Annotated in this window: 55 protein-coding genes and 1 pseudogene (1 of these 56 cut by a window edge); 33 read left to right on the top strand and 23 right to left on the bottom strand. The window is 66.5% G+C overall.

What is annotated here, in order from left to right; all coding sequences use genetic code 11:
• Positions 1–670: the 3' portion of a VOC family protein gene (locus ACMX2H_RS12240; RefSeq protein WP_414960762.1), read on the top strand. 170 nt of this gene lie to the left of the window's left edge; 670 of the gene's 840 nt are visible here — the last part of the coding sequence; its start codon lies off the left edge, out of view; the stop codon is at positions 668–670.
• 226 nt (positions 671–896) lie between these two features.
• Complete coding sequence (locus tag ACMX2H_RS12235) at positions 897–1,436, top strand: NUDIX hydrolase family protein (protein ID WP_136787048.1); 540 nt, start codon at positions 897–899, stop codon at positions 1,434–1,436.
• Between the two features lie 110 nt (positions 1,437–1,546).
• Here ACMX2H_RS12235 and ACMX2H_RS12230 read toward each other — a convergent pair whose 3' ends face one another.
• Positions 1,547–1,798: a hypothetical protein gene (locus ACMX2H_RS12230; RefSeq protein ID WP_414960761.1), complete on the bottom strand. Its 252-nt coding sequence runs from the start codon at positions 1,796–1,798 to the stop codon at positions 1,547–1,549.
• A gap of 852 nt (positions 1,799–2,650) precedes the next feature.
• On the opposite strand from ACMX2H_RS12230, the gene ACMX2H_RS12225 reads away from it, so the two are divergent.
• Together ACMX2H_RS12225 and ACMX2H_RS12220 are read left to right on the top strand one after the other, a co-directional pair.
• Positions 2,651–3,559: a DUF6707 family protein gene (locus ACMX2H_RS12225; protein ID WP_414960760.1), complete on the top strand. Its 909-nt coding sequence runs from the start codon at positions 2,651–2,653 to the stop codon at positions 3,557–3,559.
• 53 nt (positions 3,560–3,612) lie between these two features.
• The gene (locus ACMX2H_RS12220; RefSeq protein WP_414960759.1) at positions 3,613–4,386 is read left to right on the top strand and encodes an SRPBCC family protein; all 774 of its coding nucleotides are present in this window, start codon (positions 3,613–3,615) and stop codon (positions 4,384–4,386) included.
• Between the two features lie 47 nt (positions 4,387–4,433).
• Here ACMX2H_RS12220 and ACMX2H_RS12215 read toward each other — a convergent pair whose 3' ends face one another.
• Positions 4,434–5,492: an FUSC family protein gene (locus ACMX2H_RS12215; protein WP_414960758.1), complete on the bottom strand. Its 1,059-nt coding sequence runs from the start codon at positions 5,490–5,492 to the stop codon at positions 4,434–4,436.
• Between the two features lie 442 nt (positions 5,493–5,934).
• Here ACMX2H_RS12215 and tgt point away from each other — a divergent pair, with 442 nt between their 5' ends.
• On the top strand, positions 5,935–7,194 hold the full coding sequence (gene tgt, locus ACMX2H_RS12210) for a tRNA guanosine(34) transglycosylase Tgt (RefSeq protein ID WP_414960757.1): 1,260 nt from the start codon (positions 5,935–5,937) through the stop codon (positions 7,192–7,194).
• 89 nt (positions 7,195–7,283) lie between these two features.
• Here tgt and ACMX2H_RS12205 read toward each other — a convergent pair whose 3' ends face one another.
• The 3 genes from ACMX2H_RS12205 to ACMX2H_RS12195 all read right to left on the bottom strand — a co-directional run bounded on the left by ACMX2H_RS12205 (position 7,284) and on the right by ACMX2H_RS12195 (position 8,924).
• Entirely contained in the window at positions 7,284–7,607 is a 324-nt protein-coding gene (locus ACMX2H_RS12205) for a hypothetical protein (RefSeq protein ID WP_414960756.1), read from the bottom strand.
• A complete protein-coding gene (locus ACMX2H_RS12200) occupies positions 7,604–8,005 on the bottom strand; it encodes a GNAT family N-acetyltransferase (RefSeq protein WP_414960755.1) in 402 nt (133 codons plus the stop codon). The genes ACMX2H_RS12205 and ACMX2H_RS12200 overlap by 4 nt, the downstream gene beginning before the upstream one ends.
• Positions 8,006–8,210: 205 nt before the next feature.
• A complete protein-coding gene (locus ACMX2H_RS12195) occupies positions 8,211–8,924 on the bottom strand; it encodes a TetR/AcrR family transcriptional regulator C-terminal domain-containing protein (RefSeq protein ID WP_414960754.1) in 714 nt (237 codons plus the stop codon).
• Between the two features lie 310 nt (positions 8,925–9,234).
• Here ACMX2H_RS12195 and ACMX2H_RS12190 point away from each other — a divergent pair, with 310 nt between their 5' ends.
• Positions 9,235–9,474 carry a hypothetical protein gene (locus tag ACMX2H_RS12190; RefSeq protein ID WP_414960753.1) on the top strand — a complete coding sequence of 80 codons (240 nt, stop codon included), beginning with the start codon at positions 9,235–9,237 and terminating at the stop codon, positions 9,472–9,474.
• On the opposite strand, the gene ACMX2H_RS12185 is transcribed toward ACMX2H_RS12190, so the two are convergent.
• On the bottom strand, positions 9,438–10,148 hold the full coding sequence (locus tag ACMX2H_RS12185; RefSeq protein WP_136787038.1) for a queuosine precursor transporter: 711 nt from the start codon (positions 10,146–10,148) through the stop codon (positions 9,438–9,440). The two genes, ACMX2H_RS12190 and ACMX2H_RS12185, sit on opposite strands and share 37 nt — an antisense overlap.
• Before the next feature lie 165 nt (positions 10,149–10,313).
• Here ACMX2H_RS12185 and ACMX2H_RS12180 point away from each other — a divergent pair, with 165 nt between their 5' ends.
• Together ACMX2H_RS12180 and ACMX2H_RS12175 are read left to right on the top strand one after the other, a co-directional pair.
• On the top strand, positions 10,314–10,766 hold the full coding sequence (locus tag ACMX2H_RS12180) for a hypothetical protein (RefSeq protein ID WP_414960752.1): 453 nt from the start codon (positions 10,314–10,316) through the stop codon (positions 10,764–10,766).
• A 118-nt stretch (positions 10,767–10,884) separates the two neighbouring features.
• A complete protein-coding gene (locus ACMX2H_RS12175) occupies positions 10,885–11,718 on the top strand; it encodes a hydroxymethylpyrimidine/phosphomethylpyrimidine kinase (protein ID WP_414960751.1) in 834 nt (277 codons plus the stop codon).
• A 91-nt stretch (positions 11,719–11,809) separates the two neighbouring features.
• On the opposite strand, the gene ACMX2H_RS12170 is transcribed toward ACMX2H_RS12175, so the two are convergent.
• Together ACMX2H_RS12170 and ACMX2H_RS12165 are read right to left on the bottom strand one after the other, a co-directional pair.
• Positions 11,810–12,373, bottom strand: coding sequence for a DUF421 domain-containing protein (locus ACMX2H_RS12170; protein WP_414960750.1), 564 nt, complete (start codon positions 12,371–12,373; stop codon positions 11,810–11,812).
• A 171-nt stretch (positions 12,374–12,544) separates the two neighbouring features.
• Positions 12,545–13,171, bottom strand: a complete 627-nt coding sequence (locus tag ACMX2H_RS12165; protein WP_414960749.1) for a malonic semialdehyde reductase — start codon at positions 13,169–13,171, stop codon at positions 12,545–12,547.
• A gap of 157 nt (positions 13,172–13,328) precedes the next feature.
• On the opposite strand from ACMX2H_RS12165, the gene ACMX2H_RS12160 reads away from it, so the two are divergent.
• From ACMX2H_RS12160 to ACMX2H_RS12150, 3 genes are all read left to right on the top strand, one after another.
• On the top strand, positions 13,329–13,655 hold the full coding sequence (locus ACMX2H_RS12160; RefSeq protein WP_414960748.1) for a hypothetical protein: 327 nt from the start codon (positions 13,329–13,331) through the stop codon (positions 13,653–13,655).
• A 263-nt stretch (positions 13,656–13,918) separates the two neighbouring features.
• Complete coding sequence (locus tag ACMX2H_RS12155) at positions 13,919–14,854, top strand: NADP-dependent oxidoreductase (RefSeq protein WP_414960775.1); 936 nt, start codon at positions 13,919–13,921, stop codon at positions 14,852–14,854.
• A gap of 156 nt (positions 14,855–15,010) precedes the next feature.
• Positions 15,011–15,379, top strand: coding sequence for an iron chaperone (locus ACMX2H_RS12150; RefSeq protein ID WP_414960747.1), 369 nt, complete (start codon positions 15,011–15,013; stop codon positions 15,377–15,379).
• Positions 15,380–15,571: 192 nt separating this feature from the next.
• Here ACMX2H_RS12150 and ACMX2H_RS12145 read toward each other — a convergent pair whose 3' ends face one another.
• Positions 15,572–16,051: a TetR family transcriptional regulator gene (locus ACMX2H_RS12145; RefSeq protein ID WP_414960746.1), complete on the bottom strand. Its 480-nt coding sequence runs from the start codon at positions 16,049–16,051 to the stop codon at positions 15,572–15,574.
• A gap of 224 nt (positions 16,052–16,275) precedes the next feature.
• Here ACMX2H_RS12145 and ACMX2H_RS12140 point away from each other — a divergent pair, with 224 nt between their 5' ends.
• Positions 16,276–17,502 (top strand): MFS transporter, encoded by a 1,227-nt coding sequence (locus ACMX2H_RS12140; RefSeq protein WP_414960745.1) that lies wholly within the window; start codon positions 16,276–16,278, stop codon positions 17,500–17,502.
• 327 nt (positions 17,503–17,829) lie between these two features.
• Here the strand turns inward: ACMX2H_RS12140 and ACMX2H_RS12135 are convergent, their stop codons facing one another.
• Positions 17,830–19,266 (bottom strand): aldehyde dehydrogenase family protein, encoded by a 1,437-nt coding sequence (locus tag ACMX2H_RS12135; protein WP_414960744.1) that lies wholly within the window; start codon positions 19,264–19,266, stop codon positions 17,830–17,832.
• A 320-nt stretch (positions 19,267–19,586) separates the two neighbouring features.
• On the opposite strand from ACMX2H_RS12135, the gene ACMX2H_RS12130 reads away from it, so the two are divergent.
• The 5 genes from ACMX2H_RS12130 (at position 19,587) to ACMX2H_RS12110 (ending at position 22,708) form a co-directional block, all read left to right on the top strand.
• The gene (locus tag ACMX2H_RS12130; protein ID WP_414960743.1) at positions 19,587–20,657 is read left to right on the top strand and encodes an NAD-dependent epimerase/dehydratase family protein; all 1,071 of its coding nucleotides are present in this window, start codon (positions 19,587–19,589) and stop codon (positions 20,655–20,657) included.
• Positions 20,658–20,735: 78 nt separating this feature from the next.
• On the top strand, positions 20,736–20,945 hold the full coding sequence (locus ACMX2H_RS12125; protein WP_414960742.1) for a hypothetical protein: 210 nt from the start codon (positions 20,736–20,738) through the stop codon (positions 20,943–20,945).
• Positions 20,946–20,992: 47 nt separating this feature from the next.
• Entirely contained in the window at positions 20,993–21,418 is a 426-nt protein-coding gene (locus ACMX2H_RS12120; protein WP_414960741.1) for a hypothetical protein, read from the top strand.
• Positions 21,419–21,508: 90 nt separating this feature from the next.
• Positions 21,509–21,718: a hypothetical protein gene (locus ACMX2H_RS12115; RefSeq protein WP_414960740.1), complete on the top strand. Its 210-nt coding sequence runs from the start codon at positions 21,509–21,511 to the stop codon at positions 21,716–21,718.
• 441 nt (positions 21,719–22,159) lie between these two features.
• Positions 22,160–22,708, top strand: a complete 549-nt coding sequence (locus ACMX2H_RS12110) for a hypothetical protein (RefSeq protein ID WP_414960739.1) — start codon at positions 22,160–22,162, stop codon at positions 22,706–22,708.
• Here ACMX2H_RS12110 and ACMX2H_RS12105 read toward each other — a convergent pair.
• From ACMX2H_RS12105 to ACMX2H_RS12095, 3 genes are all read right to left on the bottom strand, one after another.
• Complete coding sequence (locus ACMX2H_RS12105; RefSeq protein WP_414960738.1) at positions 22,705–24,015, bottom strand: Y-family DNA polymerase; 1,311 nt, start codon at positions 24,013–24,015, stop codon at positions 22,705–22,707. The two genes, ACMX2H_RS12110 and ACMX2H_RS12105, sit on opposite strands and share 4 nt — an antisense overlap.
• The gene (locus tag ACMX2H_RS12100; protein ID WP_414960737.1) at positions 24,008–24,418 is read right to left on the bottom strand and encodes a LexA family protein; all 411 of its coding nucleotides are present in this window, start codon (positions 24,416–24,418) and stop codon (positions 24,008–24,010) included. The genes ACMX2H_RS12105 and ACMX2H_RS12100 overlap by 8 nt, the downstream gene beginning before the upstream one ends.
• A gap of 131 nt (positions 24,419–24,549) precedes the next feature.
• The gene (locus ACMX2H_RS12095) at positions 24,550–25,554 is read right to left on the bottom strand and encodes an aldo/keto reductase family protein (RefSeq protein WP_414960736.1); all 1,005 of its coding nucleotides are present in this window, start codon (positions 25,552–25,554) and stop codon (positions 24,550–24,552) included.
• A gap of 215 nt (positions 25,555–25,769) precedes the next feature.
• Here ACMX2H_RS12095 and ACMX2H_RS12090 point away from each other — a divergent pair, with 215 nt between their 5' ends.
• On the top strand, positions 25,770–28,379 hold the full coding sequence (locus ACMX2H_RS12090) for an ATP-dependent Clp protease ATP-binding subunit (protein ID WP_414960735.1): 2,610 nt from the start codon (positions 25,770–25,772) through the stop codon (positions 28,377–28,379).
• A 183-nt stretch (positions 28,380–28,562) separates the two neighbouring features.
• Here the strand turns inward: ACMX2H_RS12090 and ACMX2H_RS12085 are convergent, their stop codons facing one another.
• Positions 28,563–29,258: a TetR/AcrR family transcriptional regulator gene (locus ACMX2H_RS12085; RefSeq protein WP_414960734.1), complete on the bottom strand. Its 696-nt coding sequence runs from the start codon at positions 29,256–29,258 to the stop codon at positions 28,563–28,565.
• A 101-nt stretch (positions 29,259–29,359) separates the two neighbouring features.
• Between ACMX2H_RS12085 and ACMX2H_RS12080 the strand changes: the two genes are divergently transcribed.
• Both ACMX2H_RS12080 and ACMX2H_RS12075 read left to right on the top strand, forming a co-directional pair.
• Entirely contained in the window at positions 29,360–30,406 is a 1,047-nt protein-coding gene (locus ACMX2H_RS12080) for an NAD(P)-dependent alcohol dehydrogenase (protein WP_414960733.1), read from the top strand.
• A 145-nt stretch (positions 30,407–30,551) separates the two neighbouring features.
• Positions 30,552–31,322, top strand: coding sequence for a pullulanase X25 domain-containing protein (locus tag ACMX2H_RS12075; RefSeq protein WP_414960732.1), 771 nt, complete (start codon positions 30,552–30,554; stop codon positions 31,320–31,322).
• Between the two features lie 120 nt (positions 31,323–31,442).
• Here the strand turns inward: ACMX2H_RS12075 and ACMX2H_RS12070 are convergent, their stop codons facing one another.
• Positions 31,443–31,964, bottom strand: a complete 522-nt coding sequence (locus ACMX2H_RS12070; RefSeq protein WP_414960731.1) for a CarD family transcriptional regulator — start codon at positions 31,962–31,964, stop codon at positions 31,443–31,445.
• Positions 31,965–32,394: 430 nt separating this feature from the next.
• Between ACMX2H_RS12070 and ACMX2H_RS12065 the strand changes: the two genes are divergently transcribed.
• Both ACMX2H_RS12065 and ACMX2H_RS12060 read left to right on the top strand, forming a co-directional pair.
• Entirely contained in the window at positions 32,395–33,615 is a 1,221-nt protein-coding gene (locus ACMX2H_RS12065; protein ID WP_414960730.1) for a glycine cleavage T C-terminal barrel domain-containing protein, read from the top strand.
• 116 nt (positions 33,616–33,731) lie between these two features.
• A complete protein-coding gene (locus tag ACMX2H_RS12060; RefSeq protein ID WP_136785908.1) occupies positions 33,732–34,313 on the top strand; it encodes a sugar O-acetyltransferase in 582 nt (193 codons plus the stop codon).
• A gap of 125 nt (positions 34,314–34,438) precedes the next feature.
• Here ACMX2H_RS12060 and ACMX2H_RS12055 read toward each other — a convergent pair whose 3' ends face one another.
• Positions 34,439–36,169, bottom strand: a complete 1,731-nt coding sequence (locus tag ACMX2H_RS12055) for a sensor histidine kinase (RefSeq protein WP_414960729.1) — start codon at positions 36,167–36,169, stop codon at positions 34,439–34,441.
• 84 nt (positions 36,170–36,253) lie between these two features.
• Here ACMX2H_RS12055 and ACMX2H_RS12050 point away from each other — a divergent pair, with 84 nt between their 5' ends.
• From ACMX2H_RS12050 to ACMX2H_RS12035, 4 genes are read left to right on the top strand one after another with little or no spacing between them, the layout of a single operon-like run.
• Positions 36,254–37,372, top strand: a complete 1,119-nt coding sequence (locus ACMX2H_RS12050; protein WP_414960728.1) for a SpoIIE family protein phosphatase — start codon at positions 36,254–36,256, stop codon at positions 37,370–37,372.
• On the top strand, positions 37,369–39,321 hold the full coding sequence (locus ACMX2H_RS12045; protein WP_414960727.1) for a glycosyltransferase family 2 protein: 1,953 nt from the start codon (positions 37,369–37,371) through the stop codon (positions 39,319–39,321). The genes ACMX2H_RS12050 and ACMX2H_RS12045 overlap by 4 nt, the downstream gene beginning before the upstream one ends.
• Positions 39,305–39,637, top strand: a complete 333-nt coding sequence (locus ACMX2H_RS12040; protein WP_136785911.1) for an STAS domain-containing protein — start codon at positions 39,305–39,307, stop codon at positions 39,635–39,637. The genes ACMX2H_RS12045 and ACMX2H_RS12040 overlap by 17 nt, the downstream gene beginning before the upstream one ends.
• Positions 39,630–40,058 carry an ATP-binding protein gene (locus ACMX2H_RS12035; RefSeq protein WP_414960726.1) on the top strand — a complete coding sequence of 143 codons (429 nt, stop codon included), beginning with the start codon at positions 39,630–39,632 and terminating at the stop codon, positions 40,056–40,058. Before ACMX2H_RS12040 ends, ACMX2H_RS12035 begins: the two co-directional genes overlap by 8 nt.
• 49 nt (positions 40,059–40,107) lie before the next feature.
• Here the strand turns inward: ACMX2H_RS12035 and ACMX2H_RS12030 are convergent, their stop codons facing one another.
• From ACMX2H_RS12030 to ACMX2H_RS12010, 5 genes are all read right to left on the bottom strand, one after another.
• Positions 40,108–40,749, bottom strand: coding sequence for a cyclase family protein (locus tag ACMX2H_RS12030; protein WP_414960725.1), 642 nt, complete (start codon positions 40,747–40,749; stop codon positions 40,108–40,110).
• Between the two features lie 7 nt (positions 40,750–40,756).
• Positions 40,757–42,169, bottom strand: a complete 1,413-nt coding sequence (locus tag ACMX2H_RS12025) for a purine-cytosine permease family protein (protein WP_414960724.1) — start codon at positions 42,167–42,169, stop codon at positions 40,757–40,759.
• 37 nt (positions 42,170–42,206) lie between these two features.
• Positions 42,207–42,629 (bottom strand): YybH family protein, encoded by a 423-nt coding sequence (locus ACMX2H_RS12020; RefSeq protein ID WP_414960723.1) that lies wholly within the window; start codon positions 42,627–42,629, stop codon positions 42,207–42,209.
• 169 nt (positions 42,630–42,798) lie between these two features.
• Positions 42,799–44,052 (bottom strand): M20 family metallo-hydrolase, encoded by a 1,254-nt coding sequence (locus ACMX2H_RS12015; RefSeq protein ID WP_414960722.1) that lies wholly within the window; start codon positions 44,050–44,052, stop codon positions 42,799–42,801.
• Positions 44,049–45,743, bottom strand: a complete 1,695-nt coding sequence (locus ACMX2H_RS12010; protein ID WP_414960721.1) for an amidohydrolase — start codon at positions 45,741–45,743, stop codon at positions 44,049–44,051. Before ACMX2H_RS12010 ends, ACMX2H_RS12015 begins: the two co-directional genes overlap by 4 nt.
• Before the next feature lie 163 nt (positions 45,744–45,906).
• Between ACMX2H_RS12010 and ACMX2H_RS12005 the strand changes: the two genes are divergently transcribed.
• The 3 genes from ACMX2H_RS12005 to ACMX2H_RS11995 all read left to right on the top strand — a co-directional run bounded on the left by ACMX2H_RS12005 (position 45,907) and on the right by ACMX2H_RS11995 (position 50,028).
• Positions 45,907–47,091: a helix-turn-helix domain-containing protein gene (locus tag ACMX2H_RS12005; RefSeq protein ID WP_414960720.1), complete on the top strand. Its 1,185-nt coding sequence runs from the start codon at positions 45,907–45,909 to the stop codon at positions 47,089–47,091.
• Positions 47,092–47,290: 199 nt separating this feature from the next.
• Positions 47,291–48,619, top strand: coding sequence for an MFS transporter (locus tag ACMX2H_RS12000; RefSeq protein WP_414960719.1), 1,329 nt, complete (start codon positions 47,291–47,293; stop codon positions 48,617–48,619).
• Between the two features lie 134 nt (positions 48,620–48,753).
• The gene (locus tag ACMX2H_RS11995; RefSeq protein WP_414960718.1) at positions 48,754–50,028 is read left to right on the top strand and encodes an ArgE/DapE family deacylase; all 1,275 of its coding nucleotides are present in this window, start codon (positions 48,754–48,756) and stop codon (positions 50,026–50,028) included.
• Positions 50,029–50,068: 40 nt separating this feature from the next.
• Here the strand turns inward: ACMX2H_RS11995 and ACMX2H_RS11990 are convergent, their stop codons facing one another.
• Complete coding sequence (locus ACMX2H_RS11990; protein ID WP_414960717.1) at positions 50,069–50,698, bottom strand: DedA family protein; 630 nt, start codon at positions 50,696–50,698, stop codon at positions 50,069–50,071.
• A gap of 87 nt (positions 50,699–50,785) precedes the next feature.
• On the opposite strand from ACMX2H_RS11990, the gene ACMX2H_RS11985 reads away from it, so the two are divergent.
• From ACMX2H_RS11985 to ACMX2H_RS11970, 4 genes are all read left to right on the top strand, one after another.
• A complete protein-coding gene (locus ACMX2H_RS11985) occupies positions 50,786–51,799 on the top strand; it encodes a pirin family protein (RefSeq protein ID WP_414960716.1) in 1,014 nt (337 codons plus the stop codon).
• A 39-nt stretch (positions 51,800–51,838) separates the two neighbouring features.
• Positions 51,839–52,189: a GNAT family N-acetyltransferase gene (locus tag ACMX2H_RS11980; RefSeq protein WP_136785922.1), complete on the top strand. Its 351-nt coding sequence runs from the start codon at positions 51,839–51,841 to the stop codon at positions 52,187–52,189.
• A gap of 152 nt (positions 52,190–52,341) precedes the next feature.
• On the top strand, positions 52,342–53,214 hold the full coding sequence (locus ACMX2H_RS11975) for a hypothetical protein (protein WP_414960715.1): 873 nt from the start codon (positions 52,342–52,344) through the stop codon (positions 53,212–53,214).
• A gap of 154 nt (positions 53,215–53,368) precedes the next feature.
• On the top strand, positions 53,369–53,965 hold the full coding sequence (locus ACMX2H_RS11970; RefSeq protein WP_414960714.1) for an NADPH-dependent FMN reductase: 597 nt from the start codon (positions 53,369–53,371) through the stop codon (positions 53,963–53,965).
• A 91-nt stretch (positions 53,966–54,056) separates the two neighbouring features.
• Here the strand turns inward: ACMX2H_RS11970 and ACMX2H_RS11965 are convergent.
• Positions 54,057–54,652: pseudogene (locus tag ACMX2H_RS11965) on the bottom strand (maltose alpha-D-glucosyltransferase); the annotation flags it as partial.

Raw genomic sequence — 54,652 nt, 5'->3', positions numbered from 1 at the left:
TGGCCGCGTGCAGCTGGGCTTCGAGGTCCGGGATCTGGACGAATTTGCCCGCCGCACCGCAGCCGACGGCACCCAGGTGGCGATCGAGAACGCGGACCACGGCCGCGCCGCCAGGGTCACGGCGCCGTCGGGCTTCAGCTTCCTGGCCGAACCTGCGTCGCCGTTTTTCGGCCACCACCCCGGGCCCGACCAGCCGGACCCTGCGCTGGCCGTGATGCCCGCCTGGGTGACGCCGGATGTCCCGGGCGCTGATGCCACCCTCCGCGGGATCGGCGCGCACCCCCGGTTCGGCGAGGCCGGTGAATGGGCGGACTTCGCGGCAAAGAACGGCGGGCTGGTCGGTGTGCGGCACGGCGCAACGGATCATTTGGAACTGACCTTTGAGTACGACGACGACCTGACCGCCCTGCGGGACCGCCTCACCGCGGCGGGGATCGCCTGCTCCCCCGCGGAGGAAGCTGTCGGGGAGAGCCTGCTGGTGGAGCATCCGGACGGTGCGGAGCTGTCAGCTTCAAGGCCGGTGGGTGCGGAGCTGGCCGCGGTGGAGCCGGGCGCAGGGCAGGCCGGTGCGCTGGCCGCTGTGGAGCCGGGCGCAGGGCAAGCCGCTGCAAGGCAGCTGCGTTTCACGGTGCGGCCAGACGCGCCAGCCGGATCCGCAGACGCCGACTGACTCGCGCGGGGCCGGGCTGTCACGTTGGAGGTGGCGACCGGGGCGCCAGGGCTGCGGGGACCGGCGTGGGGCCGGAGGGTCGTGCTTCCGTGGTGGGCCCTGGCTGCAACGCCCTCGGCAGCCACGGGCTGACCGCCCCGCCTTGTGCACATGGTACAACGGGCCGGACGCGCCGTTCCGGGCGGCTGGCGTGACTGGCATCGCAGCCGTGCTGTAGAACAAGTACATGAGCGTACGCACCCCCGACCCGTATCCCGGCTGGCTTTCCAACGAGGATTTGCACGAGGCCCGGCAACGTCTGCCCATGCTCTACGTGGAAGCGGTGCCGGTTCGGCTGGATTCGCTGGGATACGTGACGGAGATCGGCCTGCTGCTGCAGGCCTCCGATGAAGGCGAGATGGTGCGGACCTTCGTTTCCGGACGAGTAATGTACCGCGAAACGGTCCGCGCTGCACTGCTGCGCCACTTGGAAAAGGACCTCGGGCCGCTGGCCTTTCCGCAACTGCCGGCCAGCCCGGTGCCGTTTACGGTGGCGGAGTACTTCCCGTCGCCGTCCGAGACTGGGCTGACCGATGACCGGCAGCACGCCGTGGCGTTGGCCTACGTCATCCCGGTCACCGGCGAATGCAATCCCCGCCAGGATGCACTGGAGCTGAGCTGGATGACTCCGGAGGATGCCCTCAGTCCGGCGGTCCAGTCGGAGTTCGTCGGCGGCCGCGGCAATCTCTTGCGCCAGGCGCTGGCCCATGCGGGATGGTGCCGCTGACCGCCGGTCCAACAACACGCTGTCCCGCACACCGCTACCTAACCTGCGCCGTGCATTGACCGGGCACGAGCGAAGCCGGCCGAGACCAACGGTGTTGATCCGGCGTCGTCCTATCTGGGCAGCGTCCACGTATACATCTGGGCGGCCAAGTCCCGGGACTGCTCTTGATGCTCGTCCTGGCACCGCAGCCGCTTCAGTGTGACCGGCCGCTGGCTGCGCCGGTTGGCGAGATCCGTCAGGATCATGCCCGCGAGGCGCAGCAGAATGGTCAGGCGGCTCTCGCGGCGGAACTGTTCGGAATGAACGGGCACGTGCGTCGGCACATGGCCGGTGCGGGCCTCAGGGGCAAGGATGATGCTCATGGCAGGGATCAACTTTCACAGAACGTAGGGGCTGTGCGTTGGTGCTCCCCGAACGCCTAGCGAAGATGCAGTCCCGGGAGTTTTTCGATATCTCGATGCTATCGAGCATCGCGGTCACGTTCGGTCCGCGTTTCTGCTCCGGATCCTGGTCAATTTTGGCCAGCACTATCGTCCGGGGCAGGCGCGCGCAAATCCGCCGCGGCCTGGGGCGCGACTGTTGGCGTGTACAGCCGGCCCCCGCTGATGATGTGCGCGGCTCGCCCCCGCTGGTGCCTGGCGCGGTCGGCCCCGCGTGTCGTGTGTTCAGGATGCGCCACATTCACTGGTGATTGATCAGAGTCTCTGATGCGTGACCGCGCAGGATCCCTGCGGCCCGGTCCACGGGATCGGAGCAGCGCCAGTTTTGCTTACCAAACGAGAGGCAATGTGGCGCATCCTGTACGTGCATCCTCCGACGCGCGCTCAACCGGCCGTGGCCGCTCGTGGTCAGCAACTCTTCACTCTCACAGAGGCTCCTGTACTACCAAGGCCTCTGGCACCCGACTGGCGACTGGCGACTGCCGACTTATTGGACCCCTTACTGACGGGTAGCTGCAGGCGGGCCCGCAGCAGGCGTGCGCTGGCGACTCGGCTGCTGGCGGGCCCACCGCTGACTGGCGCTGCTGGCGAGCCGGTGACTGCCCCCGACCCGGGCGCCCGGCGTCCGGCGCTCCGCGCTCGTCAGTGAGACCCCGCTCACGATCTATCGTTTCATCACGACGGCGCGATGGACTCCTCCGCGGGCCTCCCGCCCGAAAGGTAACGATTTCATATACTGTTCTGAGGATCGCGAGCGTGACTAAGGATTTACCCATGACGGAACAACAGGCCGAGACATTCATCCACCATGTCAAAGCTGAAAGCGTAGGCGCCGGCGCCCGGTTCCTGACGCGCTCCGGTGAGCACTCCGCGCCCGTGGCGGACACCGCCGTCGTACCCGATGATTTCGGCACTCCGGCAGTGGTGGTGGCCACGCTCGAAGACGGCAGCCGCGTGCGTATTGCCCACGGATCGCGCATCCGCATTGCTTCCTCACGCCGACCTGCCCAGCTGCCTGGCGCGCTGGCGCAGGACGACCTGGAGCTGATTCCCGCGGAAGAAGGCACCCCGGAAGCCGTGGTGGTGCATGTGGCCCGGGCGCACGGCCGCCACGCCGGCGTGCAGCGGCTGGCCGCCCGCCTCAGTCGCGGCCTGAACACCAAGGCCGGCAGCCATCTGCAGGACGTGCGGGACCTCGCGCACACCCTGCTGGTGGAACTGGACGACCGCGAACGCGCGCTGACGGTGTGCCGGCTGATCATCGACCAGCCCTTCGACGGCAACTTCGGCCGGTGGAAATGGATCGAGTCTTCGCTGGCCATGGCCGCCTACATCTTGCGCGAATCTGGCACCGAAGAGGACAGCGCGGAAGCCCTGCAGTTGGCCGAGGCGCTGCGCGCACCGGACGACGCCGACGAGGATCCCTTCCGGGCGAAGATCAACGCAGAGGTCCGGCAGCGCCAGCTGAACGAACCGAACCTCTATGACAAGGAAATCCACCGGGCGATGGCTGCCGCCGACCGCACGGCTGAGCGGGAGTGGCGCGAACTGCGGCTGACCGCGCTGTTGTACCTGCGCACGCACGGCGGGTCGGAGACCTTGGAACCGGTGGAACTCGACCGCCGGATCAGCAACGAGTTGGTGGCCATCCGCGCCCTGGACCTCCAGCAGCGGAACGCCTAAGCCCCGGCCGGGACTCTGGTCAGTCACTGCGGCCCGGGAGTAGAGTCGGCCGCATGACGGAGAGCGGAGCAACAGAACCCGGTTCACTCAGCGTCCACATCAACGCGGATGCCCGCCAGGTATGGACCATGCTGCGCGAGCCCAGACGCATCGCGCAGTGGCACGGCTGGGACATGACCGGACTGGACGAGGAGATCCGCGAGATCTACTTCAGCGACGCAACCGAAGCGGAAGACCACAAACGGCTCACCATGGGCGATAGCGATGCCTTCGTCCTGGAGCCAGTAGGCGACGGCGTGCGGCTCACCCTTCAGCGCGGCCCGGAGTCCGGCGGAAAGTCCGACGAATGGTGGGAGGACATCACCGAAGGCTGGCTGAGCTTCTTGCAGCAGTTGCGGTTCGCCTTGGAACGGCACCCCAATGACCCCCGCCAGACCACCTACCTCGGCGCGGACTCCATCCCGGCGGACGGGCTGCTCTCCAGCCTTGGCTTGGACAACCTGCCGACGGCGGGTGAAACGTACACTGCTTCCCTTGCCACCGGGGAGGAGATCTCCGGAAAGGTGTGGTTCCGCTCGGAGCGCCAGCTGGGGTTGACCGTTGATTCGTATGCTGACCGTGGCGGCGGCCTGCTGATCGTCGCCGAAACCCCGTCGCATCCGGACGGCAGGCCCGAGGGCGGCAGCCAGGTACTGATCAGCTGCTATGGTCTCGGTGCCAAGCGGTTGGCCGAGATTCGGGACGGCTGGGAGTCCTGGCGCAACAGCGCCCTGCCCGGCGCGGACCCGCTGGTGCTCGGCAGCACCGCCGGACCCGGTTCCGACTAGGCAACCAGCCCTCGCCGACTGTCTCCTCCGAAGGGGAACCGCCCGCGTCAGTCCCCGTCCTGCCGCCGTCGCTGGTAGCGGCGCCGGTTCTTCTCGCGAATGGTCCGCTGGTGCATGAGAAACACCAGGCTGATCCCCACCAGTGCACCGATGGCGGTCTGCAGCGCCCTGTCCACCATGAGTTCCCGCGGATCGGTGGGGGCGGCAAGCTCGGTCATGATCAGGGCCAGTGGCGTGATGAAGATCAGCGCCAGCGCGTAATGCCGCAGCACGAACATTTCCGCGCTGAACTGCAGGACAATCACCATCAGGACCAGAACCCAGGGCTCCGGACGCGGGGCCAGCAACAGCCCGGCTACCACCACGCCAGCAAAGGTCCCCAAGATGCGGTGCACACCCTTTTTCACCCGTTGGGCAAGGCTGGGTCCCGCAATCGGCGCCACAGCAGCCACCATCGCCCAGTAGTTGTGGCCCAGTCCCACCACAGTGGCGAGGGTTCCGGCGGTCAGGGCCGCCAGCGCGTTGGCGCCGGCCTCGACGCGGAATTCGCGCCAGTGTTCGTGGGTGAACTGAGGCCGGGGCGGCGCTGCCATCGAGGTGCGCCAGGCCGGCACCAGCCGGCTGCTGATCCCGATCAGCATGGCCAGCACCACACTTGCCAAACCGGTCAGCATGGCCTGCCACAGCGGTGCGGTCAGCGAGATGGAACCAATGGCTGCATAGCCAAACGTAAAGAAAATGACGCCCGCTGGACGGAGCTGGAAATAGTTGACCGCCAGCGACCACAGGCCAGCCACCACGGTGGTGCCGAAGACAATCCCCCAAGGTCCCGCGTCGGCCATGGCAGTGAGGGCGCCCATGAACATGACCAGCATGATCAACACCCCGAACTCACCCTGGTGCCGCAGCCTGGCTCCGTGAGCCTCGCCTCGCCCATAGATGCCGGTGAAGGCGCCGAAGGCGGCGAAAATCATCAAGTCAAAGCGGCCCATGGCCAACAGGGCGAGCAGCGGCAGACCTACGCTGATGCCGCAGCGGGTGGCCACGATATGGTCCTGGCGCGCCGGACCTACACGGAAGAATTCGCGTACGTACTGCGTCGCCATGCTGCCCACCTTTCGCTTGCCACACTATCCACGTGGCCTCGTCTCCATCACCCGCCGGCACCGAATAGTTCCCGAAGGCCCACGTTCCACCGGCGACTGGTCCGTCGAGGACTCAGCTATCGCGGGGATAGGGCGGCCCGCAGCCACCCCGGGCCAAGCCTGCGCGGTAGCCACTACACTCCCCGCCGCCTCGGAAGTGCCGGAGGCAAAGGTACGGGAGGCTGCGTGCAGGCTGGGCGACCAACGGAGTGACGCGGGTCGGCCACCTCCTCCTCCAGCCTAATTCGCTTGCCTGAGGCAACCAGCATTCTGTGAGCGTTTTCGCAGACCTCGGTGAGGGCTTGGACAGAAGAGTGTTCGCCATGCCACACGCCACGAGGCTGGGGCCGGCCACTCCCGCACCCACGCACCCTGCACGCACGGAGTAAGGCAAAATGGTGGGGTGCCCCAGTCTGATTTTTCCTTCCGCGTCGGCAACCGCCTTGCCAACACCGCCAGCCCCTCCGCCGACCGGATAGCTGAGAACGGGGGCGGATTCCAGGGCCGCACCGGCACCATCACCACCCCGCACGGCGAGATTCAGACGCCGGCGTTCATCGCCGTCGGCACCAAAGCCACGGTCAAAGCAGTACTGCCCGAATCCATGAAGGAGCTAGGCGCACAGGCGCTGCTGGCCAACGCCTACCACCTGTACCTGCAGCCCGGTGCAGCGGTGCTGGATGCGGCCGGCGGCCTGGGCAAATTCATGAACTGGGACGGACCCACGTTCACCGACTCCGGCGGCTTCCAGGTGATGAGCCTGGGCTCCGGATTCAAGAAGGTCATCAACATGGACGCCGCCGCCGCGAACACCGGCTCGGACGACCAAGTGGCCCCGGGCAAGGAACGATTGGCCCATGTGGACGACGACGGGGTCTGGTTCAAGTCGCACCTCAACGGCGACAAACACCGCTTCACGCCGGAGATCTCCATGCAGGTCCAGCACCAACTGGGCGCAGACATCATGTTTGCCTTCGACGAGTTGACCACGCTGATGAACTCGCGCGGCTATCAGGAGGAGTCGCTGGAGCGCACCCGGCTGTGGGCCGAACGCTGCGTGACGGAACACGAGCGGCTCACCGAGGAGCGCTCGCACCGGCCCTACCAGGCACTGTTCGGCGTGATTCAGGGCGCCCAGTACGAGGACCTGCGGCGCAAGGCCTGCCGGGATCTGGGAGCCATGAACTTCGACGGCTTTGGCATCGGCGGTGCGCTGGAAAAGGAGAACCTGGGCACCATCGTGCGCTGGTGCACTGAAGAGCTACCCGAGGACAAGCCCCGCCACCTGCTGGGCATCTCCGAACCGGACGACATTTTCACCGCCATCGAGAACGGCGCGGACACCTTCGACTGCGTTTCCCCGACGCGCGTGGCCCGCAACTCGGCGTTCTACACCCCGGATGGCCGCAAGAACCTGTCCAACCGCCGGTTCAAGCTGGACTTTACGCCTCTGGTGGACGGCTGTGATTGCTACACCTGCGCCAACTACACCCGCGCCTACATCCACCACTTGTTCAAGGCGAACGAGATGGTCAGTCACACACTGATTTCCATCCACAACGAGCGCTTCACGGTCAAGCTGGTCGACGACGCCCGGCTGGCCATCGACGACGGCTCCTTCTTCGACTTCAAGGCAGAGGTGCTGGGCCGCTACTACGCCTGACCACCCGGGCAACTCGCCCGCACGCGGAAGGCCGCCGTCGTATCCAATGATCACGACGGCGGCCTTCCGCAGTAGGTGCCTCGCCTCCGTTAGGCGGCCAGCACGACGTCGGCCCGCTCGCCCTGCGGTTCGGGTGCCAGAATCGTGAGCCGACATTCGGCCTGCAGCGGGTCGGCGTATTCGGGCAGGAATCCGGATACTGCGCAGGCCTGCAGGTGCCAGAGGACGGCTGCGTCCACGGAGGCATGCTTCAGATCGATGGCCACCTCCAGGCCAGGTGCCAGGGAGTTTGCGCGCTGGGCCAGCGAATAGACTGCCAGCACGTTCCGCTCGTCGACCTGTCCGCGCACGTCAATGTGCGCCGATGAGCACTCCAAGTCGACCCGGACGGTGACCTTGAGTTTGCCGCTCATCGAGCTGCCGCCGGGGCCGCCGCCGAGGTGCGGATGGCGCTGGCCGGGACACGGCGCCGGCGACGTGCGGCACGGGCCTTGCCTTCCAGTGCCCAGGACTTGTGGAATCGGCTGCGCTGTTCCCGAGGAACCAACTGCAGGAACACCGGATGGGCGAACACCTGCTGCCTGGCCTCCTGGCAGAAGGGCAGGACGCGCAGGCGGCGGCGGTGCGCCTCGGCCAGCGCCCGGCGAACCAGGGGCTCGCCGAGTCCGAGGCCACGGTGCCAACGGTCTTCTTCGATCTCGAGGAGCCACATTTCGCCGTCTTGGATCTTGTACTTCAGCGACGCCGCCACTTCACCATCAACGTAGGCATCGAAGCGTGATGCGCCGTAGTTGTCGCGTATTACCTGCATGCCTTCTCCTCATCCATGCGCAGCTTGGGGCGGCACTGATTCGGCCGCCCGACTTGCTGCGAAACCATGGTTCCGGTGGGCCGGAACCAAAACACTAATCATGCTTACGATGTAAGCAAAGCATGCTTAGTATCATTCTGCAAAGTCGGAGCATGAATTTCAGTTGGCTAGCAGGGGAAATCTAGGTTGTGCGGCGAATCGGCCCTCAGTTGAGCTGGCTGTCCAGCCGGTCCAGCAGGGAATCAAGCGCAGTGTCGAATTCCTGCTTGGAGTGGTCTTCCGACAGCAGGCCTTGCAGTTCCTGCAGCAGGGGGTAGTCGGTCAGGTCAGCTTGCCGGGAGGGCGAATGGCCGGTGTCCTCGACCGGGCCGATATCGGCACCGAGGGCAGCAACCTCCAGCAGAAGGTGGCCGATCAGGAAGCTGCTGAACGCCCGGTACGCCTCAACGGCATTCTCGTTGCTGAACCCGGCGTTGGTCATCGCCCTCAGGAACGACTCCACCCAGCGCAGGCTCCGCAGCGGCGGGCGCACCCACGGCGCTTCGGTGGGTCGGGTGGCAATCAATGGGAACACCTGGGGGTGTTTCATCGCCAGGCGGCGCAGCCCGTGCGCCAGTCTGAGGAGGTAGTCCTGCCAACCGTAGCGCGGCTCCACGTAGACTTCCGGATCGCTGTACAGCTCGTCGACCACGGACTCCACGATGCCGTCAAGCAGGTCCTCCCGCGACGGCACGTAGCGGTAGAGCGACATGGCTTCGACATCCAGTTCGGCACCCAGGCGCCGCATGCTCAGTTGGCGGACGCCGTGCTGTTCGATAAAGACCTTCCCGGCCTCCAGAATCCGCTGCCGGTCCAGACGCAGCCGGTCGCCGCCGGGTTGATCTTCGCCTGTGGGTGTAGGCGTTCCGGAATCGGCCATGATCGCTCCCTCCTGCGATTGCGCACCAGCCTACGCGCCGGGGTTCCACCTGTCCCCCCTCCGCCCACGGCAGGAGGGCCGTCCGCCGGCCCGAATCCGGCACCGAAAGTGCGTAATTTCCTCTGAAGGACGCGGATTTTTGCGCTCTCGGAGAAGGTTGGGAAAATTCCCGGTAAAGAGCCCCCTCAGGGATGCCAAGCGCGCAGCTTACACTGTAAGCTGGCGAATCCGGGACTCGTTCTTTCAACCGAAGGAGAGGTCCGGCTACGGCAGAGGGACTTTCGTTCTGGCCAGATAGGAAGTTAGCACCATGGAAGAGCATCTGAAGGACGTTTGGACCGCTTCGGCAGCAGTCGAGGGGTTGCAGGTGGAGTTGGACCAAGCCGAAACGACCCTTGATGCGGCCATTGATGTAGCCCTGAAGGCTGGGGCCGCGCCGGAGGAAATCCTTGTCACGGCGAATCTGTCCCCGTCAGAACTCAGCGAACGCGTCCCCGCGCTGGCCCTCCCCGATCAGGCTGCGGAGGAATCCGACGCCAGCGCGCTGTAGGACGGCTCGCGCCTCTTGACCCAGCCGATGACCGCCGTGGTCACGGGGACGAAGAGGAACTCCACCAAGGTCTTGTAGACGAACCCGACCAGTACGTAGTTGACGAACGTCGGGAAGTCGCTGATGCCGATGATGGAAGCCGCGATCGAGCAGAAGATCAGGGTGTCGGCGAATTCCCCCACCCCGGTGGAGCCCATCAGACGCGCCCACAAGCGGCGTTCGCCCCAACGCTCCTTCATCCGCACCAGCACCCAGGAATTCAGCGTCTGCCCCACCAGGAAGCCCAACAGGCTCGCAAGGACGATCAGCGGGACAGGCCCGAGCGCGCCCTCCAGCGCCTGCTGCTTCATCCGGCCGAAGTCGTCGTCGAAGCCGGGTAGTCCGATGATGACCCAGTAGCAGAGCGAGGCGAAGACGGACAGCGCGAAGGTGGTGATGATGGCCTTGCGTGCCACCTTGAAGCCGTAGACTTCGCTGATCACGTCGCCCAGGATGTACGCCAGCGGGAAGAGGAAAAATCCGCCGTCGGTAACAATCGGCCCGAGGACCACGCCCTTGGCGGCGCCGATATTGGACAGGATCAGGACCACGGCCATGACGGCAAGCATGATGCCAAAGTAAGGGCTGCCGATTGAGGCGAAGCGGGCAGGCGTGCGGGATTGCAGTTCAGTCATTGTGGTGGTTCACCCTTGTAGAAGTGGTTCGCGCAACGCCTCGCACCGTTTGATGCCTGATGAAGCGTCCGCTGTATTAGCACTAATGGGTCCGTCTGCCACCCGGACCGCCATCCATTCTCCCATGGCCCGGCCGATCCGTGCCGCCGCACCTATTCTTGCTATATGAGCCAGGAACCGGAGCTCGACGAATTCGAGCGCTACAACCCTCGCCACCGGGTGACGTTCGGGTTCGGGGCCTTTGTGGTCGGTTTCCTGGTGGCCATTACGGCTTTCGCCTTGGGCGCCCTGCTGCTGACCCTGGCCGGTGGCCCGGTCAACGGCCACCAGTTGGCGTCGGCTGCGCTCCTGGCACTGGTCGTCGGACTGTATGCCGGCGGGGTGGGGCTGGTTGTCGGCGCGCCCATCGCGTTTGTGCTGGGTCTGTTGCTGCGGCCGGTTGCCAACCAGTGGCTGCACGTACTGGCATTCTTCCTGGTGATGACCACCGCCTCGTTCCTGATTCTGGTTTCGCTCTCCAGCGGCGACCCGCTCGGCACACTGGAACTGGCTGCGTTGATCGGACTGGCCGCCGCGATCGGCCGTCTCAGTGTGTGGAGAATGATGGATATCCGCTGAGCGGACCCGGCCCCGCGGGCCGCCGCACGTTCGCCCCGCCGGCCGCCGCACGTTCGCCCTCAGGTGAGCACCGCCGTCGTCATTAGGAACCGGAGGGTGGCGGGTGGAAAATGGGCGCATGTCTGTTTCCACCACCGAAACCACCCCGCCCGCCATCACTCTGACCATCGCCGGCTCGGAGGCCACCGGCGGCGCAGGCGCGCAGGCCGACCTGAAGACCTTCCAGGCACTGGGCACCTACGGCATCACCGCACTGACCTGCATCGTGTCCTTCGACCCGAAGGACAACTGGAACCACCGCTTTGTCCCGGTGGACGCCGGCGTCATCGCCGACCAGTTGGAGGCCATCCAGACCTGCTACGAAGGCTCGCTGAAGACGGTCAAGCTGGGCATGCTCGGCTCGCCGCTGACGATTGACACGGTTGCTGCAGCGCTGAAGAACCAGCAGTGGGACCACGTAGTGCTGGACCCGGTGCTCATCTGCAAGGGACAGGAACCGGGCCACGCGCTGGACACCGACCAGGCGCTCAAGGCCCAGATGCTGCCGCTGGCCACCTTCGTCACGCCGAACCACTTCGAAGCCGAGTCCCTGTCCGGCATCACCATCAACGACGTCGAGGACCTGAAGGCAGCCGCGAAAATCATCCACGATGCTTCCGGCGCGGCCGTGCTGGCCAAGGGCGGCGTGCGGCTGGCGGGCGCGGATGCGGTGGACGTGTTCTACGACGGCGACACGTTGGAGGTGCTGTCCGCGCCGAAGGTCGGCGACGTGGCAGTCTCCGGCGCCGGCTGCTCCTTGGCCGCCGCGGTGACCGCCGAACTGGCCAAGGGCGCCACCCCGCTGCAGGCCGCCAAGACCGCGAAGGCCTTCGTTACCCAGGGCATCAAGGCCCGGGTTTCCTCCAACGCCCCGTTCGACGCCCTGTGGCAGGGTGGGGCAAAGCTCTCCTGACCCGACCCACCTGCAGGAACGGCGGCGCCCCGGATTTTTGGGACGCCGCCGTTGTTGCCAGCAAAGTCATCCGCCCATCGCCGACCTGCCATTACGCGCGGTGTTTCCCGTCGCCCCAGAGCAAGTCCCGCGGCATTTTCTCCGCGCCGGCGACCCCATCCAAGAGCCCGGGATCGATGGGCTGACCTCTGCGGAGCACACTGATCTGCCCGGTGGATTCGAGTACCACGCAGGCGACTTCGGATGGGTGCCGGATGCCGGCCAGCCGTAGTTTGGCCCGCACTTCTTCTTCCACCACATGGGATCGGGCCAGATTGTCCGGCTGCATCTCTTGCCCGGCCATCAGCAGCACAGGACGGTTGTTGACCAACTGGGCTCCCCGCCGCAGCCGGCGGATCTGGCCGGTGATCGTCTGCAGGGCCAGCAAGGTGATCAGCCCCAGCAGGCCCGCAGCGAGCGTTGGCGTGTAACCGAGGATGGCCCTGCCGATCACGGCGCCCAGCGCGATGATGGCGGCCAAGTCGAAGCTGGACATGGTGGCGAGCGTGCGTTGGCCCAGGACACGGATCACCAGCAGTACCGCCGTGTAGAGGGTTATCGCGGAGATGACGACCCGGATGGCGTCAGCCCACGTGAGTCCGTATTCGTGCCACATCGGGGCCTCCTCAATCGTTCCGGCCGGCTACCATCAGCGAAACCATGGCAGGTAGTGGAGGCCGCCGGCTGACCCGGGCTACAGCTTAAATGCCCGACGGCGGTGCCCACCATGGGAGGCTCGCAAGCCTCGTGGGGTGGGCACCGCCGTCGTCAGCGGTTCAGGTGAGAATCAGACCGTCTGGACTGCGATCTCGGCGTCCAAGCGCGGCAGACGCGGGAACCACGGGTTCTCACCCGGGGTGCCGACATTGACCACCATGAAGGTGCGGTTGGCGGTGCCGGCGTTGAAGTCCTCGTCGATACCGGCGGCGTCGAAGGCGCCCATCGGGCCGGCGTGCAGACCCACGGCGCGGACAGCCATAATGAAGAATCCGGCCTGCAGCCAGGCGTTGTTCTTGGCAACCTCGGCGCGCATTTCGGCGTTGCCGTCGAACATTTCCTTGCGCTCCGGAGCGTGCGGGAAGAACGTCCCGAAGTGCTCATGCCAGTCGGTGTCGTAGCTGAGTACGGCGACCATCGGAGCGGACTCGGTCTTGGCGCGGTTGCCTTCGGCCATGCGGCCGGCGAGCTTGGCGCGGGCCTCCGCGGAACGGACCCAGGTGATGCGCAACGGCTGGTTGTTCATCATGGTGGGGCCCATCTTGGCCAGCTCGTAGATGGCGGCGAGCTGCTCGTCCGAGACCGGCTCGGTGGAGAAGGTGTTCGCGGTGCGAGCCTCCAGGAACAGGTGGTCTGCGGCCTCGCGGTCCACGGACAGCTGGTTCTGCAGATTGACGTCAGCGGTATCGACGCTCATGGGACTCCTCAAGTTGGGGTGTGGTGTCTGCATGGTTCAACGCCGCCGCCCCGCGCCGGAATTTCTCCCGGCGGGGTGAGCTTCGCTACATGGAGGTGGGGCCGCGATCCCTGGTCCAAAGATTGCCGCCGACGGCCAGCGCTGGTAGACAAACACGGTGACCGAAACTGCTGCCCCGGCCGGGCGTCCCCTGTGGTGGGGACTTCTTCTGGTGATTGGCGGCTGGGCCGCGCTGGGCTTCCCTATGTTCTGGGCGCTGCTGGTGATGTACATCGGGTTCACCGGCTGTCTGCTGGAGTGTGCCGCGCCGGACCCTGCCTCCGGATTCTTCGGCCTGGCTGCCCTGTTGATCATGATCGCCGCCCCGGTTTTGGCCGCCATTGCTCTGGTCCGGCGCAGCCGGGCGTGGTGGATCGCGACGGCATGCCTGTTGGCCCTGATTCTGGTGCCGCTGGCCTACGGCACGGTGATCGGGTCGTTCTGAACAACAGAACTGAGCGAGCGCACGACGGCGGGTAAGCACCGCCGTCGTGCCTGTCGCTGAAGGTCTTTGGCACGTCTTCCTCGCGCGCTGCATTCTCGATCGCAACGGTCTGGCGGCCCCCGGTTTCACGCGCCAGTGGCCGTGCGCGTTACCCGCGGCCGGACCTGCACGCGCGCCGCCGGCCCGTGGAAAGCGCGGCCGCCCGCCACTAGGGTGGACCGAAACAGGAAGTAGCAGGAAGGTAGTACCCCTTGGGCAAGAACATGCAGGCGATGACGTACTCCCGTTACGGCGGCCCGGAAGTGTTGGAGCAGTCAGAGGTGCCGCGCCCGAAGGTGGCCCCGGGAACGGTGCTCATCCGCGTGAAGGCCGCCAGCGTCAACCCGGTGGACTGGAAGGTCATGTCCGGCGGCTTGGACGGGATGCTGGACGTTCACTTCCCTGTGATCCCCGGGTGGGACGTTGCCGGCGTCGTGGAGCAGGTCGGGCCCGACACCCCGGAGTTCTCGCCCGGCGATGAGGTCTACGCCTACGGCCGCCGGGATACGGTGGCGGGCGGCACGTACGCCGAGTTTGTGGCCTTGCCGGTTTCCATGGTGACGAGCAAGCCCCAATCGTTGAGCTGGGAACAAGCCGCCGGGCTGCCGCTCACGGGCATGGTGGCCCAGCGGACCCTGGATGCCTTGGCCCCGTCAAGCGGTGAATCCCTGCTGATCCACAACGGAGCCGGCGGCGTCGGGCGCATCGCCATCCAGCTCGCCGTCGAGCGCGGCCTGCGCGTCCTCGCCACGGCGTCGGAGAAACACCATCAGCGGCTGCGGGAACTCGGTGCCGAGCCGCTGGAATACGGCGACGGCTTGGTGCACCGGGTGCGCGAACTGGCGCCGCAGGGCGTAGATGTAGTGGCGGACTTTGTCGGCGGCGTCTTGCAGGACACCCAGGCCGTGCTGCGGAATGGTGGACGGCACGCTTCCATCGCCGACCCCGCCGTGACAGAGCATGGCGGCCGCTTCATCTGGGTGCGTCCGGACGGATCAGAGCTCGCCCGGCTGAGTGAATTGGCCGACGCCGGCAAGCTCACCGTGGATATCGACCGCGCGTTTCCGATGGACCAGGCCGCGGATGCCATCCGGCACAGTCAGGAAGGCCGTGTCTCCGGGAAGATTGTGCTGACGCCGTTCGAGGAGCAGGCCGGGTAGGCGGCGGCAGGCCGGTTAGGCGGCGGCAGGCCGGTTAGGCGGCCGGAAGCCGGTTAGGCGGCGGGAGGCCGGAGCAGCAGAGGCAACGGGAGCAGCGGAGGGACAGCCAAGCCGCGAAGGCAAGCCGGACATAGGGAGCAAGGGGCGGGGTCAGAGATGGCGGAGAAGTTTTCGAATGTCGACGATTACATCGCGTCCTTCCCGGAAGATGTGCAGGACATCCTTCAGGAAGTGCGGCGGATCATTCACAACGCCATCCCGGGAGCCGGCGAACAGATCAGCTACGCCATTCCAGCCATCATGTTCGAGGGTCACTATCTGGTCTACTTCGCGGGCTGGAAGCATCATGTCTCGCTCTACCCGCTGCCTGAAGCGGATGCAGCTCTGAAGCACGACATGGAACCCTACGTCGCGGCCAAGGGGACCCTGAAGTTCCCGCTGGGCAAGCCGATTCCGTATGAGCTGATCGCGCGGGTGGTCAAAGCCCTGGCCCGCCAGCGCGGCCACGATGCCACGGACGCCTGACTGCGAGCATCCGTAAACGAGAGCCTGACGATCTCCCGTTGCCCAAGGCCAGGTCGGCTTTCCGGTCCCAGCCTCCCGACCCGGCCTCCGGTCCCAGCCTTGCGGACCCGGCCCCGACCCGGCCTCCGGTCCCAGCCTTGCGGGCCCGGCCCCGGCCCGGCCCCAACCTCGCGAAACGCGGGCCCGAAAGGGCTAGTCCTTCTTGTCGCCCGCGGCCTTCGGCTGTAGTTCGGCGAGCAATTCCTTGAGCCGCTCGTCGGTCAGATAGGTCATGCCGGTGAGGACGTCCGTGATCCGGCGCCGGTCCGCAGGCTTGAACCGCGTGCTGTCCAGGATGTCGGAGACCCACAGCCCGTCCATGGCCAGCCGGACGATGATCCCGAGAATGCCCACCGGCTCACGCGGATCCAGGTCCTGCCGGTCCAACCGCTGGTTCAGGTAGATCAGCGATTCGGCCAGGTTCGGCTGCCGGATGGCCGTGGACAGCAAGCCGGCCTGGTTGCGGTCCGTGTTGGCCCGTGCATCGGAGAACGCCGCGATGTAGGCCCGTTCCTCCGCACCCAGCGGCTCCGGATCGGCGTCGGCCCGCTCGCCCAGTTCGTGGACCAAGTCCATGATGATGGATTCGACATCGCGCTCGACCTCGTCGATCGGCGCCCCAGGTTCAAACATGCTGCCCTCCTGTGGTTCCCGGCGGGTTTGCCGCCCCAGCCAGTCTAACCACAGCCCGCCACGCCGCAGTTTGCTCCTCGTTTCCACGCCGGCGGACGCCTCCGGGACCGGATTCGAGTCAACTATTACGGCGCCGGCTGCTCTCTTACGTGCCGCACGTCACCTTATTTCCCGCCGCAGATAGTCTGTACAGGCAACTAATGGACCGGGGCCGAAGGAGCAACATGGCCGCACCGAGCGTCACCCAGCAGCGTGCAGATGCGGCATGGATCGTCGTCGTACTTGCGGGCGTCACTGCCGCCATGCACATCTGGAAGCTGCCGACCGCCATTCCCGTTATCCAGCACGAGCTGGGGATGTCCTTGGTGCAGGCGGGCGTGCTGCTGGGCGTGGTGCAGGTGGCTGGTATGGCCGGCGGTCTGGCCGTGTCCCTGCTGGCAGAGCTGATCGGTGCGCGGCGTTGTCTGCTTGCCGGCCTCTGGCTGCTCATTGCCGGCTCGGTCATCGGCGGATTCGCCGACTCCGCAGCCGTGCTGATGGCCTGCCGCGCGCTGGAAGGCGCCGGTTTCCTGCTGACCACAGTGGTGGCGCCCGGCCTGATCCGCAGCAGCACCCCGTTGGCGCGAGTGAACCTGGCGGTCGGTTTCTGGAGCGCCTACCAAGGCTTCGCCACCTTCACCGGCTTGGTGGCCAGCGCGCTGATCCTGCAGGCCACCAACTGGCACATCTGGTGGTGGATCATGGCCGCCCTGACCGTGGTGCCGATCCCGCTGGTGCTCCGCTTCGTGCCGAAGGACCCGCCGCGCGACGGCTCAGGCCTGCCCGCGGCCGCCCGCCGCATCGGCCGCACCGTCCGCTCCCCCAAACCCTGGATCGCCGGCGTGGTGTTCGGCTGCTACACCGTCCAGTGGATGGCCGTGGTCGGCTTCCTGCCCACCATCTACCAGCAGAACGGCGTCACCGGCATCTGGGCCGGCATGCTCTCCGCGGTGGTCGGCGGCCTCAACGCGGTGGGCGCCATTGGCACGGCTCCCCTGCTGCAGCGCGGCGTCCCGCCGCGGATGCTGCTCATCCCCACCTTCATCCTGATGGGCACGACGACGGTGCTCACCTTCGCCGTCGACTGGTCCGCGGTGCCGGGCGGCATGGCCATCCAGTTCGCCTGCGTGGCCGTGTTTTCCATGGTGGGCGCGGCGGTCCCGTCCACGCTCACGCGGATGGCCGTGGATCTGGCTCCGCCGGACGGTTCCACCCCGGCGGCGATGGGCCTGATGCAGCAAATCTTCAACGTCGGCAACTTCACCGGCCCGGCTATCGTCGCGTGGCTGGCCACCGTCACCGGCGGCTGGCAATCCACCTGGTGGATGACCTGCACGTTCGCCCTGCTCGGGATTTGCCTGAGCCTCTACCTGAGCGAGAAGCGGCTGGGCCTGAACTTCGCCCACCGGTAATGGACCGAATGCGTGGCCAGACGTCGCGTGTCCAAGCTCGGGGGGGCCCGGGCTGGGTAACCGCGGGCTGGGCGGCCACGGACTCGGCGGCGGGGGTCGGACTGGCATGCACTAGGCCTGCAGCGTTTTTCGCTCCCACGTATAGGACTAACTGCCCATCTTTAACGACGCCCAAAGTCCGCTGACTAGGCGAAACGCTAACCGGCGTCGCCAAGACGTGGGATCGAAACCGCGGTAGGCGAAACGCCATCCGACGTCGCCGAAACGTGGCAGCAGGCCCGGACGGATTGATTCCGTCCGGGCCTGCTGCGTGACCTGCTGTTGTGGCTAGCCGGCGATGACCTGCGGCGAGCCGAGCTGCTTGAGGCCCTCGACGCCGAATTCCAGACCGTAGCCGGACTGCTTGGCACCGCCGAACGGAACGCGCGGGTCGATCGCGCCGTGCTTGTTGATCCAGACCGTGCCGGCCTCGATCCGGGCCGCTACCTCGCGGGCCTTGGCCGGATCGGAGGACCAGACCGAGGCACCGAGGCCGACCTTTAGCGCGTTGGCCATTTGCACGGCCTCGTCCACCGTGGAGTACTTGATGATCGGCAGCGCCGGACCGAACTGCTCCTCGGCCACCAGCGGGTTGTCGTTATCGATGTCCGCGACCAGCGTGGCCGGGTAGAAGTAGCCGGCCTGGCCCTCCTCCGGGTTGCCGCCGGTGAGCACGCGGGCGCCGGAATCCTTTGCCGCCTGCACCAGCTTCGCGACGATGTCGTACTGGGCCTTGTTCTGCAGCGGGCCCAGCACGTTGTTCTCGTCCAGCCCGACGCCCATCGGCATCTGCTCGGCCACCTCGGTGAGCGCGGCGCACACGTCGTCGTAAATGTCCTCGTGCACGTAGAGGCGCTTCAGCGCTGCACAGGTCTGCCCGGTGTTGATGAACGCGCCCCAGAACAGATCCTGCGCGGCGGCCTTCGGGTCCGTGTCCGGCAGCACGATGCCGGCGTCGTTGCCGCCCAGTTCCAGGGTCAGGCGCTTCACCGTGTCCGCGGAGGAACGGATGATCGCCTTGCCGGTGGCGGTGGAGCCGGTGAACATGACCTTGTCGATGCCCTGGTGCGCGGCCAGTGCCTCGCCCACCTCGCGGCCGCCCGGGACCACGTGCAGCACGTCGGCCGGCAGCACGGTGTTGAGCACCTCGGCCAGCGCCAGCACGGACAGCGGGGTGTATTCGGAGGGCTTCATCACCACGGTGTTGCCCATCCGCAGCGCCGGAGCGAGCTGCCAGACGCTGATCATCATCGGCCAGTTCCACGGTCCGATTGCCCCAACCACGCCCAGCGGCCGGTAGTGCAGCTCGGCGAGGTTGCCGTCTTCTTCCACCAGCGTCTCCGGCTCCAGCTCGAACGCGGCGGTGGCGCGCAGCCAGCCCGCGCACGCGCCGACCTCAAACCGGGCGTTCGGCCCGTTCAACGGCTTGCCCTGCTCGCGCGACAGCAACTCGGCCAGCGCCTCGGCATTCGCCTCCACCGCATCGGCGGCCCGGTTCAGGTACTCGCTGCGCTTGGCGTGGCCATGCCCGGCCCACTCCCGCTGCACGCGGCGGGCGGCCTCGACGGCGGCGTCCAGCTCGGCAACACCCGGCTCGGCCACCCGGCCGACCAGTTCGCCGGTGGCCGGATCCTTGATCTCCCGGCCGCCTTCGGCTGGCTGAATTGCAGCGAGCAAATCCGCCGCTGAAGCGAAAGTACCCTCGACAGTGGTCTCGGTGGTCATGGTTTTTCCTCCCCGTCTCTGACGACAACTGCCTCCAGCTTGCCGGAGATCCGGTACGGCTCCATAGACTATGCGTGCCGAAGACTTGACCCTGAGCGCACAGCTGCCGTCAGGGCGGGCGGGCCTCCCCCTTGGGCGGGTCGCGGTCCCTGCCCTGGGGATAGCTGAAGCTTGGAACTTCACCGCCAGCCGTGCCACGGTCTAACACTGCGCTGACCTGCGGTTATGCCCCGGGTCGGCCCGACCCCGGCAGCCCTTCCGGCAGCTCCCAACCGGTTCGGGCCCTCGCCAAGCCTCGGCATCAACGGTAGCGTCGGAGCATGCGAATTGCGGTGGTCGGAGCCAGCGGAAACGTGGGAAGTGCTCTTTTACGGCGCCTGCACGCGGCGCAGAGCGAACGCGAGGATCATCTGGAAATCGTCGGGATTGCCCGGCGTTTGCCGGATGCCACGCAAGCACCGTACGACGGCCTCACCTGGGTTGGCCTGGACGTCGCCGGGCGCGATGCGCGGCAAAAGCTCGTCGAGGCTTTCAAGGGATGCGACGCCGTCGTCCATCTCGCGTGGGTGCTGCAGCCGAACCACGACGAAGAGAAGATGCGCCGGGTCAACGTGGACGGCACGTCGAACGTGCTTGCCGCTGCCGTCAACGCCGGAGTGGGGCACGTGGTCTGCGCGTCGTCGGTGGGCGCGTACAGTCCCGGGCCGAAAGACTCCCGTGTGAATGAAGACTGGCCGGCCCGCGGCATCGAGACTTCGCACTACAGCCGGTTCAAGGGTCAACAGGAAGATCTGCTGGACCAATTTGCCGACGACCACCCGGAGATCAAGGTGGCGCGGTTGCGCCCGGGCCTGATCTTCCAGACGCAGGCCGGCAGCCAGATTGGCCGCTACTTTGTGGGGCCGTGGATTCCGAAGTTTTTCATCAACCGGCTGCGGTTGCCGCTGTTCCCCTTTCCGGAGGAGTTCGTCTTCCAGGCGCTGCATGCGGATGATGTGGCGGACGCCTACTGGCGTGTGGTGGATCAAGGTGCCCGCGGCGCCTTCAATGTCGCCGCTGAGCCCGTGATCACGCCCGGGCTGCTGGCGTCCATGTTCGGCGCCCGGCGCTGGCTGCCCGTCCCCGTACCGCTTGTCAGGTTGCTGGTAGGTGCAGCGTGGTCAGTCCGGCTGCTGGCCAGCGACCCGGGGTGGGTGGATATGGCCCGGGCCGCCCCGGTGATGGACACCGGCCGCGCGAGGACCGAACTCGGCTGGACCCCGCGGGTCGACTCGGTCTCGGCGATCCGACAAGTGCTCCGAGGGATGGCCACTGCAGAAGGTGTTCCAGAATCGCCGGCGATGCGCCCCAGAAGTCGCTGGACCGGTGCGGAACCGGGGACCGGCGCGTAATCTGAGCCCCAGGCACCGTACGGTGAACCCGGTGCCCGGTCCGCTCCCCAGAACGACACACTCGAGAAGGAGGATCTGATGGACCACAGCGAGAATTCACGCCCGGACAACCCGGACGCGCTGGACGACGAAGCGCAGCCCGCTGGTGCAGACGAAAACGACGAGGTCCACGAAGCCAACATCCCGGTCCACGGCGACGAAAAGCTGGCCGAAGACTTGGCCAAGAAAGCCTATGGCGATAAAGACCACGATGGCGAAGGCGACACTCCCAACGCGCCGTTCCCCTAGGCCCCACGACAGCACCTCCGTCACCCACCCTATGAAAGGAGCACCCTGTGAAAGGGAAAATCATGTTCGGCGCTGGCCTGGCTCTTGGGTTCGTCCTAGGCTCCAAGTCGGGACGGTCTGCCTATGAATCGATCAAGTCCAAGAGCCAGGAGTTCTGGCACAACCCCTCGGTTCAGGACAAGGTCCACCAAGCCACTGACGCGGTCAAGGACAAGGCCCCGGAAGTCGCTGACCAGTTCACCGAGGCGGCCAAGAAGGCCGGGTCCGCGGCGGCCGACAAGTTGCCCGGAAGGCATGGGAAGGACGACGGCGGTGCCAGCACCGGGACCCCGACCACGGTCCGGGACACCGTCTCGGATCCCGCCCACAATGACCAGACCGGACAGAACTGGACGGACGAGGGAGGCGCCATGCCGGGCGGCCCGGCCACCGGCGGAAGCGACGATCTGCGCCCGCCGGGCCCCGGAGTCTGACTCCGCGGAACGCAGCCAGCGGCCGGAGAATGAGCCGGACCCGGCCGGCAACTGATCCGGGCCCGGCCAGCAACGGATGGAAGGACGGGTATGACCGAGAGCAACGAGGACAAAAGGCCGCGCGACCCAGAGGACACCTCGGAGGAGGTTGGCATCCCCGAAGAAACGTCGCGAACCGGCTCGGCGGCCAAGCCCGGGGACACAGAGGACGCCAGCGCTCCGCCCGGGCCGGCGGAAGAGAAAGACCGGAAGACCCAGGACGACCGCGGCCTGACAACAGACACCAGCCCCAGCGACTGAAGCCCGCTCCGGCGGGCTTCCGCAGCCTGGAGCTAGCGTGTCGTAGCTGCCGCACGCGGGCCGGAGCGTCAGGGCGGGGTTTATCGGTGAGGGCGGGGTCCATGGGCCCTGCCCTCACCGATATAACCCGCCCTGAAGGACTTGCCTCTTCGCTTGGCATGCGCCGTTCTTGAACCTCGCCGTGCGGGCCGGTGGCTGCCGCTCACGCTTGTACCCGGCACGCGGACAGCCGGGAAGGCCGCTAGCGGTGCAGTAACGCGTCAGTAACGCGGGCAGGACTAAACCGATGCAACGCCCCGTAAGCGGTGGCGCTCCTCGTGTAGCGAGGTGCTCGGAACTGCTGAACAGAAGCGTGAACCGTGGCCACTGCATTCTCATCCTCCTTGACGGCGCCGGCGGCAAGGCCGGTGCAGCGGACGGCGGCGATGTGGATGGTCCACGATGTTTGAGTACAAGTTGACCCCGCAACTGTCGGTCTCGTTTCAGCGCTTCCGTTACCCCGACCATGGGATTGTTTACGCCGCCCCCACAAGCCTGGGTGCCTTGCCGTTCTGCGCCGGCTCGGAGGGCCTGACGGTACCGTCCCCGGATGGGGAAGCCCTCTGGATCGGCCTACTGACGCGGATGGTCCCGAGCGAACCCCTCTTGGTGGCCATGCTGGCCTTGGGAGCCGACGGGCAGCATCTGGATGCCGTTGGCGGCGGGCCCGCCGAAGGGACAACGCCCCTGGCCTGGATCAGGGTGCCGGAGATGCGGCACCTGCTCGGCATTGCCCATCACGACGACGGCTGGTGGGCGCTGGCCCGCGAGGCGGTCTTTGCCGGGGCTCCGTCCTGCGTTTCCTTGACGTTGTTGGCTCGGCCCGAACGCCCCCGGCATGCGGCAGCGGTCGCCTTGCCCATCCAACTGGTCGACTCTGCCGCTTTTGAAAGCATCTGCCAGACGCGCGTCCCGCCGCTGCGGCCGGACTCCGCCTACGGCGCCGTCTAGGCCTTAACCACCGGAAGCTCGGCCCACTCGGTGGTGAAGCGCGGCGAGGAGAATTCGCGTTTCATCGCCCACGCCGCCTGCGCCGCCAGCCCGCCTTGGCCGAGCCCAATGGCGGCTTCGCCGAATTTGGACCGGACGGCACCCAGCAAGTCACCGATGTTCCGCTGGTCCAAGTCGCTGACGAACGGGTCGAAAGCCTCCTGTCCGGCCGCCGGTTCCAGTCCGGACAGCAGCACTCCTGCCCGAACATAGTGGGCACCGGGAATGAGGCAGCCGCGCATAGCGGCCACCGCGGCCTTGGTCAGCTGAATCGGGTCCTGCGTTGGTGCCGGAAGGTGGACGCTGGCGGCGGGAAATGACGCCTCCCCACCGGCGAACCTGCTGGTGCCCGCGGTCACGGTCAGGACCGAGGCACGCAACCCCTCGGCCGCCATCCGGGCCGCACCCCGCTGGGCATAAACAGCCATCACCTGGTCCATCTCCTCCAGCGTGGTCACTGGCGTGGAGAAGCTGCGCGAGAACATGATCTGCTGTTTGTCGGCCCGCTCCTCGGTATGCGGAATGCACGCCGTCCCGTTCAATTCCAGCACAGTGCGCTGCAGCACCACGGAGAACTTTTTGCGGATCATCTGCGGATCGGCAGCCTTCAAATCGGCGATCGACTCGATCCCGATGGCGTTGAGCCGCGTCCCGGTCCGTCCGCCCACGCCCCACAGCCCGGTGACAGGAACGCGCGACTGGATCCACTCGATGTCCTGCGCCGGCATGGAGCCCAGCGAACAGACTCCGGCCATCTGCGGATTCCGTTTGGCAATGTGGTTGGCGAACTTGGCCAGCGTCTTCGTCCCGGCCACACCCACGCACACCGGAACGCCCACCTGCCGGGCCACGGCCGCCCTGATTCGGCCCGCCGTTTCCCACAGCTGCCGCTCATCCCCCGGCAGCCCGAGGAACGACTCGTCGATCGAGTAGACCTCCTGCCACGCTCCGAACCGGCCCAGCACTTCCATCACCCGAGCGCTGAGGTCGCCATACAGCTCGTAATTACTGGACTTCGCCACCAGCCCCCACGCCTTGGCCCGCGGCGCCACCTGGAACCAGGGCGTGCCCGTCTTGAGCCCCAGCTGTTTGGCCTCCTCGGACCGCGCCACCACGCAGCCATCGTTATTGGACAGCACGACGACGGGGCGCCCCTCGAGCGACGGATCAAACACCCGCTCACAGGAGACATAGAAGTTGTTGACGTCCACCAACGCGATCTGCTCACGGACCTGCGTCGGCGATGCGGCGGGTCCTCCGCTAGACATGGTGCAGGCAGCGCGTCGCCACGCCCCAGATGCTCAGGTCGCCGAGTTCGCCAACCTCGGTGGGGACGCCGCCGTCGTCGGTCTGAAGGCGCACACCGTCTGCACCCAGATGCAGGCGCCGCACCACCAGCTCTCCGTCCAGCACTGCGATGACCACCGATCCGTCGCGCGGTTCCAGTGACCGGTCCACAATCAGCTCATCGCCGTCACAGATTCCGGCCGCTGCCATCGAGTTTCCGGCCACGCGCATCACGAAGGTACTGGTCCGGTCCCGGATCAGATGCCGGTTCAGGTCGATGCCGCCGTGGAAATAATCCCGCGCCGGGGAGGGAAAACCACGCGCGTCCTCGGGTGTCCCCTCCCCCAACTCCGGGCCGGCCGACGCGCCAGAGGGCCGCTCCAAACCGAACATTCCCCACCCCCGCTTTTCGAACAAACCTTCGAAGACCAGACTAGCACCCGGCCGCCGGCTGCCCGAGGCTCGAACGCTCCGGACCCAGGCCGCCGACGTTAGGGGCGCCAGCGCTCCGGACCTCAGGTCAGGCGGGCCTCGGGGGAACGGGTCTTTCCCGGATCGCGCTCGGCCAGCCGGCCCACTGCTTCATCGACGCGGGCCATGGTGCCCTCGTCGAGGGTGACGCCCGCGGCCCTGACGTTGTCCCGCACTTGCTCCGGCCGCGAGGCACCAATCAGCGCGGAGGCCACGTTGGGATTCTGCAGCACCCAGGCCACCGCCAGTTGCGCCATCGTCAGCCCGGCATCCCTGGCGATCGGCTCAAGCAACTGCACCGCCTCCAGGACGTCGTCCCGCATAAAGCGGGAGATCATATCCGCGCCGCCCTTGCTGTCCGTTGCGCGGCTGCCCGCGGGCAATTCGCCGCCCGGGCGGTACTTGCCGGTCAGCACGCCCTGCGCGACGGGCGACCACACGATCTGTGAGATGCCCAGCTCTTTCGACGCGGGCACCACCTCGGACTCGATCACCCGCCACAACATGGAGTACTGCGGCTGGTTCGAGATCAGGCTGATGCCCAGCTCCTTGGCCAGCGCGTGCCCTTCCCGCAACTGCTGGGCATTCCATTCGCTGACCCCGATATAGAGCGCCTTGCCGGCCCGGACCACGTCGGCGAAGGCTTGCATCGTCTCCTCGAGTGGAGTCTCCACATCGAATCGGTGTGCCTGGTACAGGTCTACGTAGTCGGTCTGGAGCCTGCTCAGTGAGCCGTCGATGGACTCCATGATGTGCTTTCGGCTCAGCCCGGTGTCGTTGTGCCCTTTGGGGCCGGTGGGGAAATAGACCTTGGTGAAGATTTCCAGCGACTGCCTCCGCTGCCCCTTGAGCACGTTGCCCAGCACTTCTTCCGCCACAGTGTTGGCGTAGACGTCCGCTGTATCGAACGTGGTGATGCCCTCATCGAGCGCTGCGTGTACGCACTGAGTAGCCACGTCGTTCTCCACCTGCGACCCGTGCGTAAGCCAGTTGCCGTAGGTGATCTCCGAAATTTTGAGTCCGCTGTTGCCCAGGTATCTGAATTCCATTTTGTCAGCGTACTTTCCATCCGGCCGGAGTGCAGGGCTTGCAGGGAGTGCAGGTACAGGTGCAGCGGCAAGAAGATGCCGAGCGAGCCGCGGTGTAAACCCGCCCATCAAGTACATGAGCCAACTTGACTCAACTCTTGGAAGCGGTTGGAATAATTCTCGAAGCGAGGCGTTAACATGAGTCGAAGGCACTCAAGTCCACAGGAGGATCATCAATGCCACTGTTCTTCGGACCCGCATCCGGCAACGGATCTTTCGACGAGTTCCTGGTCCGCTACCTGCAGGGCCAGCGCGCGGCGCAGTCCCGCCGCACGGTCGATCTCACCCGGCTGCTCAGCCGCCGCACCCACGAAGTGCTGGCACAGTCAGCCGCGTTCGCCGCCGGCCTTGGCCACACGGAAGTAGATGCGCTGCACATTCTGCGCGTCATGGCCGAGCAGGAACCGGCTGCCGGCCAGATCAAGCTCACCGGCGCCGATCCGCAGGCCATCGTCCGCACCGCCGAACAAAGCCTGCCGGAAAAGGCGGACCCGATCAGCGAAGCGCCGTCCCTGACTCCGTCGGCGCAGCGCGCCCTGCTGGATGCCCACCAAGTGGCCCGGGCGTTCGGCTCCACCTACATTGACCCGGAGCACCTGTTCGCCGCGTTCGTCCTGAACCAGGAGACGGCAGCCGGCCAGATCCTGGCCGCCACCGGCGTCACCCCTCAGGCACTGCAGCAGGCCAACGCGGCCGAAGCAGCCCAAGCGCAAGCAGCCCAGGCGCAGGCGGGCCCGGGCGGCAACCCGGCAACCCAGCAGGAACAAGCGGCTGGCTCGGCAACCCCGATGCTGGACCAGTTCGGCCTCGACCTGACCGCGCGGGCCCGGGAGAACGAACTGGATCCGGTGATCGGCCGCGCCGACGAGATTGCGCAAACCATCGAGATCCTGGCCCGCCGCACCAAGAACAACCCGGTGCTGATCGGCGAGGCCGGCGTCGGCAAGACCGCCATCGTCGAAGGACTGGCCCAGGCCATCGTGGACGGCGACGTTCCGGAGCAGCTGCGCGGCAAGCGCGTGGTGTCGCTTGACCTGCCCGGCATGCTGGCGGGCACCCGCTACCGCGGCGACTTCGAAGAGCGGCTGACCAAGACCATGGACGAGATCAGTGCCGCCAGCGGCGACCTGATCGTCTTCATCGACGAACTGCACACCGTGGTCGGTGCCGGCGGAGGCGGCGAGGGCGGCATGGATGCGGGCAACATCCTCAAGCCACGGCTGGCCCGCGGGGAGCTGCACCTGGTCGGCGCCACCACGCTGGGCGAGTACCGCAAGGTGGAAAAGGACCCTGCGCTGGAGCGCCGCTTCCAGCCGGTGATGGTGGGCGAGCCCTCGATCGAGGACGCGGTGCAGATCTTGGCCGGATTGAAGGACCGCTACGAGGAGCACCACCAGGTGACCTACACCGACGGAGCCATCCGCGCCGCCGTCGAGATGTCCTCGCGCTACATCACGGACCGCTTCCTGCCGGACAAGGCGATCGACCTGATCGACCAGGCCGGAGCCCGGCTGAGCCTGCGGCGCGGCCCGCGTGTTGACGTGGCAGCGCTGCGTGATCAGCTGACGGAGCTGGAGGCGGCCAAGAACGCGGCCGTTGCCGAGGAACGCTACGAGGATGCCTCCTCGCTGCGCGATGAGATCGAGGCATTGAGGGCCACGATCGATTCCGCCGCCCAGCCAGCCACCCACGCCACGGAAGACAACGACGCCGGGGCGCGCCTCGCCGTCGTGCCCTCCGATGTGGTGGGCGAGGCAGAGATTGCCGAAATCATTACCCGCGCCACCGGCATTCCGGCCGCCAGGCTGACCCAGGGCGACCGGCAGCGGCTGGCCCGTCTGGAGGAGGACCTGCATGCCCGGGTGATCGGGCAGGACGATGCCGTGGCCGCCATCGCCAAGTCGGTTCGGCGCAACCGCACCGGCATGGGCGACGAGGGCCGGCCCGTTGGCAGCTTCCTGTTCCTGGGCCCCACCGGGGTGGGCAAGACCGAGCTGGCCAAGGCTCTGGCGGAGTCGCTGTTCGGTGACGAGAACGCCATGGTCCGCTTCGACATGAGCGAATACGGCGAGCGCCACACCGTCTCGCGGCTGGTCGGTGCCCCTCCGGGCTACGTCGGCTACGGGGAGGCAGGCCAGCTGACCGAGCGGGTCCGCCGGCATCCGTACTCGGTGGTGCTGCTGGACGAGGTGGAGAAGGCGCACCCGGACGTGTTCAACCTGCTGCTGCAGGTGCTCGACGACGGACGCCTCACCGATGGACAGGGCCGAACCGTGGACTTCCGCAACACCGTGGTGATCATGACCTCCAACCTTGGGTCGGAGTTCCTGGCCAGCAAGGGCGGAGCACTGGGCTTCACCTCGAATCACGGCGTGGACGGCTTCGCCTCCGAGCAGGACCTGCGCGCCCGGGTGATGGGCCGGCTGCGCGAGGCCATGCGGCCGGAGTTCCTGAACCGGATCGACGAGATTGTGCTGTTCCGCAAGCTGGAGAAGGAGCAGTTGCGCTCCATCGTGCGGCTGCAGCTGCGCCGGTCCGAGGCCCGGCTGGCTGCCCAGGGCATCTCGCTGGCCGTGGACGAGGACGCGGTGGAGTGGATCGCCGAGGCCGGCTACGAACCGGAATACGGGGCCCGGCCGCTGCGCCGCGTGATCCAGCGCGAACTGGACGACCGGATTGCGGACCTGCTGGTCGCGGAGTCAGTCGCCGAAGGTGGCCGGATCCGCGTGACCGCCGGGGAGGATGGCCTCCGCGTCACGGCGGAGAGCATGGCCGCCGCCGCGTAGCCGCCACCTAACCGGCACGGCACCGGCTCCGCTTCCGCAGAGGGCGGGCACCTGATTCGACCAGTTCGTCGATGTGGTGTCCCGCCCTCGCGGTTGTGTGCAGTCTTCGGGGTCTTCTGCAACATCCCCCGGCTACGCGGCCGGGGCAAGCCCTTCGCCGACGACGCGGCCAGGACAAGCGCGCTAGGCCTCCGCTGCCTCGACGCCACCGACGGGACGCGGCAAATGGGCGGCGAGGCCGTCGAGGATCAGGTCCAAACCGAAGTCGAACTCCTCGGAAAAATCGTAGCCGGGCTGCAGAACGTGCTGCAGCGCAAACTCCTGCAGATGCGGATAGTCCCCCGTACTAAACATTTCCACCATCGGCCCGGCGACTTCCGCCAAGCTTTCCGGTCCGTCGAACGGCAGCGATGCCTCTTGCAGAGCTGAGCCATACACATAGGCGTCCAGCAGAGCGTAGGTGTGAGCCGCCAAGGACAGCGAAAAACCGGCCGCTCGGAGGGTACCGAGGACCGCGTCATGGTGGCGAAGATTCGCCGGGCCCGGCACGGTCCGGGATTCCATCAGGGCAATCGCCCACGGATGCCGGTGCAGCACTTCGCGGGCGGAGATTGCGCGCCGCTTTAGCTCGGCCTTCCACTCGCCGCCCGGGACGGGCAACTCGATTTCGTTGAAGATGGCGTCCACAATGCCATCCAGGATCTCGTCCTTGTTGCGCACGTAGTGGTACAGAGACATCGGCTTGGTTTCCAGGGACTTGGCCAGCGAGCGGATGGTCAGCCCGGCAAGCCCGCCGTCATCGGCGATGGCCATTGCGGCCTGCACCACGCGTTCGCGGCTGAGCGGGGGGCGTTCTGGAGCAGCAGATTTTTCAGTCATTGTTCCCGTGACTATAGCATTCTCGTACTTTGTACGATAACTTCGTACAAAGTACGACCCATCAGCAGCTCCACCGTCAGATCCTCGGGAAGGAAACCTCCATGGAATCGCAAAAGTCCTCCGCGCCGGCAGCCCAGACACCCCCGTCGGAAAGCAAGGCCCCCGCACCGGACCGAACCATGCGCGCCATGGTCCAGCGCGAGTACGGCTTGGCCGATGCGCTGCAGTTGGACACCGTCGCAGTGCCGGACATCGCCGACAACCAGGTGCTCATCCGGGTCCGCGCGGCCGGGCTGGACCGCGGAACGTGGCATATGGCCACAGGACTGCCCTACCCGGTCCGCGCGGTGTCGGGCTGGCGCACTCCCAAGAATCCGATCCTGGGGCTGGATGTTGCGGGAACGGTAGCCGCGGTGGGCCCTGCCGTCACACGGTTCGCGGTCGGAGACGAGGTCTTCGGCTTCGGCAAGGGCTGCTTCGCCGAGTACGCGGTGGCCTCGGAGAAAATGCTGGCACGAAAGCCTGCCGCACTGACCTTTGAGCAGGCGGCCGCGGTTCCGGTGTCCGGCACAACGGCCCTGCAGGCCCTGCGCGACGCCGGCAAACTGCAAGCCGGTCAGAGCGTGCTGATCACCGGCGCCTCAGGTGGCGTAGGCACCTACGCAGTGCAGATCGCTGTCGCGATGGGCGCAACCGTCACCGGTGTCTGCAGTGCTGCCAAAGCAGACCTGGTGCGCAGTCTCGGCGCCGAAACCGTCATCGACTACACCCGCCAGGACTTCGCCGCCGAGGGCCGCCGCTACGACGTGATCATTGACGCAGCCGGCAACCCATCACTGAAGCGCCTGCGCCGGGCACTCGCCCCTGGCGGCACGGCAGTCATCGTTGGCGGCGAGGGCGGCGACCGCTGGACGGGCGGCTTGTTCAGGCCGATTGGCGGCATGTTCCTGTCCCTCTTCAGCCGGCAGCGTTTTGTCATGTTCATGGCACGCGAGAACGCCACGGAGTTCGAGCGGCTGGGTGAACTGATCGTTTCGGGCAAGGTGACCCCGAGCATCGACCGGACCTACCCGCTGAAGCAGATGCCGGTGGCCATCGGCCGACTGGACGCTGGAGAAGTGCGGGGCAAAGCCGTCATCACCATCTAACCGGTGACAGGCTTAGCTGGCGAAGCCACCGGACAAAAGGACGCAGTGGCTCCGACATACAACGCCAAACAGTGGCGCTGACGGCGTCCGGGTTCCAGACTGGGAGCGTTACCAGTTCCGGCTGCACCGCGAAGGAGCCACGGCTATGCCCAACAATGCCCAACTGCGACTCAGACCCGTCCTCGAGATCCTGGCCGATGCGGCCGCCAACGGCACTCGCCCCGATGCCCGCGAGGTCATTAGCGAAGCCCTGCGCCGCGTGCCGCCGACCGCCCACGAACAGGAACTGCTGAGCGGCGGAGTGCCGCGCGGCTTCAAGAACCTGACGACGGCGACCGCCCGGTTGGTCAAGGCGGGTTGGATGTCCAAGGGCCGCGGCGGTTGGGCCGTCACCGAAGATGGGCTGCGGGCCATCGTCGCCTTCTCCAGCCCGTCCGAACTGGCAGAGGCCCTCGAGGCAGGAACCCCGCTGCCCGACGCACCGGCGGCGACGGCTGAGGCAAAGCCGGTTGCCGCGGCAGACGCGCCGGCCGTGGATGCAGAGCCTCTTGCCTCGCCGGACGCGCCCGCCCCGGCTGTGGATCCCGGACGCCCCGCCGACCAGCCGGAAACCGTGGCCGTCGTCGGCGACTTCGGCGTCCTGCTCGGAGCCGATCGGGACTGGGACCCCGCTGGCAATGCGGTGCAGATGCGCTTCGAGCCAGCCGATGGCCTGTGGCGGCTGGACGGCGAACTGCCCGCCGGGCGCTACGCCTTCAAGTTCGCGCTGAACGGTTCGTGGGAGGAGAACTACGGCGCCTACGGCCTTCTGGACGGCGCCAACCACGAGTTCCAGCACGACGGCGGTGCGGTCACCATTGTCTACGACCACGCCACCCGCGACCTCGCGGCGGCTTCCCAATTGACCCCGGCCTGAGGCTGAAAGTGCCGGCCGGGAAGAGAGAAGAATCTTCGCAGCCGGCGCCGTTCTGACGATGGTGGGCCGCACCCGGAGGTGAGGGAAAAGGGTCAGGTGCGGCCCGCCGTCGTACGTTTTCTAGGCTCTGACCAGCTGCTCCGCCGCAGGTACCGGCAAGGCCACCTCCGCGTCCAGGATCTCTTCGGCCTCCTGCAGACCGATGCCTTTGGAGAGGGCAATCTCCGTCGCCAGCGGCTTCTTGGCGTATTGCAGCATATCCTTCTCGGCGTGGGACATGCTGCCCTTGCTCTGCAGGCGCCGGGACAGGTCACGGACCAGGCCGGCGATGACGAAGATGTCGCCGGTGCGCAGGCGTTCCTGATTGTCCTTGAATCGCCGGGACCACTGCGGGTCCTCCTCGCGGGAGGGTGCACGGAGCACTTCGAACAAAGCTTGCATCTGCACCTCGTCAAAGACAGTCCGCAGACCTATTTCTTCCGCGTTCTCGACCGGGACGCCGACGGTGAGGTTCGAGTCCTTGATTTCGAGCATGACGTAGCGGCATTCGGCGTGCTGCCGTGAAAGCCGGGTCCTGATGCCGCGGACAACAGCCGGACCGTGGTGGGGATGGACAAGGGATTGACCTTCAGCAAATTGCATTCGAGAGTCCTCTGATTCAGCACGAGCGCCACACTCGACATCAGTGGACGGAGTGCCCGAAGGGCCTCACGCCAGACGGTCGTCCCACCAACGAAACCCTGGTGCAAATGCCCGGGAAATCGGTTGCGTGGGCACGCGGACCGTGTCGTCTCCACATGGATGGATACGCCCGGAACCCGCAAGCTTGGCTGCTTCCATTATCTCACGCAGAAGGTCTATGTTCCTTGGAATGCCGGGCCACAAGGCGCAGCGAGCACGCATCACCGGCGTCATCTGGAGCCCCAGAAGTAGTGCTCCACAAAGGGTATGTATGAACCCTTGACTGGTCCGTTGAGCAGCTGTCACGATGTCTCACATGGCGCAGAGCTGCGCATCATGCGCAACTTCTTCAGGTCCGGCTGGCGCCAGAACCTCGAAGGAGGAAGCACCCATGTCGGAGATTCTCGATTCGGGCTCCGCCCCGTTCAACGGCACCGATTCACGCGTCAACCCCCATCCGGCCGTCACGCTCTACACCCGGCTGCGCAAGTCCCCGTATTTCTGGAAGTCGCGGGAGCACGGCGTCGCGGCCTATAGCGTCTACAACCACACCTACCATCCGCGCCACTATGGCGATCCGGTCAGCGAATACTGGTCCTTGCTGAACGACGTCACCCTGTGGGACGTCGGAGTAGAGCGGCAGCTGCAGATCAGCGGCCCGCAGGCCTTCGATTTCACCAATATGTTGACCCCGCGCGACCTGACCAAATGCGCGGTGGGCCAGTGCAAATACGCCTTCATCACCGCTGCCGACGGCGGCATCATCAACGACCCGATCCTGCTGCGCGTGGAGGAGAACAAGTTCTGGTTGTCACTGGCGGACAGCGACGTGCACCTGTGGGCCATGGGCCTGGCCCACGCCGGCGGCTGGGACGTCACGGTGGAAGAAGTGGACGTGGCCCCGGTCCAGGTCCAGGGCCCCAAAGCCAAGGGGCTGATGTCCGATCTGTTCGGCCCGCAGATCCTGGACATGCCCTACTACTACATGCAGCACCACACGCTGAACGGCCTGGACGTGGTGGTCAGCCGGACCGGGTACACCGGTGAAATCGGCTACGAGATCTACCTCTACAACGCCACCCAGAACGCCGGCCGCCTCTGGGACACCGTCTGGGAAGCCGGTCAACCGCACGACCTGCGTGTGATCGGCCCCTGCCACATCCGCCGCATCGAGGCCGGCATGCTCGCTTACGGTTGCGACATCACGCTCGACACCAACCCGCTGGAAGTCGGCTACGACTACAACTGGATGGTGGACCTGGATCAGGAGGCTGACTTCGTTGGCAAGGAAGCATTAAGCCGCATCCGCGAGAAGGGCATCGATCGGCTGCTGGTCGGGGTGGATATCGACGGCGAACCGCTGGGCAGCTACAACGACGGCTCCATGATCGAGCCCTTCCCGGTCTCGGTCGGCGGCGGCGCGCAGATCGGCAAAGTCACCAGCGCCTGCAATTCCCCGCGGCTGGAACGCAACATCGGCCTGGCCATGGTGCCGTTCGACCTCAGCGAAGAGGGCACCGCGCTGTCCATCCACACACCAGAGGGAGTCCGCGAAGGAACAGTGGTGCAAAAGCCCTTCTTCGATCCCAGCAAGGAGACACCCAAGGACTGAACCGGACCCTTGCCCGGCCAACCACCAACGACGGCGGAGCCCACCTTTCGCAGGTGAGCTCCGCCGTCGTTGTTCCTGCCTTTTCGAGGCCCGTCGGCGGCGATACGGTCAAGGATATGGACACTGACTACTTTGCCGGGGACACCCGGACCAACCGCGAACGGATGCTGGCCGGCGACCTGTACATTGCCGACGACCCGGAGAGCGAACGCCGGGCCAAGCGTGCCCTGCGGCTGGCCGACGAGTACCACCGTGCGGTGGTCGCCGACGCGGACAATGCGAGGTCGATCCTGGCCGAACTGCTGGGCGGCCTCGGCGAGGACGCCTACGTGAAGCCTCCCCTGTTCGTTGATTACGGGGAACACATCTTCATTGGTCCCCGCACCTTCATCAACTACAACTTCACCGCCCTGGATGTTGCCGCTATCACCATCGGCGCCGACTGCCAGATTGGACCCGGCGTCCAGCTCCTGACGCCGACGCATCCGATCGAAGCCCAGCCGCGCAGGGACAAGCTGGAAGCGGCCCAGCCGATCACCCTCGGCGACAACGTATGGCTTGGCGGGGGTGTGATTGTCTGCCCGGGCGTGACGATCGGCGAGAACAGCGTGATCGGCGCCGGCTCGGTGGTCACCGGCGATATTCCAGCCAATGTGGTCGCGGTGGGCAGTCCGGCCCGGGTGGTCCGGCAGATCTGAACCCGGCATCTGGAACTCTCAACGCGCGGGCTCAGCAGCGGGGCCCACCGTGCGGTCCGACGCTGTCGCAACCAGCGCGGGCCGACACCGCGGGATAACAACGCGCCCCGATACTTCCGCGTACCTTAGGCTCCCGGCTGCGCGCCGGCCGAGAGCCTCCGGCCGCTGGAGCTGCCGTGGTCCGCGATATCCGTGCTCGGCGGGCCGTCGGCGGGCAGGGTGAAGGTGAAGACGCTCCCGGCACCGGGCTCGCTGATGCAGCTGATGGTCCCGCCGTGGCGTTCCACGATGTCCTTGGAGAGCGCCAGCCCGAGGCCCAGCCCGGGAATGGATCCGCGGCGGGCCTCCGGGCTGCGGAAAAACCGGGTGAACACGTTGCTGCGCTCTTCGGCGCCCATGCCCATTCCCGTGTCCGCCACCCGGCATTCCACCATGCCGTCGCCCTCGGTGCAGCTGACCGTGACGTCCCCGCCTTGCGGGGAGTACTTGATGGCATTGGACACCAGATTGTCCAACACCTGCCGGACGCGGGCCGGGTCGCAGACCACTTCCAGGTCCCCTAGCGAATGCGTGCTGAGCGTGACCCCGCCGGCGGCGGCCTTCGGTTCGGCCGCGGCCACGGCCTGCGCGGCGATTTCCGCCAGATCCGCCTGGACCGGCTGCAGCTCCGAGAAGCCTGCCGCAGTGCCGAGCAGATCATTGACCAGTTTGAGCAGCTGGTCCGAATTCCTGGTGATGGTGTCCAGCCCTGAAACCATGTTCGGCGACAAGTCCGGAGCCATGGACAGCAACTCGGCGTATCCCTGGATGGAGGTCAGCGGGGTGCGCAGTTCGTGGGACACACTGGAGAGGAACTCGTTTTTCGCATCCACCGCGGCCACCAGCTCGGTGACGTCGTTGAAGGCCAGCACCGTGCCTTCCCGTCGGCCGCTGTCGTCAAGCATGGCCTGGGCTGAGGCGGAGAGGACCCGTTGCTGCGGTTTCCGGCCCATCCAAATCAGGTGCTCGGAAAACGACTCGCCCCGGACAGCACGGCGAATGGGCCTGTCCTGGGCCGGGATCACGGTACTGCCGCCGTCGGCATAGAGTTCCAGCCGGGACTCAGGCGCGTCCTCCTCCCCCGGCGGAAGCGCCAGACGGCGCAGTTCTTCCTGCCGGCGGTTCCGCAGGATCGTGTTGCCGGCTTCGTCGACGGCGAGGACGCCCACATCCACCGCGCTGAGGACGGCCGACAGGAGTCGTTCGCGCCTGCCGCTGGCTTCCAGCAGGCTGCGCAGCTCCGCGTCCTTGGCTTCAACCACTCGCTGCTGTTCCATCATGCTCGCCGTCATCACCCGTACGGTGATGCCGATGGCCAGCATCATGAACGGGACCAGCAGCGGGTGGGTCAACGCCTTGAACGTGACGGCGGCGTCCCCGAGGAACACCGGGATCCAGACCATCGCCAGCGACGCCAGCGCGCCGGCGATCACGGACAGCTTGGGCAGTTGTCCCGAGGCCGCCAGCCAGATCACCGGGAAGGCGGCCAGCAGCCCCACTCCGGTCAGGACTGACCCGGTACCTTCGCGCAGCAGGGCGATCGGAACAAAGTCCAACAGCGGGATGAGCAGGAATGACGGGTACGGCAGCTTGTCCCAGGGCACCAGGAAACAGGCCGCCAGCAGCGCCGCGTTGAGCAGCATACTGAGGCGGAACTGCGGATCCGACAGGAGCGGCGGATAGAAAATCCATGTTCCCGCCAGCAGGAACAGCATGGTGATCGACAGCGGCAGTTGGCTCATCACAACCCGCCCGCGCAGGGAGAGCGTATGGAACTTAACCCGGTTCAAGATCAGTAGATCGAGGACTTTATCCACGGCGGCGACTCCAATATCGTCGTCACGGGCGGTTTCTGCAGTGACGGATGTGACAAACGGGAAGATAACCGCCTTAATAAAAACATGCCAGCCGTCCCCAACAACCGCCGTGCCGTCATAGTCGAGGACAACGCCGACATTCGCAGGCTGCTGGTCCAGATTGTTTCCGAGCAGGGCTTCACCGTGGCGGAGGCGGAAACCGGCAGGGACGGGCTGGAACTGATCCGTGCCGGCGGCGCAGACCTCATTACCTTGGACCTGAACCTGCCCGATCTGGACGGCATCGAAGTCTGCCGCCAGGTGCGGGCGTTCTCGGACGCCTACATTCTGATGATCACCGCGCGGGTGGAGGAAGTCGACCGGCTCAGCGGCCTGGAGACCGGGGCCGATGATTACATCAGCAAGCCGTTCAGCCCCCGGGAACTGCAGGCACGGATCGGCGCGCTGTTCCGCCGTCCGCGCTCCCAGCCGGTCGATGCGGCCCCCGGCGCCGATCAGGACCGCGCGGCCGAGGTCCAGCGCAGCCTGCTGCCCGGGGAACCGCTGAGGATTCAGGACTACGACATGGCGGGCCGGTGCCGGCCCACCCGGAACGTAGGCGGCGACTTCTTCGATTGGTGCGCCACAGACAACGGCCTGCAGCTCACCGTCGCCGATGCGATGGGCAAGGGCATGGGTGCGGCGCTGATTGCCGCCACAGTCCGCGCGGTGCTGCGTTCCTCCAACCGGCATGCGGACCTCAACCAGGCCTTCGCAGCGGCCAGCCAAGCGCTGGAGTGGGACCTGGCCCAGTCCTCCTCCTTCGTCACCATCTTCCATGCGCGGCTGGACGCCGGCAGCGGAGCCGTGGACTACGTGGATGCCGGGCACGGCCTGGGACTGCACCTGTACGACGGCGGCCTGCGCCGCCTGCCGTCGGGCGGCCCGCCCGTGGGCGCCGTGCCGGGCAGCATGTGGACTGCCGGCAGCCTGCTGCTGGCGCCCGGCGATTCCCTTCTGGTCCTCAGCGACGGACTCCTCGATGCCTTCGATTCGGTGGATGCGGCGATGGACGCGGTGGCGGCTGTCGCCACCACCGGGCGCGAGTCTCCGGAGGAGGTATGCGACGCCGTGCTGGAGCTGGCCGGCACCGCCGTAGCCGACGATGTCACCGCGGTGATGTTGCGCCGCTGCCCGCCTGACCACACCGAGGGTGCCCCGTGAAACCTTTCGCCACACGGCTGCTCATCGTCCTGACGATTATCCTGGGCGTCAACTACCTGGCCTGGCGCTGGCTGGACTCGCTCAACTGGTCCGCCTGGTGGATTGCCGTCCCCCTGGTACTGGCCGAAACCTACAGCTTGATCGACGTCGGTCTCTTCGGCCTGGCCATGTGGCGGATCCGCGAACGCAAAGCACCGCCGCCGCCAGCGGACGCCACCGTGGACGTGTTCATCACCACCTACGACGAACCGCTGGACCTGGTCATGACCACTGCGCTGGCGGCGAAGGACATCCGCTATCCCCACAGCACCTGGATTTTGGACGACGGCGCCAGACCGGAACTGGCCGACCTTGCCGCGCGCCACGGGCTGGGCTACCTGACCCGCAGCGGCGATTGGGCGGACAAGCCGCGGCACGCCAAGGCCGGCAACCTCAATAACGCGCTGATGGTGACCCAGGGGGAATTCCTCCTGATCCTGGATGCCGACCAGATCCCGCAGCCCGACATCCTCGACAAAACGCTGGGGTACTTCAACCAGCGCCGGGTCGCACTGGTCCAGACCCCGCAGTACTTCAGCAATGTCCCGGCCGACGATCCGTTGGGCAGCCAGGCTCCGCTCTTCTATGGGCCCATCCAGCAGGGCAAGGACGGGTGGAACGCTGCGTTCTTCTGCGGCTCCAATGCGCTGCTCAGGCGCGAGGCCCTGATGCAGCTTGGCCTTGCAGGCTACGTGACGGAAGTGGAGCGCGGCGTCCACCGCGCCTTGGCCGGAGCCCGGAGCGCCATTCGGAAGGCCCGCCGGTCCCCTGAAGCGGCCGACCCGCTGGTGGCTGGGCTGCTTGACGAGGTGGAAGCGGCCACCGACGCGGCCCGCGAGAAACTCAAGGCTGGCGGCTCGCTGAGTGAAATCACCTACGAACTCCGAACCAAGGTGGAGGGCGCCGTGCGGACACTGGTCGCCGGGAACTTCGCTGCCGTGGAAGCAGATCTGGCCGAGATCGCCGCCATGGATCTCGGCAGCGAGCTCGGTACGCCTGAACCGGACCAACTGGACGGGGCGGTGGAACGGATGTCGCAGCGGGACTGGTCCCCGCTGGGGGCGCTGGGCTCGGTGCAGGCGGTGCTGGACGCCGTCTCTGTGGAACGCCCGGACGAGGCCCAACCGGTGATGCCGCTGGCCACCATCTCGGTGACCGAGGACATGGCCACCTCGATGCGGCTGCATTCGATGGGCTGGGAAAGCGTTTACCACCACGAGGTCCTCGCCTACGGTTTGGCCCCCGAGGATCTCAAGACCATGCTCACCCAGCGGCTGCGCTGGGCCCAGGGCACCATCCAGGTCATGCTGCGCGAAAACCCTCTGGCGCAGCGCGGGCTGAATCTCGGCCAGCGGCTGATGTACTTTTCCACCATGTGGAGCTACCTCAGCGGGTTTGCCGCCGTGGTCTACTTCGCCGCCCCGGTCATCTACCTCACTTTGGGCATCCTGCCGGTCAGCAGCCTGAGCACTGACTTCTTCATCCGGTTCATCCCGTTCATGGTGGTCAACCAGCTGCTGTTCGCGGTAGTGGGCAAGGGGGTCAGCACTTGGCGGGGACAGCAGTACAGCCTCGCCCTCTTCCCCACCTGGATCAAGGCCTGCACGACGGCGGCCCGTAACGTCTGGCTCGGGCGCCCGCTCGGCTTTGCCGTCACCCCCAAGGCCCGCCAGGCCGAAGGGAACAGCTGGCGACTGATTCTCCCCCAGCTGGTTGCCATCGCCCTGCTGCTGGTTGCCCTGGTGGTGGGAGCGGTCCGGCTTGCCACTGGCCTGAACGAGCCGGTGGGCACGCTGGTCAACGTGGCCTGGGTCATCTTCGATTTGCTGATCCTGAGCGTGCTGGTCAAAGCTGTCAGGTACAAAGGGTTCACTCCCGAGGAAAGGAACGTCGATGCAGTTCACCGTTGAGACCACGCCTGCCTATGCCGAAGTCAATGGCAGCGGCAGGTTGAACATGGTCGCCGCTCCCCTGCTCCGCGAGGTGGTTGCTGCGGTGGTGGCCGAGGGAAACCATCATGTGGTGGTGAACATGGAGGGCACCGAGTTCATGGACTCCTCCGGCCTCGGAGCCCTGATCGGATGCCTGAAAATTGCCCGGCAGGCCGGCGGCGACCTCCGGATCGCGAATGTGCAGCCGCAGGTCAAGATGGTCCTGGAACTAACCAGCATGCACCGCGTGTTGAACCCGTACGAAAGCGTCGATGCGGCCTTTCCCCATGCCTGAGGTCCTGGCCCGGAGCACGCGTCAGGGCCTGGCGACCGGGGCAACCGTGGATGCCCTGCACGAAGACTTCGAGACGCTGTGGCGGAAAGCCGATTTCGTTCCGGACATGGACCGCATGGCTTTCTCGACCGCCGTCATCGAGGCCGCCAGCAATGTGGTCCAGCACGCCGTCCCAGCCTCCGATACTCCCCTGCAACTCGGCGTGGAGATCACCATCTGGTCCCGCAGGCTGGAGGCGCGCATTTCCGAAATCGGCGCAGCACCCTCCAGCCCCGGCCTGTCGAACCCGTCGGAGATCGATGATGAATCCGAGTCCGGCCGGGGGCTGAACCTGATTCATGCCCTGGTCAGCACGGTCACCTTTGAGCGCCACGGCGAGGACAACGTCTGGGTTCTCTGCCGCCACGCTTCCGACGCCTAACCCAGCCCTCGCCGCCGTCGCGAAGGCTGGGTTTCTAACCTGACGCGTGCTAAAGCCACGCGACGGCCCGGACCGGGGCTCCGTCGGTCGCCGTCAGCTTGAGCGGAAAGAAGCCCACCGTGCACCGGGCGGGCAACTTGGCGGCATGGCGGACGTTCTCCACAATCAGGCCGTCGGATCCCAGCACCAACTCATGCACCGGAAGGCTAAACGACTCGGCAGGCTGCAACGTCCGGTCGGGGTTCAACGTGTCCACGGCGAGCACCCGCATGCCCCTGGCCCAGAGCTCATCGGCCGCGGCATGGGAGAGCACCGGATGATCCAGATACCTTTCGGTGCCGAAGTGGCGGTCCCAGCCGGTAGCCAGCAGCACGATCTTGGGCACGTTGCCCTGAACCTGGCTGGCCACGTGGTGCCAGCGGATCTCATCGCCGGCGTCCAGGTCCGGAACCTGCAGCACCAAGGCTTCGCCCACCAGTTCGTCCAGCGGCACGTCGGAGGTCGTGCGGCCGCCCTCAATGCTGTGGCAGGGAGCATCGAGATGGGTGCCGGAGTGGCTGCCCAGGTGCAGAGCGGACACGTCCACCCCGTTCTCCGCGATGGTCAGCGCGCCGCCGATCGCCACCTCCGGATCGCCCGGGAAAACCTGCATCCCCGAGGACAGCGGGTGCGTGAGGTCCACAAGTTTCACGTCGAGCTCAATCTCCGGTGCCCCGGGCAGAAGAGTCGGCGTCCGCCACTGCCGCGGGCTGCTCCGCGAGGTGGCCGGCCGGTTCCCCGGCGAAGCGTGCCCGGCTCTTGACCGAGAGGCCCAGATACAGCACGAAGCTCAGCACGAACGCTGGAATGGTGGCTCCGACCGGGCTGGGCCAGACGTAGGTCAGCACGTAGGAGGCTCCGGCGCCCACCAGCCACACCGCAATCGCGGCCCAATTCACCCCGCCGGTGTACCAGTACTTTCCGCCGCCTTCCCGTAGGATGTCCCGGCCGTAGCTGCGGCGCTTGATGATGTAGTAGTCCACGATCATGATGGCGAACACCGGCACGAAGAAGGCGCCGATCATGACGAGGAAGTCGGTGAACTGGTTCAGCAGTGCCATCCAGGTGGAACCGGCGATGGAAACGACGCCGACTACCAACGCCGTCGGAAGGAACCGCAGCTTCCAGCGTGATTGTGCGTTCACGATCGAGGTGACCATGCCGTAGACCACCATGGTGTTGGTGGCCATGACGGACATGAAGATCACGATGGCCAGCGGCGTACCGAATGCCGCCACGATCACGGTCGGATCGAATTCCGCCGGCTGACCTCCGGAGAGGATCACGTAACCGATGGCGGTGGCGCCCAGCGTCATGGCCAGGACAGTGGACAGCGTGTAGCCGATGCCGGACCCGACAATTCCTGCGCGGCTGGACTTGGCCAGGCGGTTGAAGTCGGCGGACAGCACCGTCCAGGAAATGGCCGTGGCGATCACAATATCCAGCACCACAAACTGCGTGTATCCCAGCGACTCGTCGACGCCAATCTGGTTGAACTCGGCCGGGCTGAAGGTGGTGAAGGCGGTGATGAAGACGTAGACCATGATCGCCAGGATGACGACGGCGAGCCACGGCTCGACCTTGGCAATGCCCTCGTGGCCGAGGATGGCAAGGCAGACCACGATGGCCTGGCACAGCACGGCGAACAGGATGGGGTTGGAGAATCCGGTCAACTGCGCCACCACATAGTTGACGGTGACACCGGCGAGCATGGCCTGCACCCAGCTCCAGCCCATCAGGATGATCACGTTGGCGGCCACCGGCAGCAGGCTGCCGCGGGTGCCGAAGGCTCCCCGGGTGATGGCCATGGTGGGCAGGCCGGTGCGGGTACCGATGTTGCCGATCAGCGTCAGCACGACCGCGCCTGCCAGGGTGCCGACGACGATCAGCCAAATGGCCGAACCAAAGTTGATGCCGGGAATGAAGAGGGTGCCGGTGAGCAGTGTGGTGACCACAAAGTTGGCCGCCAGCCAGATCATGCCGATGCGGGGAGTGGACAGCGTGCCGCGGATCGGGCCGAAGCCGTCCGCGTTCCGTTGAAGGTGGTTGTCCAGACGCTGGTAGAGATTCATGAGGGTCCTAGGTGCGAGAAGGATCGGGAGGGGAAGCTCAGCTTGCTGCAGCCGTGGTCATCGGTGAGAGGTGTTCATGCACGGCAACCAGGCGGCCGTCTGCGTCGTGGCGGAAGACGATGGTTTCCCGCTCGCGGTAGGAGTCCTCGCCGTCGGGCAGGGCTACCGTGGTTGCCACGTCGTGCACGAACACGGCGCCGCCCGGGAACACGGTCACATGCTGGTTGCTGGATTGGCAGTCGACCACGCGCCACCCGTCGTTGAGCCATTCGGCCCAGAGCGACTCGTAGGCGGCGCGGCCCTCCAGCCGTTCCTGCTCCGTGTGAAACACAAAGCTGGCCTCCGGGGCGAAGCCGGCAAAGTAGCGGTCCGTGTCCGTGGCGGCGAAGGCACTGACGATGCTGGCCGCTGCGTCTTTGACCTGCTCGATTGAAGGAGCACGGTTTTCCACCGTTCCCATGTGATGTCTCCTAGCTGCAGCCGAACGGCGGCCGCACGGAAAGTTTCTAAGACGCAACAAGTGTTGCCTGTCAGTGATCTAACTGCAAGTGCCGGGCGTCACAACAAGAATTAAACGACGACGGCGGGGCACACCGTAAGTGGTGTGCCCCGCCGTCGAGCCCCAGCAGCTATTCCGCCGCGAGCTCCCCGCGGACCAGCCGTCGGGTGACCTCGGTCAGCAGGTCCACGCCGCGCAGGGCGTCATCGTCGCGGGTGAATTCTGCCTCGTTGTGCGAGATGCCGTCGACGCTGGGCACGAAGAGCATCACCGTCGGGACCACGTCCTTCATGTTCGTGGAGTCGTGCCCGGCCACCGTCATGATCTCGGTGTGGCTGAAGCCCAACTGTTCCGCGCTGGCGGTCCCGAGCGCCACTCCTGCGGGCTGGTAGGACACCAGCCCCCACCGGTGGGTCTGCACCAGCGAGATCTCCGTCCGGGAGAGGGCCTCGGCGTCGGCGATGCGCTTGTCCAGCAGCTCCACGGCACGGGCCAGGACCTCTTCGTCCGGCGAACGCAGGTCCAGGTTCATCACCGCCTGCCGCGCGATGGTCACCGGCGAGTTGGGCAGAACGTACATCTCCGACACCGAGGTGTGCAGCTGCCCGGGCGCGAACTCGGCAGCGAGATCACGGGCGGCGGAGATGACCAGCGCGGCCCCGTAGAGGGCGTCCCGCCGGTCCTCCATTCGGGTGGAACCGGTGTGGGACTGCGCGCCGTCAACGGTGACGCGGTACTTGCTGGCGGCCCAGGTACGGTCAACGATTCCCACCTGGGTTCCGGTTTCCTCGAGATTCTTGCCCTGCTCGATGTGGATTTCGGCGTACCGGGCCACCTCCGCCAGCACCGGGGCGCCGGCTGCGGCGCCGCGGTCGCCCTCCGCCAGGGCTTCGGCAACTGTTGTCCCGGCCGGGTCCGTGGTGGCCAGCGCCTGCTCCAAGGGGAGTTTCCCGGTGAACACCGAGCTGCCCATCATGCTGGGCGTGAACCGGCTGCCTTCTTCGTTGAACCAATTGACCACGGCAATGTTGCAGACCGGGTCCAGCTCGCCGGCCGCCGCCTCGGCTGCGACGCGGGCCACCGCGTGGGCGCCGGCCAGCACGCCGTAGGCGCCGTCGTAGCGGCCAGCCAGCGGCTGCGAGTCCAGGTGCGATCCGAGCAGTACATAGGGGGCCCCGGGAATAACCTCGATGGTGCCGAACTGGTTTCCGGCCGCATCGACTTTCTCCGTGAAGCCATGCCGGGCCAGCCACTCGCCGAACCAACGGCGGGTGGCATGGTCCGCCGTCGTGCCCGCCTGCCGGTCCACGCCGCCGCCGGCGGTGGCGCCGAAGCCGGACATGGTGGCGAAGTCAGCCAGAAATTCCTCGTTGGTGGTGCTCATCGGGTTTCCTCCCCGCTAGTTGCCATTGCCGGATCCCGGTCTTCCTGCGCCGGGAACTTCTCTGCGCCAAAGCGGATCTCGCCGCCCACCATAGTCGCCAGCACTTGGGTGGCGCCGATCTGCGATGGGTCGACGGCGGTGGGGTCCTGATCCAGGAAGACCAGGTCGGCCAGCATTCCCGGCACCAAACGCCCCTTGGACCCGTCCGTTCCCGTGGCGGCGGCGGAGCCTGCAGTGTAGGCGTTCAGCGCCTCGGCCGCGGTGACTCTCTCTTCCGGTCCGTACACCTCGCCGGACGGGGTCAGCCGCTCGACGAAGGACTGCATCACGGTCAGCGGCCGGCCGTTGGACACCGGGCGGTCCGAGCTGCCCGGGAGAGTGGCGCCGCGCTTCAGCAGGCCGTTGGCCGGGTAGGACGTCGCCGTCCGTTCCGGTCCCAGCAGCTTTGCCATGCCGTCGCCGAACTCCGTGATGAAGTGCGGTTGCGGGACCAGGACGATGCCTGCCTCGGCGATGCGGTCCAGCTGCTCGGGGCGGATCACGCCACCGTGTTCGATCCTGTTGGGCAGCGGCTTGCGGCCATACGTTTCCTGCGCTTCGATGATGATGTCGATCGCGTGGTCCACGGCATGGTCGCCGATCGCGTGCATGGCGATGGACCAACCGGCCCGATACGCCTGGAGCGCGGAGGAGCGCAGCTCCTGGGCGTCCATCTGCAGGTAGCCGTGGTTGTGCGGGCAGCCCACGTACTCTTCGGTCACGTAGGCGGTGCTGCCCAGCAGCGATCCGTCGCTGAAAATCTTCACCGGCCCCAGCCGCAGCCAATCGTCGCCCAGACCGGTGCGGATGCCGGCATCCAGGCCCCGGGACTCCGGGTCTGCCTCGTGCCCCGGCACCTGGTGCAAAGCGTCCAGAACCATCATCGGCTGCATCCGGACACTCAGCAGTCCCTTGTCGCGTGCGCTCTGGTACGCGCCGAACTCGCGCGGCGAGTAGCCGATCCAGCCGCCCGCGATGCCGGCATCGGTGACGCTGGTGATGCCCTCGGTCAGGTAGTGGGACGTGGCCAGGTCCAGCGCACGCTCGATGGTGGCCAGCGGGTAGGGCAGCATGATGTCCTGCACCAGCCGCATGGCGTTCTCCTCCAGCAGCCCGGTGGGCCGCCCCTCGGCATCCCGCGCAACAATGCCGCCGTCGATCGGCGCGGCAAGGTCAGCACCGCGTGCCACGATCAGGTCCAGGGCAATGCCGTTGACGTTGCAGGCATGGCCGGACGAATGCTTGATCCAGACCGGGCGGCCGCCGGAGGCAGCATCGAGCCGATCGCGGTCCGGCTGGGCACCGTTGTGCAGCAGCGGGCTGTACCCCGAGGCCACCACCCATTCGTCTTCCGCGAGCGAAGCAGCGGCGTCGGCTATCACCGCATACGCCTCGTCCAGGCTCGCGACGGATCCAAGATTCGCTTCCATCAGGCCGAGCCCGAACCACACGCTGTGGGCGTGTACATCGTTGAAGCCGGGGACAATGACGGCGCCTGCGGCGTCGACCACCCGTCGGGCGCGGGGAACACTCTGCTGGTCGACGTCGAGTGCCAGCACCTTCCCATCGTGGATCAGCAGGCTTTCAGCCACCGGTTGTTGGGGATCCTGGGTCAGAATGCGGGCGTTGCGGATCAGGAGATCGACGAGCATGAGTCCTCTTCGTGCTTTCGCTGCGGCGTGCCCGCAACGATCGGTGGCGTGCAGGGCCATGCCGGGCCGCCACCTTCATTTGAACACTGGAGTATTGTCGCGCTCAATGGCTAAATGACGCCATAACTTCTGGATGGATTAGGCGATTGCATAAGATGGACCTATGAGCGAGTCGCTAGCAGAGGTCCTTGCGCACGGCGCCAGCCTGCCCCGGGAGTTCAATCCGAACACGCCAGCTGAGCCTGAGTGGATGGAACTGATCCAACGCTTGTGGCAGGAGCGCGATTCGCTGGTCAGCGACTTCCTGGAACGCTTCGCGAGCATCTCCTACGAGGGGGCGCTGGTGCCGGACGAGGATGTCCACCGGACCGCGGCAGACACCATGGAGATGTTCCTGTTCCTGCTGGCCGGGCTGGAACTGCCCGCAGACCTGCAGTCCCTGCCGCGCGACGTCGCTGCACGCCGGGCCCGTCAGGGGGTCCCGATGGAGGCCTTCCTGAGCGCGGTCCGCAATGACTTCAGGGTGCTCTGGAAAGGGCTTGAACGGGTAGCGCGCGGGCACGGTACCGAGATCCTCGTGGCCAACATGGACCGCGTTCTGGACACCGTGGAGAACTACGTCAGCAGCATCCAGCAAGCCTTTTCGGAAGAAGAAGCCTTGCTCGCCCGCGACAAACAATTGCACCGCCAGCGGCTGCTTTCGAGGCTCTTTAATACGGATACCCGAAACACCAGCGAGATGTCCGACATCGCCGCCGGGCTGGAGGTACAGAGCTCGGACGTGTTCGAGATGATGGCAGTCACTCGGGAGACGGCGGCGAAGTTGCCGCGCCAGCCCGGCGCGGATCGCCAGACCTTCAGCTACGAACGCGCCGGGGCGCTGTACCTTTTCCGCGTAGCCCGCGCCGGCCGGACGTGGCAGGACGACCCGCCCGAATTTCCTGCCGGCTATGTCCCTGGTGTGGAAGGCCTGGCGGCGATTCCCCAAGCAGCGGCGTCCGCCTTGGTACTGGCCACCAAACACGGGGAGGAGGCGGGACTGGCCACCGTTCCGGGAACCTGGATGACCATTGCCCGGGACCTACTGGAAAACGCCCTTCCCGGGTTCTCGCACCCGATCACCGCCGCCTTGGACCACTGCACACCGCACGAACGGCAGCGGTTGCTGCAGGTGGCACGCAGCTACGGCCGCACCGGCTCGATCAAGGAAACGGCGGAGGAACTGTACTGTCACCGGAACACGGTGGTCAACCGGCTGCATTCCCTGGAGGAGGTCATCGGGTTGGACCTGACCGTCCCGGCGCAGGCCGCCTTGGCGCTGGTAGCCCTCGCGGACTACAAAAAGTGAGTCGTCTTGTGGATATGCACAATCTGCTCTTGTCAAACCGGTGAGTATTGTCATTGTTTAGGGTATTGGCACTCCAATACAGTCGAGAGGTACTTCACAGCTCTACCGCGGGATGTCCTCCGTTCAGGGCCATTGGAATTATCGGGCTGGCACTGCTCCATCGACAACGCCGGCCCCGCTCAGCTTGAAAGGCAACCACGTGACGACGCCGCAATCCCTCAACACTCCTGGCGCACCGCCGACAGTTTCCGGCAAGGACGCGGGCAAGATCGCCCGCGCCGCCTTCGTCGGCACCGCCCTCGAGTGGTATGACTACTACCTCTTCGGCACCGCTGCTGCCCTGGTGTTTAACCGACTGTTCTTCACGGACCTGGACCCCACCGCAGCCCTGCTGGCCTCCTTCGCCACCTTCGGCGTGGGCTTCGCCGCACGCCCCATCGGCGCCGTCCTCTTCGGCTACATCGGTGACCGCTACGGCCGCCGTCCGGCCCTGCTGACCACGATCGTCCTGATCGGCGTTGCCACCGCCCTGATCGGCCTGCTGCCGGACTTCGAGGCCATTGGCTTGGCCGCACCGATCCTGCTCGCCGTGCTGCGCCTGGTCCAGGGCCTGGCCGTGGGCGGCGAATGGGGCGGCGCGGTGACCATGGCCGTCGAGCACGCCCCGGCGGAAAAGCGCGGCCGCTATGCCGCCTTGGTCCAGATCGGTTCGCCGGTCGCCACCCTGATGGCCTCCGCCGCATTCACGCTGGTGCTGCTGTTCCCGTCCGAGACCTTCGACGCCTGGGGCTGGCGCATCCCGTTCCTGCTGGCCATCCCGATGCTGCTCGTCGCGCTCTGGATCCGCTTGAAGGTGGAAGAATCCCCGATCTTCAAGGACCTGCTGGCCCAGGAAGATACCGCCAAGGTGCCGGCGCTCGAGGTCTTCCGCCATGCCGGCGGACGCCTGTTCGTCGCCGTGTTGGCCGCGTTGCTCGGCGTTGGCGGTTTCTACATGATCACCACCTTCGCGGTCAGCTACGGAGCCAACACCCTCGGCGTGGACCGCAACGTGATGGTCAACGCCACGCTGGTCGCCGCCGTCGCCCAGATCATCGTCACCATTCTGATGGGCCGTCTCGCCGAGAAGGTCGGACCGGGCAAGGTCACCATGTGGGGCGGCATCCTGACCGCCATCCTGGCCTTCCCGATCTTCGCGATGATCGACACCAAGTCCCCGCTGCTGATCACCCTGGCCATCACGCTGGGCATCATGCTGATTGCCGTGGCTTACGCCGTCAACGGCGCGCTTCTGACCGAGCTGTTCCCGGCCAAGCTGCGCTACTCCGGCGTGGCCCTGGGCTACAACATCGCCGGTGCCACCAGCGGCTTCATGCCGATGATTGCCACCGCCATGCTCGGCGTCTCCGGGAACGCTTCCTGGGGCGCGGCGATGATCCTGGCCATCATCGCGCTGCTCACCGCCGTCGGCGGATTCGTCGGCGAGCGGATGCGTGTCCAGGACAAGCAGATCGTGGCCGACGCCTAATCCTGCTGCCCGCGCCAACCGGTGCGGGTCCCGGCGGCCGGCACGGACCGCCGTCGAAAGCAGCACTCTCTAACAACGCGCGGGGGAGCCGTCCAACCAGACGGCTCCCCCGCGTCATCACCAAGGAGCAATGGATGATCACCGAAGAACAGGCCCGGCGTATCCTCGAGGCAGTCGACGCCGCTTTCGACGAACAGCTCTCTTTCACCCAGGAACTGGTGAAGCATCCGTCGCTGCGCACCCAGGAAGGCAGCGCCCAGGACCTGCTGCATGCGGCCATGGCGGAGCGCGGGCTGGATATGGACCGCTGGCAGCTTGATCCCGAGGAACTCGCCACGCATGAGGGGTTCGGTCCGGTCACCGTCTCTTACGAGGACGTCACGAACGTCGTCGGAACCTATCGGCCCGCCACCGAAGCCGGCCGCTCGCTCATCCTCAACGGTCACGTCGACGTGGTGCCGGAGGGCCCGGCAGAGCACTGGTCCCGCTCCCCCTGGGACGCCCCCATCATCGACGGCTGGATGTACGGCCGCGGCGCCGGCGACATGAAGGCCGGACTGGCCGCCAACCTTTTCGCGTTCGACGCCGTCCGGGCCGCCGGACTGGAACCGGCCGGCCGCATCCACTTCCAGTCCGTCGTCGAAGAAGAATGCACCGGCAACGGCTCGCTGTCCGCACTGATGCGCGGTTACCGGGCGGATGCCGTGATCATCCCGGAGCCCGAAGAGGACATGCTGGTCCGGGCCAACGTCGGAGTCCTCTGGTTCAAAGTACGTGTCAGCGGCAGCCCGACCCATCCGCGCGAGATGGGCACCGGCTTCAACGCCATCGACGCCGCCTACACCGTCATGACCGCTCTGCGTGGGGTCGAGGAGAAGTGGAACGCTGACCGCGGCCAGCACCGCTTTTTCGAGGACCTGGAGCACCCGATCAACTTCAATTTCGGGCAGATCGTCGGCGGGGACTGGCCCTCCAGTGTTCCGGCGTGGTGTGAAGTCGACGTGCGGGCCGCCATCTACCCCGGCATCCCGGCCGAACAAGCCTGGAATGAAGTGCAGCAATGCCTCGCCCAGCTACAGACCGGACCCGCACCGATCAACGCCGTCGCCACCAAGACCGGATTCTTTTCCGAAGGATACGTACTGGAACCCGGCAGTGACGCCGAGTCGCTGCTGGAGAGCACCCACGAGCAAGTCTTCGGCACCGAGCTTGGCAGCTTCACCACCCCCGGTTACCTCGACGGACGCGTTTTCACGCTCTACGCCGACACCCCCACGCTGGTGTACGGACCGATCTCCGAAGCGATCCATGGCTTCGACGAACGGGTGTCCGTCGAGTCAGTCCGGCGGATCACCAAAAGCATCGCCCTGTTCATCGCCAACTGGTGCGGGGTCGACGAGCAGCGATAGGCCCGTTGCCGCCGTCATCGGTTCCAGCCGGTGACGGCGGCTATGGCTCGTTGACCCGGTTCCGGACAAAATCCGGCAGCTGACGCCCTTCCCACCAGGACACCACATGGTTAATGACCGTTCCCAGGACCAAGGAGACGGCAATAGCCAGCAGCACGGCAAACTCCGTGGTCAGCTGGGGCCAGGCGCCGGAGAGTGCGCCGACGCCCACCGAGTACACGGACCACAGCACGCCGGCGATGACGGAGTGGGCCAAGAACCGGCGGCCCGGCTGGGGAATCATCCCGGCCGCCACATTGAGCGTCAGCCGCCCCAAGGGCACAAACCGGGACGTCATCACCAGCGGCAGGCCCTTGCGCCCCAGCCGGGTGCGGGCGGCGCGGAAGCCGGACTGCCAGTGGTCCCCGGAGAATAACTTGCGCTCCGAGAGGTTGAAGTGGCGCACCAAGACGAAAGTGGCGGCGTCACCCGCCACCGCCCCGGCCAGCATGGCTGCGGCCAGCAGGTAGGGGTCGAGCTGGTCCGTATGCACCGACAACGATCCCAGTGCAACAAACAGTGTGGTGCTCGGCACCGGAGGAACCATGGCGGACACGGTCACGAATAACGCCCCGGCGAGATAGATCCACCAATAATCCAGACTGCGCAGCAGTTCGCCGAGTTCCTCCATCCCTCTATCCTCCCCGAAGCACAGGGCGGAAGCCTGAAGGACGCTGCACCGGGGTGCTTCGACGGTCCAGGTGCCTAGACTTAGCCCATGAGCAACATGGAGACTGCACCGCGGGAAGTCGTCTGCACGTTGGAAGCCGACGCCGCCGACGTGGAAGTCCTGGCCCCGAGGGATGTCCCACTGGGCGGGGTCCGCGCCATGAACGTCCGCCGGACCTTGCCGCAAAAACGCCGCAGCCTGATTGGAGCATGGTGCTTCCTCGATCATTACGGGCCGGATCCGGTCTCGCAGAGTGGCGGCATGCAGGTTCCGCGCCACCCGCACACCGGCCTGGCCACGGTCAGCTGGCTGTTCTCCGGAAAGATCTCGCACCGGGATTCCGCCGGGTTTGAGGCCATCGTGCGCCCCGGCGAGGTGAACCTGATGATTGCCGGCCGCGGCATTTCGCATCAGGAATTCTCCACGCCGGACACTACCTTCCTGCACGGCGCGCAACTGTGGTTCGCCCTTCCGGATTCGACCCGGAAAATGCCGCCGACGTTCGAGCATTACACGCCGGACCCGGTCATCGGCGACGGCACTGAACTGCGGGTCTTCATCGGCTCCCTGGCCGGTTCCACCTCGCCGATCAACACGCGCACCCCGCCGCTGCTGGGCGCCGAGGCGGTCCTTCGGGCCGGATCGCGACTGGAACTCGACCTGGACCCTGCGTTTGAACACGGCATCCTGCTGGATACCGGCGACCTGCGGCTGGACGGGGACGAGGTTCCGGTAGACCACCTCGTCTACCTCTCCCCCGGACGCGGCCGGGTGGTGCTGGAGGCGGGGGACGCCCCGGCACGGCTGCTCCTGATCGGCGGCGAGCCGTTGGGCGAGCAGATCATCATGTGGTGGAACTTTGTGGGGCGGAGCCACGACGAGATCGTTGCCTACCGCGCCGCCTGGCAGGCCGAGATCGACGCCGAGCCCGCGCAGCAACCGGCCGGAGGTACCTACCCGGACGGCACCCCCTTTCCGCGGTTCGGCCCGTACCCGGAAGGGATGCCGGCCCCGCTCCCGGCGCCAACGCTGCCGACCGTCCAGTTGCGCCCCCGAGGCTGACCCGCAGAACATCCCCGGCCCACACCGACAGGAGACAGCATGGAACCCGAATCGCCGATCACCGTCCGCCTTCATGCCGAACGCCACCGTTACGAACTGGTGGATGGAGACAAGGTGATCGGCAAGGCCCACTGGCTGCCGTTCGAGGGCAGCACCGGGCCGGAACGGATCTTCTTCCACACCACGGTCAAGGAGGAATACTCCGGCCAGGGGCTCGCCGGCCGCCTGGCCCGGTTCTCGCTCGACGACACCATTGCCTCGGGCCTGGCGGTGGTCACCGTGTGCCCCTATTTCAAGGCTTACGTGGAGAAGCACCCGGAATACCAGCCCAAGACCGTGCCCGTCCGGCCCCAGCACCTGCAGGCGGTCGCAGAACTCACCAGCGAGTAATCCGCCCCGCGCATGTGGAGGTCCCCGCTGGACCTGCGCCGATCGTTCCAGCATGCGGACCGGTCGGAACTCCCGCCGCTGGCCGCCAGTTGTTAAGGCGAGAGATGGTCACCACGCGCGGGCTGTGAGCCCGGGCAGGCAAGGAGCAGGGCATGGGAATGTTCGACAAGCTGGTCCGCAAGGGCAAAACCATGGCGATCCAGTATGCCAAAGAGCAGCTGGCCCAGCGCACCGGTCAGCCGCGCCAGAACCGTCCGCAGGATTCCGGGGGCGGCTACAACCGGGGCTCCGGGTACGGCCAGCAACCCGGCTACGGGCAGGACCGTGGGTACAACGACGGCGGCTACGGCCAGGACCGCGGGTACAACGACGGCGGCTACAACCGCCGCGGCGGGTACGACGCCGGTCAGTATCCGCCTGCGCAGCAGCCCCACGGCGGCCAGCCCGGCCCCGCCGCGGGACGTGACGCGGACGAGGCCGCCATTGCCAAGTACAAATACATGCTTCACACGGCGCCGCCGCAGGATATGGAGCGGGCGCACGCCGAAGCGTTCGCGCGCCTGACGCCGCAGCAGCGCGCCATGCTCCGTGAGGACCTCAACAGCCAGCTTCCTGCCTCGGAGCGGGCTGCCTCCGACCAGCCGGAAACCCTGGCCAGAACCGCAACCCGCGCCGAAGTTGCCCAGCCGGGATTCATGGAACGGATCCTCGGCCGGAGCGGGACGGGACGCGGCGGCGGCGGCCGCTTGGCGGCGGGTACGGCCGGTGCCGCCGGCGGCTTGGGCGCCGGACTGCTCGCCGGAGTGGCCGCAGGGTTCGTCGGCTCGGCCATCGCCGGTCCCCTCTTGGACGGGTTCTCCGGACTCGGCGACGGAATTGCCGGAGCGGCGGAAGGAATCGGCGACAGCGTTGCGTCCGCTGGGGAGGGCTTTGCGGACAACGCCGGGTTCGGCGGCATCTTCGGCGACGGCGCGGGCGGCATCTTTGGCGACGCAGCCGAGGGCCTCGGCGACTGGGAAAATTGATCAGGCCGTCGACTGGCCCTTGAGGGCGCGCAGGGTTACCGGGCATTGCGGTTCGCAGTAGCCTTGCGGGTGTCGGGCGGCCTCCTCCGGCGCCCGTGCCAATGGATCAACCGCAACGGGCCGGCTGCGCCGGCCACCGGGAAGGAGCCATCCCATGCCCACCTACAAGATCGGCTATTTTGTCGGCAGCTTGTCCAGCTCTTCCATCAACCGAACGCTGGCGAAGGCTCTGATCAAGCTGGCTCCGGCCAGTCTGGAGTTCAACGAGATCGCCATCAAGGACCTGCCGCTGTACAGCCAGGACTATGACGACAACTTCCCGCCCGAGGCCCGGACTCTGAAGGAAGCCATCGAAGCCTCCGACGGCATCCTCTTTGTCAGCCCCGAGTACAACCGCTCCATTCCCGGCGCCTTGAAGAACGCCATTGACTGGGGTTCCCGCCCGTGGGGCACCAACTCCTTTGCCCGCAAGCCCACCGGCATCGTCGGCGCTTCCCCGGGCGGCATCGGCACCGCCGTCATGCAGTCCTCCATGCGTGGTGTGCTGAGCTTCCTCGATGCGCCGCAGTTGAACGCCCCGGAGGTCTACATTGCCTTCAAGCCGGAGGCCTACGGGGAGGACGGCGAGGTCAAGGACGAGTCGACCAGGGGTTTCCTGAGCCACTACATGGCGGAGTACGGGGCGTTCGTCGAACGGGTCCTGGCAGTCAACGCTCCCGGCCACATCGGCGACCCCGACAGCGAAAAATAGCCTCGCGGGTCGACGGGGTTAATGAGCCCGCCCATCGACTGATGGCCCCCGGACCTCCAAGTCCAGGGGCCATGGCCATCGTCAGCGCCGGTCAGTCGTAGGCTTCCGGCCCCTGCTCATCGGCCACGTCGAACTCTTCAGAGGCCGCGCCGTCGTTGGTGTCCTCTTCAGTAGGCGGCGGGGTGACGAGCAGCGCCGTCCCTTCGTAGGGCCCCAGCTGCAGGTAGAAACTGTGCAGGTCATCCAACGTGCCGATGGCCTCGCCGCTGAAGGCGTCGGTCACTTCCGACCCCAGCTGCAGCGCTTCGGAGCGGACGGTGCCGGCCATTTCCTGGCCGGAGAAGTTCAGCACCGTGACTTCCTGCCCGCCGTCCACCAACTGGTGCACCATCACCAGCATGCCGCGCTGGGAGACATCGGGGACATCGATCAGCGCGCTCTTGGCGATCCCGTACTGGTCGCGGACTTCCAGGATCCGGGTCAGCTGCCGCGCGAAGGAGGATTCATCCTCGAGCTGCTCGGGCAGCGTGCCGTACAGCGCCCGCGCCATCGGCATGCCGGCCGTTGACGCCTGCGCCGACGGATCGAAGCCCATCAGGTCGTGCGCGCCGCGGTTGATCCAGCGGGTGTCCCCGCGCGACATCAGCCGGGACACCTTGCTGCGGTCCAGCGGAAGCATTCCGCACA

The organism is Arthrobacter sulfonylureivorans, assembly GCF_047607445.1.
GTDB classification, from domain to species: Bacteria; Actinomycetota; Actinomycetes; order Actinomycetales; family Micrococcaceae; genus Crystallibacter; species Crystallibacter sulfonylureivorans_A.
The sequence above is the reverse complement of the archived record's forward strand: the minus strand, read 5'-3'. Positions and strand labels throughout refer to the sequence as shown.

Coding starts and splice junctions, on each gene's coding strand:
- ACMX2H_RS12235 (WP_136787048.1), top strand. CDS start 897: ATGAGCGTACGCACCCCCGACCCGTATCCCGGCTGGCTTTCCAACGAG.
- ACMX2H_RS12230 (WP_414960761.1), bottom strand. CDS start 1,798: ATGAGCATCATCCTTGCCCCTGAGGCCCGCACCGGCCATGTGCCGACG.
- ACMX2H_RS12225 (WP_414960760.1), top strand. CDS start 2,651: ATGACGGAACAACAGGCCGAGACATTCATCCACCATGTCAAAGCTGAA.
- ACMX2H_RS12220 (WP_414960759.1), top strand. CDS start 3,613: ATGACGGAGAGCGGAGCAACAGAACCCGGTTCACTCAGCGTCCACATC.
- ACMX2H_RS12215 (WP_414960758.1), bottom strand. CDS start 5,492: ATGGCGACGCAGTACGTACGCGAATTCTTCCGTGTAGGTCCGGCGCGC.
- ACMX2H_RS12205 (WP_414960756.1), bottom strand. CDS start 7,607: ATGAGCGGCAAACTCAAGGTCACCGTCCGGGTCGACTTGGAGTGCTCA.
- ACMX2H_RS12200 (WP_414960755.1), bottom strand. CDS start 8,005: ATGCAGGTAATACGCGACAACTACGGCGCATCACGCTTCGATGCCTAC.
- ACMX2H_RS12195 (WP_414960754.1), bottom strand. CDS start 8,924: ATGGCCGATTCCGGAACGCCTACACCCACAGGCGAAGATCAACCCGGC.
- ACMX2H_RS12190 (WP_414960753.1), top strand. CDS start 9,235: ATGGAAGAGCATCTGAAGGACGTTTGGACCGCTTCGGCAGCAGTCGAG.
- ACMX2H_RS12185 (WP_136787038.1), bottom strand. CDS start 10,148: ATGACTGAACTGCAATCCCGCACGCCTGCCCGCTTCGCCTCAATCGGC.
- ACMX2H_RS12180 (WP_414960752.1), top strand. CDS start 10,314: ATGAGCCAGGAACCGGAGCTCGACGAATTCGAGCGCTACAACCCTCGC.
- ACMX2H_RS12175 (WP_414960751.1), top strand. CDS start 10,885: ATGTCTGTTTCCACCACCGAAACCACCCCGCCCGCCATCACTCTGACC.
- ACMX2H_RS12170 (WP_414960750.1), bottom strand. CDS start 12,373: ATGTGGCACGAATACGGACTCACGTGGGCTGACGCCATCCGGGTCGTC.
- ACMX2H_RS12165 (WP_414960749.1), bottom strand. CDS start 13,171: ATGAGCGTCGATACCGCTGACGTCAATCTGCAGAACCAGCTGTCCGTG.
- ACMX2H_RS12155 (WP_414960775.1), top strand. CDS start 13,919: ATGCAGGCGATGACGTACTCCCGTTACGGCGGCCCGGAAGTGTTGGAG.
- ACMX2H_RS12150 (WP_414960747.1), top strand. CDS start 15,011: ATGGCGGAGAAGTTTTCGAATGTCGACGATTACATCGCGTCCTTCCCG.
- ACMX2H_RS12145 (WP_414960746.1), bottom strand. CDS start 16,051: ATGTTTGAACCTGGGGCGCCGATCGACGAGGTCGAGCGCGATGTCGAA.
- ACMX2H_RS12140 (WP_414960745.1), top strand. CDS start 16,276: ATGGCCGCACCGAGCGTCACCCAGCAGCGTGCAGATGCGGCATGGATC.
- ACMX2H_RS12135 (WP_414960744.1), bottom strand. CDS start 19,266: ATGACCACCGAGACCACTGTCGAGGGTACTTTCGCTTCAGCGGCGGAT.
- ACMX2H_RS12130 (WP_414960743.1), top strand. CDS start 19,587: ATGCGAATTGCGGTGGTCGGAGCCAGCGGAAACGTGGGAAGTGCTCTT.
- ACMX2H_RS12125 (WP_414960742.1), top strand. CDS start 20,736: ATGGACCACAGCGAGAATTCACGCCCGGACAACCCGGACGCGCTGGAC.
- ACMX2H_RS12115 (WP_414960740.1), top strand. CDS start 21,509: ATGACCGAGAGCAACGAGGACAAAAGGCCGCGCGACCCAGAGGACACC.
- ACMX2H_RS12110 (WP_414960739.1), top strand. CDS start 22,160: ATGTTTGAGTACAAGTTGACCCCGCAACTGTCGGTCTCGTTTCAGCGC.
- ACMX2H_RS12105 (WP_414960738.1), bottom strand. CDS start 24,015: ATGTCTAGCGGAGGACCCGCCGCATCGCCGACGCAGGTCCGTGAGCAG.
- ACMX2H_RS12095 (WP_414960736.1), bottom strand. CDS start 25,554: ATGGAATTCAGATACCTGGGCAACAGCGGACTCAAAATTTCGGAGATC.
- ACMX2H_RS12090 (WP_414960735.1), top strand. CDS start 25,770: ATGCCACTGTTCTTCGGACCCGCATCCGGCAACGGATCTTTCGACGAG.
- ACMX2H_RS12085 (WP_414960734.1), bottom strand. CDS start 29,258: ATGACTGAAAAATCTGCTGCTCCAGAACGCCCCCCGCTCAGCCGCGAA.
- ACMX2H_RS12080 (WP_414960733.1), top strand. CDS start 29,360: ATGGAATCGCAAAAGTCCTCCGCGCCGGCAGCCCAGACACCCCCGTCG.
- ACMX2H_RS12075 (WP_414960732.1), top strand. CDS start 30,552: ATGCCCAACAATGCCCAACTGCGACTCAGACCCGTCCTCGAGATCCTG.
- ACMX2H_RS12070 (WP_414960731.1), bottom strand. CDS start 31,964: ATGCAATTTGCTGAAGGTCAATCCCTTGTCCATCCCCACCACGGTCCG.
- ACMX2H_RS12065 (WP_414960730.1), top strand. CDS start 32,395: ATGTCGGAGATTCTCGATTCGGGCTCCGCCCCGTTCAACGGCACCGAT.
- ACMX2H_RS12060 (WP_136785908.1), top strand. CDS start 33,732: ATGGACACTGACTACTTTGCCGGGGACACCCGGACCAACCGCGAACGG.
- ACMX2H_RS12050 (WP_414960728.1), top strand. CDS start 36,254: ATGCCAGCCGTCCCCAACAACCGCCGTGCCGTCATAGTCGAGGACAAC.
- ACMX2H_RS12040 (WP_136785911.1), top strand. CDS start 39,305: ATGCAGTTCACCGTTGAGACCACGCCTGCCTATGCCGAAGTCAATGGC.
- ACMX2H_RS12035 (WP_414960726.1), top strand. CDS start 39,630: ATGCCTGAGGTCCTGGCCCGGAGCACGCGTCAGGGCCTGGCGACCGGG.
- ACMX2H_RS12025 (WP_414960724.1), bottom strand. CDS start 42,169: ATGAATCTCTACCAGCGTCTGGACAACCACCTTCAACGGAACGCGGAC.
- ACMX2H_RS12020 (WP_414960723.1), bottom strand. CDS start 42,629: ATGGGAACGGTGGAAAACCGTGCTCCTTCAATCGAGCAGGTCAAAGAC.
- ACMX2H_RS12015 (WP_414960722.1), bottom strand. CDS start 44,052: ATGAGCACCACCAACGAGGAATTTCTGGCTGACTTCGCCACCATGTCC.
- ACMX2H_RS12010 (WP_414960721.1), bottom strand. CDS start 45,743: ATGCTCGTCGATCTCCTGATCCGCAACGCCCGCATTCTGACCCAGGAT.
- ACMX2H_RS12005 (WP_414960720.1), top strand. CDS start 45,907: ATGAGCGAGTCGCTAGCAGAGGTCCTTGCGCACGGCGCCAGCCTGCCC.
- ACMX2H_RS11995 (WP_414960718.1), top strand. CDS start 48,754: ATGATCACCGAAGAACAGGCCCGGCGTATCCTCGAGGCAGTCGACGCC.
- ACMX2H_RS11990 (WP_414960717.1), bottom strand. CDS start 50,698: ATGGAGGAACTCGGCGAACTGCTGCGCAGTCTGGATTATTGGTGGATC.
- ACMX2H_RS11985 (WP_414960716.1), top strand. CDS start 50,786: ATGAGCAACATGGAGACTGCACCGCGGGAAGTCGTCTGCACGTTGGAA.
- ACMX2H_RS11980 (WP_136785922.1), top strand. CDS start 51,839: ATGGAACCCGAATCGCCGATCACCGTCCGCCTTCATGCCGAACGCCAC.
- ACMX2H_RS11975 (WP_414960715.1), top strand. CDS start 52,342: ATGGGAATGTTCGACAAGCTGGTCCGCAAGGGCAAAACCATGGCGATC.
- ACMX2H_RS11970 (WP_414960714.1), top strand. CDS start 53,369: ATGCCCACCTACAAGATCGGCTATTTTGTCGGCAGCTTGTCCAGCTCT.